Genomic DNA, 57,671 nt, shown 5'->3' on the forward strand with positions numbered 1-57,671 from the left:
CCCGATCGGCGGGCCGGCAAGCGATTCCGCAGGTGATAGTCCGCAACCGGACAGTAACCCACCCCTTGTTCACCACCGGGACTAACACATAGCGTTACCGATGTCGGGGCCTGGGGGAGAGCTGCGGACCGTGGATCCGGCCCGGGATCCACGGTCCGCGCCAGGCCGGGATCCGCAGGCGCTCAGCGGGGGAACACGCCGAACCCGGTGAAGCCCCGATCCGGGAACCCGGCCGCCTCGGCCACCCGCGCCGATGCGACGTTGCCCGGATCGTGCAGGTAGGTGGGGATCGCTCCCTCGTCCAGCACCCGGCGGGCCGCCTGCGCGACCAGCCGGCGGGCCAGGCCGCGCCCGCGCGCCGGCGGCACCGTGCCCACCGCCAGCTCGTGCCCGTACGCGTCGTGCCGCTTGATCCCCACGCCGGCCCGGTACGCGCCGTCGGCGCCCCGGACCACGAGCACCTCCCGGTCGAACAGCCGCAGCCACGGCGGCAGCCCGGGCAGCGTGGACGGCACCCACTCCCCCACCTCGGGCAGCGGCGCCGGGTCGGTGCACCAGCGGAAGACCGAGGTGTGCGCGATGAACTCAGGAGCGCCGACGGTGTCCGGCAGGGCGGGCAGCCACTCGCCGATCGGACGGTCGCGCACCAGAGCCCGTACCGCCTCCACCCGGTCGGCGGCCACCGAGAGGACGGTGCTGCCGCCCGCGGTCACCGCGACGGCCGGACGCAGCCGTCCGTCCCAGGCCGGACGGGCGCGGCGGTACGACCGGACCACGTGCAGCCCGGGGCCCGCCGGCCACTGTCCCAACCAGGTCGCCAGATGGAGGAAGACCCGCCGGTCGAGCACGTGATCATGGTACGCCGGTACGCCGCGCCCGTGCCCGCGGAATTCGCCGATCGCGGCGCGGTTGAGACGCGCGACAGGTGGGTAGTGGGTCGGCACGCCAGCGACGGACGCCGATTCCTGGTCCCGCCACCGGCCGCAGGAAACCCGGCGCTTCGCGGAACCGAAGGCATCGCCCCTGCGTCATATTCATTTCCATACATGGACAAGTTTCTCTGGGACGGTAGTGGTCATGCCTCACGAACCGAATGACCGATTCCAGCAGGACCCGGAGCGCGGCTGGCGGGCCGCCGCAGACGCCGGACGGTTCCCGGCGCAGCCGGCGTACCGCGAGGTCCGCGACCGAGGGCTCTCCTGGGCCGAGCTGAACGCGCAACCGGCCGGCACCGCCGCCTGGCGTGGCCTCTCACCCCTCTAGGAACGCGGGCGGCGACACACCGGCCGGGCGGGCGTACCGGCCTTCGCACACCTGTGCGGTAGCGTCTTGTGGTCCGATTTCCGGCCTACGACAGGAGAAGCTCCGCGCATGGGCAAGAAGACGATCCACGTCTCCGACTTCACCGGTCAGGTGCTCAGCCCCGACGACGAGGTGGTCAAGGTCGTCGTCCTGGAGCACCCGGACCTGGTCGCCGGGCCCGTGCAGCTGGACGCCACCCCGGTCGACGTGGAGAGCATCGACGACGCGGCGCTCGACGTCGCGGTGGTGGAGATCCACGACCGGCACGGTCACGGTGAGCCGCGCCGGGTGGTGCTGACCGCCAGCGAGTTCGACGCGATGGCGACCGACGTGCCGATGGCACAGCTGCTGCGTACCGCCGAGCGGGTCAAGCCGCCCAAGGCCCGCCGCACCTCGGAGAAGATCGACTACGGCACCATCGAGCACGCCGGGCGCCCGCACCGCGGCCGGGTCACCGAGGAGGAGGCCCGGCTGGTCCGGGAGCAACTCGACGAGGTGAACAAGCGCCTCGCCGACGCCGGCATCCGCCAGGTCGACCCGGCCGACCCGGAGCACGCCGCCCGGTACGGCTTCCCCACCGCCGGCTGACGACCCGTACGCCGGGCACGCGCCCCCGTGACGCGTGCCCGGCGCGGCGTCAGGCCCCTTTCCGGGTGATCTCGGCGAGCGCCGCCTCGAACGCCGACTCCAGTTCGGACTTCTCCAGGCCGAGGCCGCGCAGCACGCCGTCGTCGCCCTCCTCCTCCAGCAGGGCGAGCAGGATGTGCTCCGTACCGATGTAGTTGTGTCCCATCCGCAGCGCCTCCCGGAACGTCAACTCCAGGACCTTCTTGGCCCGTGCGTCGTAGGGGATCAGGTCCGGCACCTGGCCGGCCTTCGCCGGCAGCGTCGCGGTGACGACCTCCCGCAGGCGTTCCAGGGGTACGCCCCGAGCCACGATCGCGGCGGCGGCGAGCCCTTCCGGCTCGGCGAGCAGCCCGAGCGCGACGTGCCCCGGGGTGATCTCGGCGTTGCCCGCGGCCCGGGCCTCCTCCTGCGAGGCCAGCACCACGTTGCGGGCGCGCGGGGTGAACCGGCCGAACCCCGAGTTCGGGTCGAGCGCGGCGGCGGTCTCCGCCTTGGCGGCGGATCGCTTCTGGGCGGCCTGCTTGCTCACGCCCATGCTGCGGCCGATCTCCGTCCACGAGGCGCCGGAACGGCGTGCCTGGTCGACGAAGTGCCCGATCAGGTGGTCCGCGACGTCGCCCAGGTGGTCGGCGACGAGGACGGCGTCGGACAACTGGTCGAGCGCGTCGGTGTGTGCCTTCTTGATGCCGTCGATGAGGTCGTCGAGGCGTACCGGATGGGTCATCTTGAGCGGTGGGGTCTCCTCCATACGTCAACCATAGGTTGACGATCCTCGGCCGTCAACCATCGGTTGACGGCAGCGTCGGCGTCGCACGATGATCTCGGCCCCGGTAGGGTCGGTCGGGGTGAGCACCCATTCGACACTGCTGTTCGTGCTCGCCGCCGTCGCGGTGATCATCGCCGTGCGGTGGGTCGCGGCCCGCACCGGTCTGCCGGCGGCGGCGCTCCTGCCGCTCATCGGCATCGCGTACGCGCTGCTCCCCGGCCCCAACATCGGCCTCGATCCCGAGCTGGTGCTCGTGGTCGTGCTGCCGCCGCTGCTCTACAGCGCCGCGCTCGACTCGTCCCTGCTGGACATCCGCCGCAACCTGCGGATCGTGGTCAGCCTCTCCGTGGTGCTGGTGCTCCTCACCGGACTGCTCGTCGGCGTCGGGTTCCACCTGTTCGTCGCCGGCGCGACCCTGGCCGCAGGCATCGCGGTCGGCGCCGCCGTCGCCCCGCCCGACCCGGTCGCCGCCCTGGCCGTGGGCCGCCGGGTCAACCTGCCGCCGAAGATGGTCACGATCATCCAGGGCGAGGGACTGCTGAACGACGCCACCGCGCTGACCATGCTCAGCGTCGCCGTGGCCGCGGCCGTGGGCGGCGAGTTCTCGTTCCACGCCGCGATCGGGCAGTTCGTGCTGGCGGCGGCCGGCGGGATCGCGGTGGGCGTGGTCGTCGCCCGGGCGAAGCGGCTGGTCCGGCCGCTCACCGCGGACCCGCTGCTGTCGAACGCGATCTCGCTCGCGACACCGTTCGTGGCGTACCTGCTGGGCGAGGCGCTGCACGTCTCCGGTGTGCTCGCAGTGGTGGTCGCCGGCCTGATCGTCGGTCACCAGACGCCGCAGTTCGGGTCCGGCGCCGCCCGCCTCCAGACCAACGCCGTGTGGCGGCTCGTCGACTTCCTCCTCGAAGGCTTCGTCTTCCTGCTGATCGGCCAGCAGCTCCCCGCCGTCATGCGGGGCCTGCGCCAGTACGACACGTCGACCATCGTCGTCGCCGTCGCCGTGTCGGTCGGCGTGGTGCTGCTCCTGCGCCCGGCCTGGCTGATCCTGACCCAGTGGCTCCCCCGGTCGCTGCACACCCGGCTGGGTGGCGTCGCCGAGCAGGACGACACCGACGAGCCGGACGCCGCGCGGCGGCTCGGTGGCGTCGACCGCAACGCCCGAGGGCTGACCTCCCGCGAGGTGGTGGCGCTGAGCTGGTCCGGTACGCGTGGCGTGATCAGCCTGGCCGCGATCTTCACGCTGCCGCTGACCACCCGCAGCGGAGACCCCTTCCCCGACCGTGACCTGCTGCTGTTCTGCACCTTCGTGGTCGTCCTGGTGACGCTCGTCGGGCAGGGCCTGACGTTCGCGCCGCTCGTGCGGATGCTCGGCCTGCGCGCCAACGAGGCCGACCAGGCCCGGGTACGCAACGAGGCCCGCTCGGCGGCGGTGGAGGCCGCGCTGGCCCGCCTCGACACAGTCGTCGAGGAGGAGCCGGACAGCAGGGTCGCCGTCGACACCACGCGGGCCCAGTTGCAGACCCGGCTGGCCCGCTACCGGGGACGGCTCGACCTGATCCAGCAGAGCGGTTCGTCGGAGCTGCCCACGTCACCGGAGTACGAGACGGCGCTGCGGGTCCGCCGGACCGTCCTCGAAGCGCAGCGCGAGGAGTTGCTGCGGTGGCGCGACTCCGGCCGGCTGCCGGACGAGGAACTGCGGGTGCTGGAACGCGAACTCGACCACGAGGAACTGTTGCTGCCGAAGCGGGCGCCGGGCTGACCCTGGGCCCGGCGCCCGCCGGCCCCTCACAGCTGGCGCAGGATCACCGGATCCTTGATCTTCTTGTCGGCGGCCAGCAGCAACGCCTTGCTGATGATCTCGCCGAGCCGGCTGTCACCCTCGAAGGGCAGGAACATCTCCGGCTCCTTCGCCTTCGCCGAGTCCGGGATGATGCACAGGTACCGCTCGTCCGGGGCGATCAGGATGTTGCCCGAGCCGCAGTGGATGCGGTACGTGTGCAGGTCGCCGCGTACCTCCAGGAACCTGTCGGTGAGCGTGCAGCGGCCGGCGATGGCCAGCCGGGGGATCAGGTCCGCCAACACGTCCCGGCGCGTCCGGCCGGGCGGGGTCAGCTCGCCGAAGCTGCTCTGCGCCCAGTAGTCGCGATACCGGCCCTCCGGCCCGCCGTCGTACCAGTTCGGGTCGGCGCCCACCCCGGCCGCGGCCACGAACAGGTCGACGTCGCGCATCACCTCGCTCAGCACGACCGGCGGAACCTCCGCCAGCGGAACCGGCAGGCGCTCTCCCCGGACGAAGAACAGCTGGTCGGTCCCCATCGTGTCGAACACGAGGTCGTCGCCCCGGTCCTCGATCCCGGCGACACCCAGTTCGGCGCGCAGCCCCCAGTCCGGGAGGGCCAGCCAGGGCAGGTTGTACGAGGCCCCGTCGTTGCGGTGCTGGACGTACGACCAGCCGCGCCGGGACAGCAGCGCATTGAGCCGGTGCTGGCGCACGATGTGCGCGGCGAACCGGTTGGAGTAGATGCCCGTGGCCCGCTCCGCGTCGGTGAGCAGGTACTGCTCCCGGTGCGCCTGCTTGAACGGCTGGGTGATCGCGTGCCGGGTGAGGAAGTCCCGCCACGGCCCCACCGCGTCGGGGTCGAGCACCGGATGCCACAACCGGACCGTCGCATCGCCGGCCGGCTCGAACACGGTGTCGTCCACCGTCCGCAGCGCCTCACCGGCCCAGCAGCAGGCGACGCCGTCGACCGTCCAGACGAGCCGCTGGGCCAGGGTACGGGCCAGCGGATGGTCCAGGAACCGTTCGCGCCACTGCTCGACGGTCCACGAACGGTCCCGCCGCAGGAGCCCTTCCAGCCGGTCGCGCGTGGCGACGAGCGTCGCGGCGACGTCGGCGACAGTCGCCTTCAGCTCCTTCACCTCGTCGCCGTGCTCCTTGCGCACCTGCGCCGGAGGCGTCCTGACCACCTTGCCGTCCGCGTTGCGCCACACCACCACGGCGTCGACGCCGCGCACCTCCAGCTCGTACGAGCAGTCGCCGAGCTTGTCCGCGAGCGGCAGCCCGAAGCCGGGCAGGGCCATCTCCTCGACGTCCTCCCGGCTGACGCCGCGTGCCTCGGCGTGCCGGGCCAGTCCCTTCTCCACCAGGCGCAGCGTGCTCTTGTAGGTCAGCCGCGAGGACAGCCGGGCCAGCTGGGCGAGCGCGGCCGGGTGATCGGTGTCGACGAGCGCCGCGACCGCGACGTTCGCCAGTTTCGGGCTCGCCGGGCCGTGGCCGGAGATCTTGCGGGCGGCCCGTTCCGCGATCTGGCCGAGGCTGCGCAGTGTCTGCTCGGACGGCGGGCACATCGTCCGCGTCCAGATCAGTCCCCACAGCAGCCCGACGTTGTAGCGGTCGATCATCCGTGGTGGCATGTCCTTGATGTGGCCGGGGCAGCATGTGGTCATGCGCAGCGGCAGGCTGCGGGACTGCCCGACGAGCGGGAGCCAGTCGTCGAGCCGGGCGGTGAAATCGTCGACGCCCACCGCGTCGAGCAGCGACCGGGCCTGCTTGCGCCAACCAGCCGTCGGCTTCGCCTTGTCCACCTCGACCGGGCAGTGTGCCAGCAGCGCCTCCCACGCGGACCGGCGATCCGCCGGCATCGCCTCGATGTCCGCGACGGCGCGGTCGGCCCACTGCTCACCGACGTTGGGGATCGGCCAGATCCGGTCGGCCTCGTCGCTGATGTCGCTCATCGAGCGTTCGAGCCGGGTCCGGCGCCAGGTCGCGAGCGCCGCCGGGTTCACCCGCCCGGCCGCCGCCTCCGCCTGGATGGCCTCCCAGGTGAACCGGTTGAGGCGCCAACTCCAGTAATTGAATCCCAGCCAGGCCTGAGTGCCCAGTCGGCCGAGCCAGGCCGAGCCGTCGAGCCCGCCGCCGGAGCGCGCGGCACTGATCAGACTGCTCGCCCCGTCCATGTTGAGCCCCGGCACCGCCAGCGCGTCGAACACCACCTGCCGTACCGGTGCCGGTTGCGCGGTCAGCAGTTCCTCCGTCCGGCGCCACGCCTCGCCCCGGGCCCGGTCCCACGGCTCCTCGTGCTGGTACGGCAGGTGCGGCAGGCTGTCGATCAGGGTGGAGGCGGCGGCGACACGCCTGTCGTGATCCGCGTCGTCGCCGGTCAGGTCGGCCACGGCGGCGGCGACCGACTCGACCTTCCGGGTGGCCTCCGGCAGCAGCTCGACCAACGGCGCAGCAAGATCGTAGGGCCCGTGCGGATCTTTGAGCGCGGCGAGCAGCGACGGAACCGTCCCCGCCGGTGCCCAGCCGCACACCGTCACCACCCGGTCGACGAATTCCTGCTTGCCGGTCTCGTTGAGGTTCTGGGCACTCGGGCCCCACCACCTCTTGGCGGTGGCGGCCACATCGCGCAGGGCCGACTCGGGGTCGTACATCTTCATTCAGCCACCCACCAGCGGGACGAGCTTGAGGAAGGTGACCCGGGAGCCGGCGTGCAGGCGGACCTTCTCGTCCAGATCCGTCACCTGACGGTCGTCGACGAGCACCACGAAGGCGTTGCGGCCGAACGCCTCCAGCGTCGTCCGGGTGCGCTCCTCCGGATCGGCGTCCACGCCGGACTCGGCGATCTCCAGGGAGACCCGGCGTCGGATCAACTCGGCGAGGCGTACCTCTTCCTCGAAGACCTCGATGGTCCACGCGGGTCCGCTCGGCGCTCCGACGACCTCGTCGGTGACTGTGATCAATGGCATGGCGGAGAAGATAGCGCTCTCCTCCGACACGGCACGCATTTTGTGTGACCTGACCGCGTACCGGACAGTCTCCAACGTGTACGAGATCGTTTGCGCGAAGACGAGGTGGTGAGGGTGTCCTATCCCGCGTACCCGAGCAGGGCCGGCATGCCGGCGGTGGTGGAAGCGGCGCGCCGCGGCGACCGGGCGGCGATGGACGAGCTGGTCTCGCACTGTCTGCCGCTGGTCTACAACATCGTCGGCCGGTCGCTGAACCGGTCGACGGACGTCGACGACGTGGTGCAGAACACGATGCTGAGCGTCGTCCGCGGGCTGCCGGGCGTACGCGAGCCGCAACTTTTCCGCTCGTGGCTGGTCGCCGTCACCATGAACGAGATCCGCACCCACACGCAGCGCCGGCACACCACACCGGCGCCGCCGGAGGACATCGACAACGTGATCGACCCGCGCGCGGACTTCGAGGATCTGACCCTGACCCAGCTCCGGCTCTCCGACCAGCGCCGGGAGGTCGTCCTGGCCACCCGCTGGCTGGACGACGACCACCGTCACCTGCTGTCGCTGTGGTGGCTGGTCGAGGCCGGTCACCTCACCCGCGCCGACCTGGTCGACGCCCTGAACCTGGCCCCGCACCACGTGACCGTCCGGGTGTCCCGGATGAAGGCTCAGCTGGACACCGCCCGGCTGGTGGTGCGGGCGCTCACCGCCCGGCCCGGCTGCGCCGCCCTGGCCGAGACGGCCGCCGGCTGGGACCGTCAGCCCGCGCCGGTGTGGCGCAAGCGGTTCGCCCGGCACATCAGGGACTGTCCGCACTGCCCGGACGCGACGAACGACCTGGTCCCCGCCGAGCGGCTGCTGGCCGGCCTGGCGCTCACGCCGCCCCCGGCCGCGCTCGCCTCGGACGTCGCCCACAGGATGCACACCGTCGCCGGGTCGCCGGCCGCCTCGCCCGGCCTCCACGCCGTGACCGCCGGAGCGCGGTCGGGGCTCTCGCTGTCCAAGGTCCTGGTCGGCGTCGTCGCCGCCGTCGCGGTGGCCGGAGGCGGCGCGCTCGTCCTCGCCAACTACCCGAGCGAGCCGGAACCGCAGCCGGCGAGTGCGGCAGCCGCGCAGCCCTCGGCCGCGACCGAGGCACCGGCGCTCACGCCCTCGCCGTCCGCGGTGGAACCGTCCCCGACCGCTGCCCGCACGAGCCCCACCCCCAGCAGGTCGGCGAAGCCCAGCAAGTCGCCCAAGCCGACCCCGTCGTCGTCGCCCTCCAGGTCCGCCGCCACGTCCACCGGCCTGTCCGCCGCCGAACGGCGGCTGCTGGTGCTGCTCAACGAGCGGCGTCGCGCGCTCGGTCTGAACGAGGTCAAGCTGGGCGCGGCGCAGCACCGGGAGGCAGAGTCCTGTGTGCGGCAGAACCTGAACGCGAGCGGCCTGCAGCACTGCGGGCACGAGGTGCTGTTCGCCTCGTCGGGCAACTCCTCACCGGAGCAGATGATCGAGGCATGGTTCAACAGCCCCGGGCACAAGACGGCGCTGACGTACGCCAGTTCCCGCTTCGCCGGCCCGGCGATCGTCTTCAACGGCAGCCGCCAGGTCGCCGCCATCAACATCGACTACTGAGGTACGACGAAGGCCCTGACCCGGTGTGCACCACCAGGTCAGGGCCTTGATCGTTGGTGCGCCGCCAGGGACTCGAACCCCGAACCCGCGGATTAAGAGTCCGCTGCTCTGCCAGTTGAGCTAGCGGCGCTCGCTGACAACGGGACGAGACGTTAGCACGCCCGCCCACCACCCCGGAAACGCAGGGTCGGCCTCACCGCAACGCCAGCGTGACCTGCCCGGTCGCGGCCCCGGACGGGTCCACCACCAGGGTGTACGCCCCGGAGGCCGGCAGCACCGCCGGCCCGATTCCACCCGCCCCGTTGATCACGCAGCCGGTGGCCACGGTGCTGCCGTCCGGAGCCCGCAGCGCCAGCACGCCGCACTGATCCGGCAGGTTCGAGGCGGTCGCGCTCACCGTCACCGACGTACCGGCGTCGGCGGTGAACCGGTACCTGGTCACCGCGCCGGGCCGGTCCACGACGGCGACGACCGGCGGCCCACCGAGCGCGACCGCCGCCCCCCGGTCCCGGCTGGTGACCACACGCACCGTGGTCGTGCCGGTGCCGCGTTCGGTCGGGTCGACGACCAGGGTGTACGTCCCGTCGGCGGGCAGCAGCGTGCCGTCGATCTCACCGACGCCGTTGATCACGCAGCCGCTGCGCAGCAGCCGCCCGTCGGCGTCCCGCAGCTCCAGCGGCGAGCACTGGTCGGTGAGCGTGCTCGCGGGCACCTCCACGTAGACGCGCTCCCCCGCGCGCCCGGTGAACCGGTGGCGCGCCCGCGCGCCGGGTTGCTCGACGGTAGCGGTGACCGCCGCGCCGTTCGGTTGCACCGTGCCGTCGCTGTCCCGCGCCGTGTACACCCGCACGGCGGCACGGCCGGTGTCGCCGGGTGCGGCGGTGACCCGCAGCGCGTACGTGCCGGTGGCGGTGAGGTCGACGCGGTCGACGTACCCGGCGCCCTTGATGTTGCACCCGCTGGCGATCTCCCGGCCGCCGGGCTCGGTGAGCACGTACGGCGAGCAGCGGTCACCGATCCCCGGCGCGGTGGCGTCGACGAAGACGGCGTCCCCGGCGCGGGCGTCGAACGTCAGCGGTTCCCCGCCGGGGGTGAGCGTGGCGGTGGCGACAGGGACGGCGGTGATCGGGGTGGCCGCCGGTGGGGCGACCCGTTCGGTGCTCGCGCCGGCCACGGCGAACTCGGGTCGGCCGCTCACGGCGACGTCGAAGACGCACTCGGCGAGCTGGGCGGGCGCGGTGACACCGGCCCAGCGGCAGACCTGTTCGGCCGTCGCGCGCCGGGCCGGGTCGAGGTCGCCGACGGTGACCTCCCGTTCCGGGAACGCGCGGTCGGTGAACGTGCCGGTGTCCTGCCCGTCGTCGTAGTGCAGCAGCGAGCGGTCCGGGGCGATCCGCCAGCTGTCCGCGTAGGCGGGATAGAGCTTCCCGAACGGCACGGGCTGGGCCAGCGCCGCCCCGGAGGCGGGCGTGATGTCGTCGGCGGGGTCGCCGTCGAAGTCGCCGAGCAGTCCGCGTACCTTCCCGGCCCGTCCGTCGGCCAGCCGCACCAGGATCCGGTAGCCGTAGCTGCCGATCTGGTCCACCGCCGCCGCGGACCCGTCCGGCCACGTCACGTCGTACCCGTCGGCAGGGCCGGTGTCCGACGGGCGGCGGGCGAGGGTGCCGCCGCCGGACAGGTCGGTGCGGTCCGGCAGCGCGGCCGGCGGCGCGCCGTCGATGTGCACGCGGGTGCCGCCGTCGGTGAGGGTGAGTGCGACGCGGTGCGTGCCGACCCGGAACGCGACCGCCGTGTTGACCGAGGCGGTACGCGTGCCGGCCATCGGGGCCTGCCGGACCTGCACCTCCAGCGGGTCGCCGCCGGTGGAGGCGACCAGGACGAACTCGCCCACGGCCTGGAAGTCGTAGGCGACCCGGTCGAACGTGACCAGGTGCGGGTCGCCGTTGCTGCCGCCGCAGTCCGCGCCGTCCTCGCAGAGCTTCACCGGCCCCTTCCGCGGCGGCGTCTTCCTGGCCGGCTTCTTGCACTCGTCGAGGTTCTTCGGCAGCGTCTTCCCGTCGTACTCGGTGCGCGGCGGCAGCCCTTTCGCCGCCCGGTAGCGGTTCTCCGCGAGCGTCGCCTTCACCTCGGCGGTACGGATGCCGGTGCCGCCGCACTCGCCCTGCGGCACGGCGTTCCGGGAGATGTCGTCGGCGTGGTTCAGCTCGTGGTAGAGCGCGGCGCAGGGATCGCGGGCCACCCCGTCGCCGTACGGGTCGGTGGAGGTCGGGTTCCACGTGACGGTGGAGGAGCCCTTGCCGTCGGCGCTGTCCGGCGTCTCGAACGCGCCGGAGCCGCCGGTGGTCGGGATGATCCGCACCCGGGGACTCTTCTTGTCGCGCAGCCGGGGCAGTAGACCGGACGGGTCGCCGCCGGGTAGCGCGAACCCGGCCAGGCAGCCGTCGACAGCCGCCTGGAAGTCGACGCCGCTGACCGGCACCCCGGCGGTCGGGTCGACGCCGTAGTCGGCCCGCGCCGGCCGGGCACCACCGCCGACGTAGGCGGCGACGGCCACCAGCACCAGCGCCGCTGCGGCGGCGGTGGGCCGGCGTCGTCGGCGCACCAGCAGCAGTACGCCCGACGCGACGACGAGCAGCGCCAGTGCTCCCCCGGCCACCACCCGGAGCCGGCGCCCGCCGGTCCCGCCGTCGTCGGACACGGTGAACGTGGCGGTCCGCAGCGCCGTCGCGCCCGCGCACGGGTTCGTCGCGCCGGTCACCGGCAGCGTCACGTAGCCCGCGGTCACCTCGTACCGGCCGGGTGCGCCGACCGGCCAGAGCGTGTCCGGCCCACCGCCGTCCGGAGTGGCGGCCACCGAGCGGAGCACGACCTCGCCGTCGTGCAGCCGTACCCCGGTCAACGCAACGGCGGCGGTCGCGCCCGGCTCCACAGTGGTGAGCCCGGCGGTGGCAGCGGCGCCGATCCCGTCGTCGTGGAAGCTGCGGGCGAGCGTCGGCGCGACGTCGAGCCCGTCCCGGCGTACCCCTGTGACCTGCACGGTGCCGACGGCGCGGGTGGCGAGTGCGCAGGCCGACCCGGTGGTGTTCGTGACGGTGAGGTCGAGGCGGACCTGGTCCCCGGCGCGGTAGTCGGCCTGACCGGGCCGCAGGGCCAGGCCGAGGCCGCCGTCGGCGGGCGCCGCGGCGCCGCTCGCCGCCCCGGTCGCCAGGGCGGTCACGAGTACGCCGAGCGCCGCCGCCAGCCGCAGGGTCCACCTCATGGTGCCGACTGTAGAAGCGCGTGGGCCGGTTTCCGCGCGGTCTGTCGGGGACCGGTCGGAGCCGTATCCTGCTGGTGATGAATGTCTTCGGCACGGTCGCCGACCTGTACGAGCGCGCGCGGCCGGGCTATCCGCCCGAGATCGCCGAGTCGATACTCGCCTGTCACGGCGGAACGCCGGCGTCGGTGGCCGAGGTCGGCGCCGGCACCGGGAAGGGCACCGAGGTGCTGGCCCGCCTCGGCGCGCCACTGACCTGCGTGGAGCCCGACGCGCGGATGGCGGCCCGGCTGGCCGAGCGGTTCCCGGACGCCCGCGTCGAGGCGACGACGTTCGAGCTGTGGTCGCCCCCCTCAGGCGGGGTGGGCGTGCTCGCCTGCGCGATGGCCTGGCACTGGCTGGACCCGGCCACCCGCAACGCACACGCCCGGCGCGCCCTGGCGCCCGGTGGCACGCTCGCCGTCTTCGGGCACCGCTACGACTACGCCGACGCCGATCAGCAGGCCGCCGTCCGGGCCGCGCTGCGATCCGTCGACCCCACCGTGCGGGAGCGGCCCGTCGACTGGTTCCATCGGGACATCCTCGACAGCGGGCAGTTCGACGACGTACGCCGGGAGGTGTTCCGGCGGGAACTGCCGCTGGACAAGGAGCGGTACCTGGCGCTGATGCGCACATTCGGGCCGTACCTCTCCCGCACCCCGGAGCAGCAGCGACGCGGGATCGCCGCCCTCGACCGGCTGGTCGACGACTTCGGCGGCACCGTCGTGCTCGACCTGCGCACCACGCTGGTGCTGGGCCGGGCCGATGCCCGGTGACCGGCGCGAGCTGACGCTCGCCGACATCGTCCGCCACGACGGCCTGAGCGTCCGCACCCTGAACCACCGGTTCCGCGAGCAGACCGGCACCAGCCCGTAGGCGTACCGCCGGAGCCTCCGCGGAGAGTGACGGGCGGCCCGGTCAGGGGGGCGGGATGTCGTCGTCGCCGCCGGTCTGCGGGAGCCGGGCGGCGACGGCAAGGGTCTCGACCGCCTCGTCCAGTCCGGTGGTCTCGGGGTGGACGGCGACAGGCACGGCGAGTCGTGACGCGGGCACCGGCGCAGCGCCCGGAGGGCCGCTTCCGCCCCTGCCGCCGCGGCTCGCGTCGTGCCGATCGAGACGGGCGAACTGGTCGGCCACGAACTCCAGTGCGGTCCGCTTCTGCCTGATCGACTCGGCCATCACCAGCGAGCCGTGGCCCGTGTCGTACCGGTAGAAGGTCACCTCGCCGCCGCGCTCCTGGATGCGCCGCACGTAGTTCTCCACCTGTCGGATGGGACACCGCGGATCGTTCTCCCCGGCGATGACGAGAAGCGGTGTGGTGACCGCATCGACGTAGGTGATCGGCGAGGCTCTCCGATACCGATCCGGCACCTCGGCAGGAGATCCACCGAAGAGAGAGCGGTCGAACGCCTGGAGCGCGACCATCTCGTCCTCGTATGCGGCCACGTAGTCGGCAACCGGCATCGAGCTGACCGCCACCGCCCAGTCGTCCGGCTGCCGGCCGATGCCGAGCAGGGTCAGATACCCGCCCCACGAACGCCCGGTGAGCACGAGACGACGCGGATCGGCCAGTCCTTCGGCCACCGCCCAATCCCGTACGGCCTGGATGTCCGCCAGCTCCGTCAGACCGGGATCGTCCTCGATGGCGTTGCGCCATTCGAGACCGTACCCGGTGGAACCTCGGTAGTTGACCTGGATCACCGCGTATCCCTGATCCACCCAGGCTGCCACCGACGGGTCGAACGCGTCGTCGTCGTACCCGATGGGCCCGCCGTGCACCTCGAACACGCAAGGTAGCGGCCGCGGGGCGTCGTCCGGTAGCGAGATGAGCGCGTGGATCGGGCCGCCCGGGCCAGGAACCCAGGCATCCTGCAGCGGCACCGATCCCGGAGCGGGCGGACCGGGCGCCGTCAGCACGACCTCGCCCGTCGTGGAGCGGATACTCAGGGGCGCCGCCGCAGAGGTCCAGGCGAACTCCACCGTGCCGTCCGGACGAACCTCGGCACCGCGGATGACACCGCGTGGCGTGTTCAGCCGGGTCGTCGTTCCGGTGTCGAGGTCGTATCGGTAGAGCTCGTCGCGGGCATGATGGGCATGGGCTACGAGCAGCGCGCCGCCGTCCGGATACCACCGCCCGGACACCTCGCCCGGCAGATCCAGCAGGACCTCGCGGACAGTGCCGTCCGAGGGATCCCAGATCAGCAGCTCGCCGCGGTCACGCCGCTCGTGCCGGACCAGCAGCCGGGTGTCGCCGACAAGCGGCCCGAACGACACCCCGGGGAACCCCTTGTCCGGACCGCCCCACATGCCGCCGAGCCCCAGCCCTGGCCCTTCCCACAGATCGCCCAGCGTCGTGCCCTCCGGCCTCACGACTCGTAGCGCACGGTGTCTGCTGTCCCCGTGCTCGCTGTGCGCGATCGCGATGAGGGTTCCGTCCGCCGACACGTCGGCCACGTGCGCGTCATGCTCATGCGAGTAGACGAGCGTCGCCGCACCGTCCGCGCTGATGCGCTGCAAGACTGATCCACCACCGCCGGACCCGCTGGCCGCCGTGGCATGTCCCACCACCGCGACGTCCCGGGCGAACGCGATCCCCGCCGGGTAACCCGCCGCTATACCGGCAGCGGCCAGCATGTCCGGGCCGCCGTGGAACGCCTGCCGGCGCCAAACGCCGAACTCGTTGCCGTCCCGGTCGTCGAACCACCAGATCCATTCGCCGTCGGCGGACAGCTCGGCGTGGACGGTACCGCCCGGTCGGTCGGTGACCTGGCGGGTCTCGCCGGTCGCGCGGTCGTACGCGTATATCTGCCACCGGCCGGTCTCGTTGGAGCGGAAGATCGCCCGATCCGGTTCGTGACGCGCGTAGCGGAGCATGGTCAGGTGCGCGGCGAGGTACCGCTGGACCCAGCGTTCACTGCTCACTGTGAGCCACCTTCATCACGGGCACCGGACCCACCGTCCGGCGCCGGGACGCCACGGCGATGAACAGGGCGAACCCGATGCCGATCACCGCGGCCAGGAAGATCACCGTTTCCGGCGCCAGCAGTTCGGCGGCGGCACCGGCGCACGCGAAGCCCACGCCCTGCCAGAACATCAGACCGGCCGACTGAATGCTGAGGGCCCGGCCCCGCAGGTGCTCGGGAGCGGCCTCCAGGACGCGGCGGTCCTGCCCGAGGTGGAACCAGGCGAAGGTTCCGGACACGAACAGGGCGAGGACAGCCAGCCAGAGCACCGGACGCGCGATGAAGATGAGCAGCGGCACGAAGCCGGCGACGATCGCCGGATAGATCAACCGGACCTGCCAGGCTGCAGGAAGCATGTTGCTGGCAGCGATCTCGCCCAGCAGCATGCCGATCGGGATCGAGGACATCAACAGGCCGGCGGCGAGGGTACTGGCCTGCCAGCTCGCCGCGTAGGGCACGGCCAGCGCCTCGGGTACCACGGCCAACGCCGGCACCGCCCAGCCCAGGACCAGGATGTCCCGCAGCGCCGGCACCCGCATCACCTGACCGAGCCCCGACAGGGAGTCGCGCAGCAGCGAATGCTGGGAACCACGGCCCGGTACTCCCCGCTTGCGGGTGCCGACCCGGAGGATGAGGGCCGACACGACGAAGCAGCCGGAGTTGAGCAGCAGCACCTGCGCCGGACTCAGCGCCGTCATGAGCAGACCGCTGAGTGCGTACCCGACGGTCTGCGCGCCCTGCGAGACCACCCGCATCAGGCTGCGCCCCGGCACGTACGCGTCCCCGGGCAGCACATCGGGCAGCGTCGCCGCCCGGGCACCGATGAAGACGGTCTCCACCATGCCGAGCACGAGCGCCAAGCCCAGCAGTACCACGATGGGCATCCCAGGTGCCGCCATGGTCGCGGCCAGTCCGGCGCAGATCAGGTTGCAGGCGACGAGCAACCGGCGGGCCGGGATTCGGTCGACCAGCGCCGAGAGGAAGGTCCCGCCGATGAGGTGGGGCGCCAGGACGATGGTGAAGACAAGCCCGGACAAAAGCGGTGACTGAGTTCGGGTGTAGACGAGCACCGTGAGGGCGAAGTTCGCCATCACGGTGCCCCCCATCGCGACGACGTGCGCCGCGAAGACCGCCCGGAACTCGGGTACGCGCAGAGCCGCTCGATATCCGCTGTCAGTCATTCCTTCAACTCCGCGCGCAGGGTGTCCAGTGTCCGCACGGTCGCGAGGCGCTTGTAGACGCCCGGCCGATCGAGGCACACCATTAGCTTCCGGTCAGCGAGCACTGAGATTACCTCCCGGAGCAGGAGCGCCGCGAGGATCGACCCGGTGCACGCGTGAGCGCCGTAGCCAAATGCGAGATGCGGGTTAGGCCATCGATCAGGCATGATGTCGTCGGGATTCTGGAAGACGTGCGGATCACGGTTCGCCGCAGCGAAGAGCATCAACACTCCTTGGCCGCGCTTCACCGGCGCACCAAAGAGATCGGTGTCGGTGACCGCGAGCCGTGTCGTACCCTGAATGGCCGCCTCGTAGCGGAAGAATTCGTGCGCGGTCCGTGTGAGCTCGGCCGGCCTGGTGCATTCCGCGAGCCGGATCCGGTGACGCCCCACCGCGTGCAACGCATTGCCCAGCGAGGCGGGGATCGCGGTGAAGCCGTTGACCACCAGCGTGCGCATCGAGTTCATGATGATGTGCCGGGGCACGCCCGCCCCGGTGGCCCGGCTGACGAGCATGGGCAGGTGCTGATCGGCCGGCAGGTCGGCGACCCACTCCTCGATCAGGGCGGCCAGGGCACCCTGTGCGGCGACGCCCGGCTCACGAGCGGCCGGATTGAGGCCCGAATCCATCGCCTCGGTGATCGCGTCGGCGATCGGGGCCACGACCTCGAGGTCGAAGGGCGGCAGTCCGATCGCCCGGGGGATGAACCAGCGGGCGAGCGGCTCGGTGAACTCCCGGATGAGGTCCACCGGGCCCGGCGGCAGGTCATCGATCATGGCGGTGACCTTGCTACGGACGTCGATCGAGAGCTCCGGTGTGACCATCCCGTTGATCACGCTACCCATCACCGAGTAGATGGCGGTGTGCTCGGGTGGGTCGATCGTGTGCACGTCGAGGCCGACCTCGGCCACCGTCTCGCCGGCCCGCCGGAAGTCGGCGGCGAACGTCACCGGGTCGCTCAGCACTTCGCGGCAGTGCGTGTAGGAGGTGAGCACCCAGCTGTCCAGCGCCTGGTTCCACACTGGGCGCCCCTGCTCCCGCATGGCCCGGTAGACCGGGTACGGGTCGTCGAGCGTCTGCGGGTCGAGCGGGTGGTAGGACGGCGCGGTCATGGGTCAGGACCTCTCTCGGGGCGGAACGGCCAGGGGTAGGTGGTCCGGGTATCGAAGCGTGGCGCGGGGAGTGCGGACCACCGCGCCGGCCGGCATCGGGACGGCCGGCAGCTCGATGAGGCTGCGGAGAACCGCCTTCATGACGAGACGGGCGAGGATGGCACCGGTGCAGGCGTGCGCTCCCCAGCCCATTCCCAGGTGCCGGTTGGGGCTGCGGGCCAGCACGAGTTCGTCCGGCCGATCGAACTGGGCGGGGTCGCGGTTGGCCGCGGCAAACAACATCAGGACGGTGTCGCCCCGGCTCAGCCGCACGCCCGCCAGCTCGGAGTTCACCACGACGGCGCGGCTGGTCCCCTGAACCGGACCATCGAAACGCATGAACTCGTCCACCGCCGTGTCCAGAGCAGATGGCTGACGCAGCCGGGTGACCAGCTCCGGCCGCTCGACCAGGGCGAGGACCGCGTTTGCCACGGCACCCACTGTGGTGCTGAAGCCTGCCAGGAACATCACCCGGACCGTGTTCCAGACGGCCTGCTCCGACACGCCCGTCTCGCGTGCGCCGGTGAGGACGTCGGCGAGCAGCCCTTCACCGCCGGCCTCCCGGTGCCAAGAAGCGAGCAGTTCGTTGATCTCCGCGCGCGCCGCGACTGCCGGTTCCCTCAGTTCGGGCAGCAACCCGGCGTCCATGCCGCGGTTGAGCGCATCGACCTGAGCAGCGAACGTCTCCACCTTCGGTTCGGGTACGCCCAGCAGCCGGCAGACCGCGAACAACCCGACCGGTCGGGCCACTTCGGCGGTGAAGTCGAACCGCGGCCACTCGCGCACCGTCCGCATGATGTCCCGGCTGACCTCGTACGTGGCCTCCCCGATCCCGGACAGGTCCTGTCGGCGGAAGACCGTGGTGAAGAGCCGGCGCAGCGGCCCGTGCTCCGGCGGGTCGAGCTCCTGCATGCTGAGGACCGCGTCCGGCGCTTCCTCACCGACCCGGCGCCAGTCGCTCGCGAACCGGGCCGTGTCGCTCAGCACCGTCCGACAGTCGTCGTACCCGGGGATCAGCCACGACCGGAGCCGCTCGCTGTACTGGACACGCCCGCCCTGCCGCAGTTCGGCGTACCAGGGGTACGGGTCGGCGACCATGGCGGGCGAGAGGGGGTCATAGTCGAGCATCCGCGCTTCCTCACATCGTCCAGATGGGGTGCCGGGCCCACGCCGTAGCGTGGGCCCGGCCTGCGATCTCAGTAGGCGTAGCGCATGACGGTCTCCCTTCGGTCGGCGTGGTCGAACGACCCTGTCAGAGGTCGCTCGCAAGGACGCGGAGTTCCCGCACGGCGGGGCCGGTCCTTGTGCGCAGGGCGAGGTACGCCTGACCGTCGATCCGCTCGACGCGGATGGTCCGTTCGTCGGTCCAACCCACGAAGCGGAACTCGTCGTTGCTCAGGGGCACCAGCGCGATGGTGGGAACGTCGTCGACGGACAGCACCAGCCGGCCGCCGTGGATGTCGAGCGTCACGTCCCGACGCGGGTCCTCGGGACGTTGGAAGTCGCCGTCCTCCTCCGTCCAGTCGAGGAACGAGGACGGCATGGCGCAGCGCAGCCGGTACGCCGACAGTTCCGCGGCGGTGCAGTTGACCGGCCACCGATTGACGAGGGCGGCGCCGAGGAACTGCTCCCGCTGCTCCTCGGGAAAGAGATCCAGCAACTGCCGGGAGACGAGCGTGTCGATGACGAGGTGCACCCGCGGCACATCGTCCTCGTTCTGCACCCGGTGGGTCCGACTGAAATCGCCGAACCACAGCGTGCCCGGCTGCCACTGGTATGGCGTGCCCTCCAGATGGAGTTTGGCCCCGGGAGTCGTCGTGATGGGGACGTGCAACCGTGCGGTGCCCCAGGGCGGGCCGTACTTGTAGTCGCTGTGCTCCCCGCTGTCCACCCCGGGCCCCAGCGCCATCAGACGGGCACTGCGCAGTTGTGCGGGAATGCTGGCCAGCACGTGTGCGAGGTACGGCGCACTCTCCAGCCAGGACGTGCCGGCGAACTCATGGAGCCCGGGACCACCCGGGTCGGTACGCTCGTGATCACCGCCGACGCTGCGCAGCGACAGCACGCGCCAGTCGACCGTGGCCGCCTCGCCGGTACCTCCGTAGCGGCGCTGGTGCTTCCACTGATGGTCGGTGAGACGGGCCAGGTCGGCGCGTAGGCGGTCGACATCGAAGGTGAGGCTGAGCTGCGAGGCGGCCGGCGTCTGCGTGACGAGTGTTGGGGTAGTCATACTCGGAAGAACCTCCTGGTCGTCGCGTCACGGGTGCTCACAGCCGGACTTCCGCCACGCACTCGACCGGCCTCCGCCTGGGCCGGCAGACGAGTTGCGGGTAATTAATTGCCGGGTCGGACAGGCCCTATTGGCGGGCGAAGAGTGGGGTTAATTAGAGTGTCGGCACCGGCGTAGGCACCCCTTTTAAGCGGCGCAAATGGTAGTTCACTGCGGGATTCAAAGCGACGTGTCGAATCATGAATGCCCCCGAACGCTGATTCACGATGAACATCTCACCAGCTCAGCGCCGCGTACCACGTCACCGTTCTGGTCACCTGGCGAACAACCGACCGGCGCCGTCCGAACTAACCTCATCGCCAATGGCATGACTACGCCTTCATTACGATCATCAGCCGCTCTCGTAGGGCAAGCTTGCCTTGCGGCCCTGAAGCAGATGCATATAGATTCTTAATCGTCGATCAGGAGTGATTCGACTACGGGCTTATGGAACGTGGGCCCCATGCTGTTGCGACTACTCGGTGTCGTTCATGTCGACATCGCTGACCAGGTACTTGATGTGGGACCGGCGCAACAGCGGCTGGTCCTGGCGACCCTGGCCCTGAGCGCCGGCTCCCCGGTCACCTCGGAGTCGTTGATCGACTGTGTGTGGGACCGTGCGCCGCACGGCGCACGGCGCACCCTGCACGTGCTGATCAGCCGCATCCGGCGGCTGATGGACTCCGTCCCGGCATGCGATGACATCCGGCTGCTGCGCCGCTCGGGCGGCTACGTGCTGCAGATCCCCCCGGACCGGGTGGACGCCCACCGCTTCAGCCGACTGACCACCGAGGCCGCCGCGCCGGGTCTCGACCCCGGCGAACGGGCCGTGCTGCTGAGCGAGGCGCTCCAGCTCTGGCGTGGCGAGCCGCTGGCCGGACTGCCGGGCGACTGGGCCGCACGCACCCGCCAGGAGTGGCGGCAGCGGCACATCAGTGCGGCCGTGGACTGGGCTGGGTACGAACTGGCGACGGGCCGCACGAACGAGGTCGTCGGCCCGCTGGCCGCTCTCACCGGGGAGTACCCGCTGGAGGAGCCGCTGACGGAGGCCCTGATGAGGGCGCTGTGCGCCGCCGGACGCAGCGCTGAGGCAGTGCAGTCGTACACCCGCTTCCAGGCGAGGCTGGCCAGCGAACTGGGCATCGATCCCGACCCGCGACTTCAGTCGCTGTATCTCGCTGCGCTGCGCGGCGAGGTCGACGGCGCATACGCGCTGACATCGCGCGACCGGTAGCGAGAGAACGCCCCTCCGGCCACTGTCCGGAGGGGCGTTACCCCCACTGCACCCCTGAGCGCGTATCCGGCCTGGGCCGCAGTTCGGGGGCGCCCGCAATGAGGCACGCGTGCCACCCGGGCCGGACACGAAAAGGCCCCGACCGGCGTGGAACGCCTGGTCAGGGCCTTGATCGTTGGTGCGCCGCCAGGGACTCGAACCCCGAACCCGCGGATTAAGAGCTTGCTCTTGGTCGAGTCGACCGGTCCAACCGGGTCGCGTGAATCCATTTGCTCGCGGTCATGGCCCGATCCGGCAGAGTCGGCGTCCCAGTTAGTCCACCCGACCGCGGGTCCGTCCACGGCGCCCGAGCACCCATCGAGCACCAATGGGCGCCCGTGGGCGGACCTGCCATGACGCCCGCACTCGCGGCTCCCAGCAGGGAGGACAAACGTCTACATCACCGAATCCCGACGACCAGTGGCTTTCGGCCCTGTCAACGCTGTCGCTGTACGTGCACTTGTGGTCGGACTTTGCCGACGACCTGGAGGGGCACCGGTACACCCCTGGTCGGCACGAGCGGGACGACCTTCTTCATAAGGGCGTCGCTGGCCGCCTATGTGCTTCCCTGCCACTGGGAGCTGCGGCGCACACCGATCTACCCGTCGTTCTGCTCCGGCCCAGACCGGGACAGACTGTCGATCAACTCTGCCGCCACCTGCTCCGGCTCGGCCAGACAACGCCATGCGGGCACTCGACGGACAGGTACGGCACCACTGATGACATCAAGCTGGGCGAGTACCCGGCGTAGTCCCCGGCCGGTGGGATCGCCCGCGGGATCGTCCACGACGACAACGAGCTCGACATCCCCGCGCCCCACCACAAGGTCGACAGCCCGTCCGGCCACGGGGACGTCCCGTCGCACGGTGAGACCGGCGCCCCGAAGTGCCAGGTGCAATCGATCCGCCGGCACGGTCGCAGAGCCCGGTTGAGCATCGGCGACCTGACCGACCAGCGCCAGGGCGGTCAGCAGGCCGCGTTGACCCGACCACCACGACCGGTCACCGACCACGACGAGCTGGGACCGGGCGCGGGTGACGGCGACGTTCCACAGGTTGGTCTGGTGTACCAGCCAGCCCCGGGTGCGGTCCGGAATGCCGTGCGCGCCGACCGGCGAGACGACCATGATGTCTCGTTCGCTGCCCTGGAACTTGTGGATCGTCGCGCAGAGCAGGTTGTCGGTGAGGCCTGCGTCGTGCAGGGCCGCCATCAGGCAACGTTGGTGCGCGGCGAGTGGCGTGACCACTCCGATCGAGGCGTCGGGATGCGCCGCCCGCAGGGCCACCACCTCGGCGACGACCGCGTCTGCCTCAACCGGGTTGAGCCCCGACCCGGTCGTCCCGCGGCTGAACACTCCTGGCACGTCGTGCCAGCGCACCGCGGGATCGGCCGGAGCGGCCAGCCGTGCGGGATCGGTCAGCACGGTCAGCTGGCCCTGGTAGACCTCCCGGTTCGGCACCTCCACGATGTCCGGGTGACACCGGTAGTGCTCATCGAGGAGATGCGTCGCGCCCGCAGCCGCGGCGAACGCGTCGTACGCGGAATGGGCCGTGTAGGTCAGCCGGCGGGCAGTCAGCCAGCCGGTGCTCAGACCGGCCCGGGCCCGCTCGGCGACGTCGTCGGACTCGGGCAGGTCCACGACGGGCGCGAGCTGACGCGGATCACCGATGAGCAGTGCACGCCTGGCCCGGTAGAGCATGGGCAGGATCGCGGGAATCGTGCACTGCGCCGCCTCGTCGATCACGACGAGGTCGTACAAGGCGGGGCTTCGCTTCAACCGCCGGGCGGAAAGCGCGGTCACCGCCCAGCCCGGTAGCACCCGCAGCAGCTCCGGGAAGCAGGCCCAGCTGTCCGACTGCGGCTTGGCCATCTCGTCGGCGCGATCCTGCAGCAGGCGCGCTCCGGCAGCCACCCTCCGGGCGATCTGCGCTTGCAGCAGATCGATGCTGAGAGCAGGCCGTTCGGTGCTGATCAGGCCGACGAGCCGCCGCCAGGAGGCTTCGACGTCGGGCAGGTCGGCGAGGCGTCGCAGGCGTTCCCGCCAACGCAGCTCGATCACCGCCCGCTCGGCGAGCACCGTGACGGCGTCCCGGTCGACGACCTGGTACGACCGCAGCCGCCATCGATACCACCAGCCGAACCACCGGCTGTCGAGCGCCCGATCGGTCAGCTGGACGAGCCGCGCCAGCTCCGTGTCGTCTTCCGGCAGCGTGACCGCGCCCGGGTCCGGGTCGCCGACCCGTTCGGCGGCCAGGTCGGCGAGGTCGCGTTCGAGCAGCCGCCGCTCGTCCAGCGCCCTGCGGATGGCGGCGGCCTCCTCCGCCAGCAGCCGCAGCTCGTGCAGCGGGGTCCGGTGGTCCGCTGGGGTGGGCCGCTCCGCCGGCGGGTAGGCGGCCAGAATGTCCGCGAGGTGCTTCGGTTCCTGCAGCCGATGCTCCTTGTTGCCCGTACGCAGCAGCAGGCCCGGGCCGACCAGATCGGTCACCCGGTCGAGCACCGAGTCGACGGCCTGGTTGCTCGTGGAGCCGATCAGCACGCTCTGGCCGGCGGCGGTTGCGGTGGCCAGCAGGGCGGTGACGAGTTGACTCTTGCCGGTGCCCGGAGGCCCCTGGGCCACCGTCAACGGTTGTGACATGGCCGCCTGGATGATCTCTTCCTGCGCTTCATTCGCCGCGCTCATCGCCACCGTCACCACGGGCGTCGAGTTGCCTTTGTCTCGGCTCGCCGCTGCCGCCTCCGGCCGCAGCGCCAGCGCGCCCAGCGCCGTACGCTCGATGAGCTTCGGGTTCTTGATCATCCCGCGCAGGTCGTCGACGAGTTGCCGCTGCGGCGATTCGGCGGCATCGACGGTGTACAGGATCGCGGCGTTCTGCACTCCGTTCACCGGCCCCGGCCGGATGGTGCCACCGAGCCTCACTGGGTCCAGCTCCGTCACCGGGCTGAGCCCGAAAGTCTTCACCAACACGTCGACGGTGGCGGCGAGGGAGGCGGGGTCACCTGGCGCGAACGCCTGCTCGACGCGTTGCAGCAGCTCGTCGCTCTCCACCTCGGCGAGCTGGAACAGGTCGACGAGAGCTGCGCTGGGGCGGGGCGGGAAGGAGGCGTGCAGGACGTCGTCTGCGCCGACGGTCACATCACAGACCAGGAGCGGCCCCAGCCGCACCGGCTTCTGCGGGGCCGGCCGGACGGCGACGACCGGGTAGCCGTACTGCAGCTCCCTGCCGTCCGCACGGGCCCGCGCGGCGAGGCTGGCTGCCGTGCCGGCCAGCCGGACAGGTGCCTCCGAGGTGAAGACGGCCTCCGCGCCCGGCGGAGCCGGGACGTACGTGTTGGTCGCCTGAGGGTCGATGAACGACTGCAGGACCGTTGACCGCTGCATGCAGTTGACGTAATAGGTCACCAGGCGACGCCACTGGTCCGCGTCGAACGCCGCCTCGTCGGCCGGGCTCGCCGTCACGGCGGTGACCTGCCTCGCCTCGGCAGCGGAACCCGGCACGGTCGCCAGCCGGATCGGCTCGGTGACGCCCTCACTCGACTCGACCGTCTGGTGCTGGCGGCGACGGGCCATCTCGGTCGGTACGTACCGGGAAAGATCGTTGGTGGTGATCCACCCGTCGTCGGACGGCCCCTCGGCTGCACCTCGCAGACCATCGAGAAGCACCTCGGTGAAGACCGATGGACGGTCCGACCCCTGCGTCTTCGACGCCTTCTGGTGGGTGCTGGAGGTCAGAATGAAGGTGCCACGCTCACGCTTGAGGCGGCGTGGCTCCTCGCGCACCCCACCCCGGAACCGGTTCCGGGCCGTAAACGCGCCGGAAAAGCAACAGTCCAGCAGGACCACCTTCTGACCGGCCTGGGTGGTGTTGAGCAGGTGACGCAGGGTGCCGTCGGTGTCGAACGCCGTCGCGTGCAACTGCCCGCCGACAGTGTCGGTAGCGGCCAGGAACAGCGACTGCCCGTCGCCGTGAAGGATCCCGTGCCCGGAGTAGTAGAACAACGCCAGGTCGCCCGGGCGCCGGGCACCGTAGAACTCCTCGACGACCTGACGCAGGTGTGTCGCCGGCAGATCCACTTCCGCGCGTACGGTGTCGAACTCGCCGGCACCGTCGAATAGCGCCTTGAGCTGCGCCACGTCCTGCCTAACGGAGGGAAGGGGCGCGAGTTCGGGGTCGGCGTGGCAGGTGGCCGTGCCGAGCAGCAGGGCATGCCGACCCATCAGCGGCGGGCCCTTTCGATCGCCGCCCGCACCGTCGCGACCAGTTCGTCGGTCTGACGGTGGGTGGGCCGGTCGATGGTCAGCTCGACGTCGCCGACCCGCAGGTGCACCCGACGACCGGTGTGGCGTTGGAGGAACGCCAGGACGACATCGACCAGTGCCTGCACGTAACCGGTATCCGCGCCCGCCAGCACTGTGACGACGCCGAGCGCCAACTCCGCAACGCCCTTGGCGCGCGGGTCGGTCACGGGTCGCTCGGCGCGTTCCACCTCCCCGACCTCACGGAGGTCGTCGGCCAGCTCGTCGGTCAGCTCGCCGAGGATGAACTCGTCGTCGTCGGTGAGGGGCGTGAAGTCGATCCGGATGCGGACGTGAGACATCCATCCTCCTGACAGAGCGGTGCCGACCAACCTACGGAATAAGGGCCGCGTCCGGGTCACGTCTGTCGGTTTACCGATCGAACGTCAGCCGATGGCCTCCTTTGTGGAACTCAGGTCAATCCTGTGTGGATTAAGGTATTAGCCTTCACGTCTGCCGCCCAATGCTCTCCCCTCCGCGCGGGGGACTCGATGAATTGGCGACGACCACACACGGGCTGAAGGAGCACAACGATGGTTCGAGCCGGATGACCATGGCGACCGACACCCCTCCGGCACCGGGCCAGCTCGTCACCGTACGCAACCGACGCTGGGTCGTCGCCGACGTGGTCCGCAGCGACGTGGCCAGCGGTGATCCGCACGTGTTCACCGGTCAGACCCCGCATCTGGCCATCCTGGTCAGCGTCGAGGACGACGCCCGCGACGAGGAGTTGCGGGTGGTCTGGGAGCTGGAACCCGGCCGACGGGTGCACGACAGCGCGACGCTGCCGGACCCTCGGCACGGGTTCGACGACCCCGGGCAGTTGGACGCGTTCCTGGACGCCGTGCGCTGGGGTGCCATCGCCTCGGCCGACCGGACTGCCCTTCAAGCGCCCTTCCGCTCCGGCATCGAGATCGAGGACTACCAGCTCGATCCGGTGGTCCGGGCGTTGTCGATGCCGCGGACGAATCTGCTGATCGCCGATGACGTGGGCCTCGGCAAGACCATCGAGGCCGGGTTGGTGATGCAGGAGCTGATGCTGCGGCACCGGGCCCGCACGATGATGATCGTGTGCCCGGCCGGGCTGACCCGACAGTGGCGCGACGAGATGCGCGACAAGTTCGGCCTCGACTTCCGCATCGTGGACGCGGCCCTGCTGCGGGAGTTGCGCCGCACCCGGGGCCTCTACACCAACCCGTGGACGCACTACCCGCGGTTGGTCGTCAGCGTGGACTGGCTGAAGCGGGACCGGCCGCTGCGGCTGCTCCGCGAGGTGCTGCCGACGACGCCGCGCTATCCGCGCGCCGTCGACCTGCTGGTGGTGGACGAGGTGCACACCTGTGCGCCGTCCGGCCGGGGGCGGTACGCGGTGGATTCGCACCGCACGAAGGCGATCCGCGCCCTCGCCCCGCACTGCGAGCACCGGCTCTTCCTCTCCGCCACCCCGCACAACGGCTTCACCGAGTCGTTCACCGCACTGCTGGAACTCCTCGACGACCAGCGGTTCGCTAGGGGCGTCAAGCCGACCGACGAGCAGTTGGCCCGCGTGATGGTGCGACGGCTCAAGAGCGAGCTGCCGCCCAGGTGGGACGGCTCTCCCCGTTTCCCGGCACGTCATCTCGGCTATCTGGAGGTCGACTACCCGGAGGCCGAGCGGCACGCCCACGAGCTGCTCAGCCGGTACGCGGCGAGCCGCCGGACAAACGCCGATGGTCGAGCCGGCGAGATTGCCGCCGACTTCGTCACCACCCTGCTCAAGCGGCGGCTCTTCTCCTCGCCGAAGGCGTTCGCCGAGACCGTCGAGACCCACCTGACGACGATGACCGCCCGGGACCACGCCGCCTCCGGCGAGCCGGCACGCGAGGCGGAACGGCCGGTCGGCGAGAAGGTGCTGCAGCCGGTGATCGACCGGCTGGCCGAGACGGCCGAGGACGATGCCGCCTACGGCAGCGCCGAGGCGGACGCCCTGACCGCCGTCCGGCGCTACGCGGCCCCACTGTCGGCAGAGGAACGGGCTCTCCTCGGTGAGCTGCGCACCTGGGCCCGCTCCGCGCAGGACCGGCCGGATGCCAAGCTCGCCGCGCTGCGCCGCTGGCTGGATCCGATCGTGCGGCCCGGCGGCGAGTGGCAGCCCGAGCGGGTGATCATCTTCACCGAGTACCGCGACACCCAGCGCTGGCTGCACGAGCGGCTGCTCAGCGCCGGCTACCCGCCGGAACGGATCGCGCTGCTCTACGGCGGCCAGGATCCGGACGAGCGCGAGCACGTCAAGAACGTCTTCACGGAGCACCCCGACCTCGACGACGTCCGGATCCTGCTCGCCACCGACGCCGCCAGCGAGGGCATCAACCTGCAACGGCACTGCCACCGGCTGCTGCACTGGGAGATCCCGTGGAACCCCAACCGCCTGGAGCAGCGCAACGGCCGGATCGACCGGCACGGCCAGCGCGCCGCGCGGGTGGACGTGCTGCACTTCGTGCCGGCCGGTTGGCAGCACGTCGACTACACCACCGGTTCGTTGGAGGACGAGCTGGCGTTCCTGCGGCTGGCGGTGGAGAAGGTCGAGGCGATCCGCACCGACCTGGGCAGCGCCGGCGAGGTGATCGCCGTCCAGGTCGAGCAGAAGATGACCGGCAAGCGGACCGACTGGCAGGTCACCGACGTCGAGATCGACCGGCGGGCGAGCCGAGCCCGGCTGCGGGTGGAACGTGACCTGGCCCGGGACCTGCACCGGCTCACCGAGACGTTGAAGGGCAGCCGGGCGGAGCTGAACCTGACCCCGGCCACCGTGGAACGGGTGGTCCGCACGGGGTTGCGGCTGGCCCACCGCCGGGACCTGGTCGACGCGGCGACCCCGGCGGGCGCGTCGGGCCCCTGGTTTCGGCTGCCCGAGCTGCCCGGCGCGTGGGCCGCGGCCCGCAACGACGGGTTGCTGCATCCGGTCACCGGCCGGGAACGGCCGATCACCTTCGATCCGGACGCGGCGGTGGGGCGCACGGACGTGGTGCTGCTGCACCTCGGGCACCAGTTGGTGCAGATGTGCCTGCGCCTGCTGCGGGCCGAGCTGTGGGCCCAGGCGCGGGGCGACGCCGGGTCCGGCGGCGCGAAGCTCAGCCGGGTCACCGCCCGGGTGGTGCCCGGTGACCTGCTGAGCACTCCGGCGCTCGTCGCGCACGGCCGGGTGGTGGTCACCGGCGCGGAGGGCACCCGGCTGCACGAGGAGATCGTCACCGCTGGTGGCCCGATCGAGGGCGGGAAACTCGCCCGGGCCCGCCAGGAGGAGCTGGAGGCCCTGCTGGCCGCCGCGACCGACCAGGTCCCCGCCGAGCAGGTCCGGCAGAGCCTGACCGAGCTGTGGCCGACGCTGGCCGGGCCGCTGGGTCGCGCCCTCGGCACCCGCGCCGACCAGCGCGCCCGCAGCCTGCACGGGCTGCTCGCCCGGCGCTGCGAGGAGGAGGTCACCGCGGTCGTCGCGGTCCTCACCGAGTTGGAGACCTCGATCCGCAGCAAGCTCGCCGACGAGCCGTACTGGGAGCAGCCGACCCTGTTCACCGTCGAGCGTGAGCAGTTGCACGCCGACCGGGACGCGCTGCACGCCCGGCTGCGCGACATCCCGGCGCAGCGCGAACGGGAAAGCGACGCGCTGCGCCGCCGCTACGCCGACCCGACGGCCCGCTGGTTCCCGGCCGCCGTCACCTTCCTGGTCCCCGCGTCCCTGGCCCGAGGTGCCCGCTGATGCCCGCCATCCCCCGCCAGTCCCGAGGCGCGTCCGGCCGTGCCGGCGCGGGTCGCCGCGCTCCCCGGCCCCCCGTGCAGAAGGTCGATGAGCAGCACGCCGAGTGGCTCGGCCTGCTGCGCCCGGAGGGCCCATTCCTGACGGTGCCGGTGCTCGTCGAGGCGCTGCCGCACGGGCTGGACACCGTGCCGGACGACGCGCGGGACCGGATCCGCCGGGGCTGGGCGGAGGTGCAGGACGCCCCGGACCTGCTCGGCCCGGCCTGGGTCGAGCTGATCCTCGGGGAGCTGCTCGGCTATCCGGCGAGCGCACGTACCGATGACGCGGTCGGGGTCGCCGGCAGCGGCGACTTCCGGCCGGACGCGGTGCTGTCCGGCCCGCAACCCGGCGACGGCCGGGCCGCCCGGCTGCACGTGCACCGCCTGCCCTTCGACGCGTCGCTCACCGCCGCCCGGGGTGGCCGGCCGTCCCCGGTGGAGCAGGCCGCCCAGGTGTGCCGGGACACCGGGGTGCCGCTGGCGCTGGTGACCAACAGGCAGCACTGGGCGCTGGTACACGCCCGCCGGGGCGAGCCGACCGGGGTGGGTGTCTTCGACGCCGACCTCTGGCTGGAGGAGCCGACGCTGCTGCGCGCCTTCGCGACGTTGCTCACCGCGTCCCGGGTGCTGATCCCGCCGACCGGCGCCGACGGGCGCCCGTCTGCCAGCCTCGCCGGGCTGTTCGCGCGCAGCGCGGAGGCGCTCACACAGATCACCACCACCCTGGGCGACCAGGTCCGTCGGGCGGTGGAGCTCTTCGTCGGCGAGCTGGCCCGGCTGGACCGGGAATCCGAGGGGCAACTGCTCGGCAAGGTCAGCGACCGGGAGATCTACCGGGGCGCGCTGACCGTGCTGATGCGCCTGGTCTTCCTGCTCTACGCCGAGGAGCAGCGGCTGCTGCCGGTGACCGACCCGCTCTACGCGCAGGCGTACGCGGCGTCCACGCTGCACGGCCAGCTCGGCGCGGTCCGCGACCTGCACGGCGACGAGGTCGGCGACCGGCGCACCGCCGCCTGGCCCCGGCTACTCGCCCTCTTCGCCGCCGTGCACGGCGGCTGCGAGCACCCCGACCTGCGCATCCCCGCCCACGGCGGGTCCCTGTTCGCCCCCGAGCGGTTCCCCTGGCTCGTCGACGCGGCGGTCACCGACCGGGTGGTGCACGAGATGCTGGACGCCCTGCTGGTGCTGCGGCACCGGGGCAGGGCCGCCGAGCAGCTCAGCTACTCCAGCCTCGGGGTCGAGCAGCTCGGCCACGTCTACGAGGGCCTGCTGGAGTTCTCCTGTGCCCGGGTGCTTGAGCCTTACGTCGGGCTGCTCGGCAAGGCCGAGCCGGAGCTGCCGCTGACCGAACTGGAGGTGGCGGCCGCCCGGGGCGAGGCGGAGCTGCGAGTCTGGCTGGTCGCCCGCTGCGACCTCACGGTCCGGCAGGTGGCGAAGGCCAGGGCTGCGACGCCCGCACTGCACCAGCTCGCCGCGCTGCACGCGGCCTGCGACAACGACGCCGACCTGACCGATCGGGTACGCCCGTTCTGGGGCCTGCTCCGCGCCGACCTGCGCGACCTGCCCACGGTTTTCCCCGCCGGCTCGGTGCTGTTCACCCAGCTCGGCGACCGGCGCAACACCGGCACCCACTACACCCCCCGGGAGCTGGCCGAGGAGGTCGTCCGGCACACCCTCGCGCCGCTCTGCTTCTCCCCCGGCCCGGCCCAAGGCGTCACCGACGAGGGCGCGTGGCGGGCCAGGACCGCCGACGAGCTGCTGCGGCTGAAGGTGCTCGACCCGGCGATGGGCTCCGGCGCGTTCCTGGTGGCGGCCTGCCGCTATCTCGCCGAGGTGGTGGTGCGGGCCTGGCACCGCGACGGGCTCCCCACCGAGCTGTCCGACCTGGCCAACGGCAACCCGGCCCAGGAGGACCTGCTGCTCGCCGCCCGCCGCCTGGTCGCCGCGCGCTGTCTCTACGGGGTGGACCGCGACGACATGGCCGTGGAGCTGGCGAAGCTCTCGCTGTGGCTGGTGACCCTGGCCAAGGGCAAGCCGTTCGGCTTCCTCGACCACGCGCTGCGTTGCGGCGACTCGCTGGTCGGGATCACCTCTGTCGACCAGCTCACCGCCTTTCACCTCGACCCGGAGGCGGGGCGCTTCCAGCACAGCCGTTTCTTCGGCGACCTGGTCGACCGGCTGCACCGGACCGTCGACGAGATGACCGCCCTGCGCGAGTCGATCGGCTCGACGGTGGTCGAGGACAGCCGGGACGCCGCCGACAAGGCCGCCAAGCTCACCGAGGTCAGGCACCTGGGCCTGGGCCTGCGACGGGCTGCGGACGCAGTGGTCGGCGCGGCGCTCTCCACCGCCGTCCGCGCCCAGCGCCGCCCGTGGGATCCGGAGGACGACACCGACGACCCCGAGCGGAAGTACGACGACCGCCTGCTCGACATCAGCGACGACGTGCACCGCCTGCTGAACGGGCCGTACGACGCGGAGCTGGAGCAGCAACTCGCGATCACCGTCGCCGGCTGGCTGCGTGGCACCCGACCGGAACCGATCCGGCCATTGCACTGGCCGCTGGAGTTCCCCGAGGTGGTCAACCGGGCCGGCTTCGACGCCGTCATCGGCAACCCGCCGTTCGTCGGCGGCCAGCGCCTGACCGGGGCGATCGGACCGGACGTACGCGAATACCTAGTCGAGCGAATCGGCCGGGGGAAACGGGGCAGCGCCGACCTCTGCTCCTACTTCCTGCTGCGCAACCTGAGCATCACGGGCAAGGGGCGGGTCGGCATCATCGCCACCAACACGATCGCCCAGGGCGACACCCGCGAGGTCGGCCTCGACCAGGCCGTGGACATGGGCTGGACCGTCTACCGGGCGAACAAGTCCCAGCCCTGGCCCGGCACGGCGTCGCTGGAGGTCTCCCTGCTCTGGGTCGGCCACGCCGCCGACGACGAGCAGCCGATCCTCGACGGCAACCGGGTGCTCGGCATCACCCCATCGCTGGACGTTCGTTCCCGGGTCACCGGCAACCCGTACCGCCTGGCAGCCAACGCCGACAAGTCCTTTCAGGGGTCCAATGTCCTGGGGAAAGGCTTCCTCCTCGAACCGGAACAGGCGCAGGCGTTGATCGCGAAGGACCCGCGCAACAGGGATGTGCTCTTTCCCTACCTCAACGGGGAGGACCTGAACGGGCGCCCCGACTGCTCGGCCCGCCGCTGGGTCATCAACTTCCGCAACTGGCCCCTCGAACGCGCCCAGGAATACCCCGACTGCTTCGCCATCGTCGAGCGGGATGTCAAGCCGTTCCGGGCCACCAATAGTGACCGCAGGCGTCGTGAGATCTGGTGGCGATTCACGAGACCGACCCCGGAACTCTACTCGGCAATCGAAGGACTCGACCGCGTGCTCGTCATCGCTCTTGTGAGCAAGACCGGCTTGCCCGTCTTCGTCCCGACCGGACAGGTCTTCTCTCACATGCTTGGGGTGTTCGCCACCGACCGTGCGGAAGACCTCACCTCCCTCTCTAGCAGCTTTCACTTCTCGTGGTGGACGACCAAGGGCGAATCGAGCCTCCGGTCTGACCCTCGATACACGCCGTCCGACGGGTTCGAGACCTTTCCGATGCCAGAGCCGACCGAGCGGATGGCGCGGGTCGGCGCGGAGTTGGACTCGTACCGGCGGTCGGTGATGTTGGGGCGGGAATCGGGGCTGACAAAGCTCTACAACCTGGTTCACGACGAGCAGGTGACCAACGCCGACATCCGTCGGCTGCGGGACATCCACATCGAGGTCGACGAGGCGGTCAACGAGGCGTACGGGTTCGGCCTCGGGCTGGGGCACGGTTTCCACCGGACCCGGCAGGGCGTCCGGTTCACCATCGACCCAACCGCCCAGGTCGACGTGCTGGACCTGCTGCTCGAACTTAACCACCAGCGCCACGAACACGAGAAGCCCCAACAAACCACCGCCCGCCGCAAGCCGCGGAAGCAGCCGCCGCCCGTGCCGCACCCCAGGTCCCCAGAGGCGCCGGACTCGATGCCGCCCGCGCTGGACGGTGGCCTGTTTCCCCTTCCGGACGCCCTGTTCTGAGCGGTGTCGGATGCCGGACAACCACCCCAACCGATCAGGTGAACCCTGTTCGGGATACCCAGGCGATACCTTGCCTCGGTGACCCGACCGTTTGATCTGTGGGGCCAGCGCGGCTGGTGTTCGCAGGAAGTTGCTGGCGAATCGCATTACGCCAAGAACATCCGCGTCCTGTTCGGGCGGGCGTTCGATCCGGACGGCGACAACGAACTGACCGTTCCGGCTCAGCTCATTCCGGAGCCGAGCAACCGATACGATCCGCACGCCGTGAGGGTGCTCTGCTCCGGTAAGCAGGTCGGCCATCTGCCGAAGGAGCAGGCCCGGGAGTTCTCGCCGGTGCTCACCGCGCTGATCGACCAGGGCTGGACGCCTCAGGTGCAGGCGCGGGTCTGGGCGCAGGAGCGCGAGGACTGGGACGATCCACGTAAGCGGACGTTCTTTGCCTCCGTGCGGATCGACCTCGCCGAGCCGCACATGATCGTGCCGACGAACATGCCACCGTCGGACTTGCACACCGTGCTGCCCACCGGCCGCTTCATCCAGGTGACCGGCGAGGAGAAGCACATGTCGCACCTCGCGTCCCTGATCAGCCCGAACGGGGAATCCTGGGTCTACGTGACCCTGCACGAGGTCGAGGTGCAGCGGGCCCGGTCCACCCGCACCCTCGTCGAGGTCCGGATCAACGGTCTGGCCGCCGGCACCCTGAGTCCGGGCATGTCCACGGAGAACCTGCCGGTGATCAGCCACCTGAGAGAAAAGGGTCTGACCACCGCTGCCCGCGCTGTCCTGAAGGGGAACCGGGTCAAGGCCGATGTCGCGGTCAACCTGGCCAAGGCGAGCGAACTGTCGGATGCCTGGCTGGATTCGCCACCCACCGCTCAGGGCCACCATCCGGCCGAGCGGGCGGAGTCGTCAACGAGCCGGGAGGTGACGACGGCAGCACGGTGGAGGTTCGTCGTGCCCCCAGAGTGGCCGCGACCTCCGGCGGGCTGGGTCCCGCCGCAGGGGTGGCGGCCCGATCCGTCGTGGCCCCCCGCGCCACAGGGGTGGCAGTTCTGGGTTCAGGAGTGAGGCGGGCCGGCCTTGAGCCCTCAATACGTCGCCTCAGGCCGAGGGGCGACCGCCGTCCGACTTGATGCTGCTGACAAACACGTCCCAGGCGGCAGCGTCGAAGCTCAGCATGCCGGCTGCGGGGGAGCCGACTGCCAGCGGCGCCCGCCGAGCGACTGGCGTCAGGAGAGCTTGGTGCCGATGTAAGCGACGACGAGCTGCTGCCGGACCCCGTCCATGCGGAAATGCAGTCGCCCCGCACCCGGAGTGAACCGAGCGTGCCAGTCGAAGAGATACAACTGCCCGTCGGTGTCGGCGAAACGGCAGAGCGCCTTGCGGGTGTCGCTCTCCGGCGTCACCTTGCTCCGCCACTTGGGGGCAGCCTCCACGGCTGGCGCCCAGACGGCCGCCGCCAGCTCAAGCTCGGCAAGCCTCTCCTTCACCGGGTGGAGCCGGGCCGGCGCGAGCCGGAGCAGGTCGTCGGCGACGCGGGGCAGGAAGCGGAGATGCGGGAAGACATCCTCCCGCGCCTCCCACAGGGCCGCTCCAGTGTGGATCCGGGTCAGCTCGGAATCGCAGAGCCACTGCCGATGCTCGTCGACGTGCTCCCTCCGGGAGGCGTGCCGCACGTCCACCTCCGTCTCGGTGAGCGCGACGGCTCCGGCGTCGTCCTCGGCGAGGCCCCGCTGACTCAGCCGCAGCAGCGGCTTCTCCCACAGCTGCGCCAGCGGCAGGCTCACGGCCAGCCCGCCAACCTGGTGCGCGGTGCCCAGGCCCTCCGCCGGCCGCTCACCGTGGAAGTATTCCGTCCCGTCGCGCAGGTCAGCCGGGGCCACGTCCCGAAACGGCGCGCGTTGGCGCATGCCACGTAGGTAGCGCAGCGCGTCGCGATTGCGCCCGTCGCCGGCCCACTCACGGACGGAATAGTCGTCGCCCAGGTCCAGGTCGAAAAACCGACGCTCGGTGACCAGGGCAACGTCAGTGCGGTGCTGACGAACCTTCCGCAGCAATCCCACGAGGCCGTGTAGAGAATCTGACACTTCCTCGCGTCGCGCTTTGGTCTCCCGGTAGGAAAGCTCGTTCAGCACCAACAGCAAGGACAAGAGTCACTCCTCGTCAGTCGAGCAGACGATCAAGCGCCCTGTCCCACTCGTCGAAGAAACCCCTGGGCCATTGCGACAACATGCCGTCGGGATCAATCTCGGGAGAGCTGACCTCGATCTCACCGTCGTCGTTCCGGTCGAAATAATGCAACGCCACGTGATTCGGCGTCAATACCCCGTCCTTGACGGCGAGGCGCACTCCATTGAGCACATGATCGCTGTGGCTCTCGATTATCAACTGCCCGCCCGCAGCCACCGCGCGACAGGACAACCGGGCCACCATTGTCTGACCCCGGGGGTGCAGATGCGCCTCCGGATTCTCCAGCATCACCAACCGGCCCGGACCTGCGGAAAGACAGGCCACAATGATCGGCAAGGCGTACGTCAGACCGAAGCCGACGTTGGTGGGACGGTAGCGAATGTTGGACGACGTGATGCCTGCCGTGCCACCGAATCCGTAGCTCAAGCGCACCATGTCGGTGCCCCGCAGGTCCTCTGCCATCAGGTCGACACCGGGGCAGATCTCCCGCAACCACGCCTCGGTCTGGTCGAGCAGGCCGGTCGACTTCGCGGCTGGATGGCGCAACTCGGGGGAGGAGACCCGGTCCTCGTGGCGGGCCCGCAGGTAGTTGACCGTGTGCTCGCCCCGGACCCCGAGGAACCCCCTGCGCACCGCCATCTCGAACGACTTCGGGTAGGTCACCGCCGGGACGATCCGATCGGCCCGTAGGTATTGGAAGCCGGCCCCGAAGAGCCCAGACGGCCTTGGCGGCGGCTGCCGATCGGAAGGGCGCACCACCGGCGGCATTTCAAGCAGGTCGGCCTCTCGGTCCTGGGCAGGCCGGTATTCGACCCGCCAGGTCCGTTCGGAGCCGTCGATCGTGGCGGCGATCGCGATGAAGATCCGGCCCTCGTGGCCCCCATCGGCGTAGTTCTCATGCAGGACGTCCTGCCCGACCCCCAACTCGACGAGCTCTCCGTTGAGCAGCAGCCCATCTCTGTGGTCGAACACGCCCGCGTCATATGACTGGCGCAGCAACGCCAACGCCTGCATCGTGGTGCTCTTGCCGGCCGCGTTCACGCCGCTGAGCAGGGTCAGTGGCGCAAGAGGGAGGCCCATCTGCCGGAACGCCTTGAAGTTCTCCAGGCGCAGCCGCTCGATCATCGGCCCATCACCGTCTCGAAGATCTCCTGGATGAGCTCGAAGCGTAGGCGCACCTTACCCGGGTCACCCGTCCCCTGGGAGATCGCCCCTTGGAAGTCGACGTCGTTCATCAGGCCGATGAACTCCTTCTCCACCTTGCGTCGCCGCTTGACAAGCAGTGCCATCCCCGGCCCGCCGAGCTCCGCGAGGTTGACCGATATCGCCTCGAACAACGCCTTGTTGATCGGCATACGTCGGCTGCCCCCCGCGCGATCACGCTTGCGGAAAGCGTGCTGCTCGAAGATTTGCTCGGCCGCAGTCATCGCCATGACGAACTCGTTCCACAGCCGCTCGACCTCGCGGGCGGGAAGAGAGTTCAGGTTACGCATCGCCTCCCGCAGGAAGCGGTCGAAGTCGTCGTGGTCGAAGTCGTATGGGCTGGTCAGCCGGAAAGCAATGAACCGGAGGATCATCTCCCGGTCGACCATCCGCTCGCTGCGTACGCTGTCGCTGGTCGCTGAGCGGAACACATCGGACTCGGCCCACTCCCTCAAGACCTCCCGGCCCTTGCCCGGAATCAGGGCGTGCCGCAGCTCCTGCCGGGAGAGTGGCAGGCCACCGGTGTTGATCCGGGCGAAGATGTTGAACTTGACCTCCTCCGGCGTGCCACGCCGGATGAGATGCACGATGAGTTCGGTCTCCCGCAGTCTGGTCTGCAATCGCCCGGGCAGATCGTCGAAGGTCTTGCCGTCATATTCCTTGCCGAGATATTCGAGGTTGACCAGTCGCAGCGGCTCGCGCCGGATCGCCTGCGGCTCGATGAACTGCGCGATCGTGGTCAGCCGCTGGATACCGTCAACCATGGCCCACGCCTCATCGTCGCCCTCGGCCGCGTAGAAGGTGGGCAGCGGGATGCGCAGCAGCAGCGACTCGATCAGCCGGCTCTTGGCCATCGCCCGCCAGATCCCGGCCTGACGCTGGAAGTCGGGTTGCAGGTCGACGCGCCCCGTACGGATGCGGGACAACAGCAGATCGACAGTGGTGTTGCGGGTGACCACGTCGATCTTTTCCGGGTCGAACGGGGTGTGGATCGCGTCGATCGTCTGATCGGCTCGGGCGTCCTGGGCGTCGTCGACCTCGATGCCCGTCGCTCGACCGAGCGAGTCCAATTCTTCGAGGACGTCTGGCTCCAGCTCGGAAATCTCGCCACCTCGATTCGCCCCGGCCCTTGCCCGTGGCAAACACCGCATGACCGACTCGCAGCAGCTTAACGGATCCACGCCACCGAAGGTGCCGCACCGACCGCCCCGCGCGATGTCGTAGGAAACGCTACGGTCGCTCTCATGACTGGGGAGAACGTCCTCGCCGTACCCGATGAGCGGGCGATCCGCGACCAGCTCCAGCAGTTGGTCGTTGACGACCTGCTGGGGCCGCTCGGTGGACTGGCAGAGGAGTTCTCCGCCAGGGAGAATCCGCTGGACCGTTACGTTCTCGGGCGGCTGGCCCCCAACGGCGTCTCCGTCGATCCGGCCACTGAGGACACCTTCGCCGAGGCCACCGAATCGGACGCGGCGGAGGGAGGCCCCGAGCCGACCGCCCCGAACGTGCCCAGCCTGGCACCGTCCGCGCTCGGCTTCACCACCAGCGTGCCGCCATCGGTCCCCGAGCTGCGGGTCACCGCCGCCTGGGGCAGCTACGAAACCGGGATCAACGAGCGGGCGGAGCACGCCGGCGGCAGGGTCTGGCGGCGGCACCAGCGCGGCGGCACGGTCACCGTGCCCCTGCACGAGGGGCCGATCGCCCCGCTGTCGGTGGACGCGGCCCAGCCGAAAGTCGTGGTGCGGGGCCGCGTGCGTCGCCTGGGCGACATCTGGCTGGTCTCGCTCTTCCTGGAGAACCGCGAGCACAGCGACTCGCCGCGCCAGGCTACGCGGTGGATCTTCCAGGTCGCATTGACCGCGACCGGCCCGACGGACGGCGAGCCGGTCTTCGTGCAACGGCCGGAGCAGGTCACCGGCGGCGACGACGCCGACCAAGCGGAGCGACTCCGGCTGGCGATGGCCTACCGGTTCCACCCCGAGTTCGCGGTGGGGCACGGCACGGCCGTCCGCGCCGAGCCGGCCTCCACCGACCCGCTGCGGGCCCATCGGATATGCACCACCACCGTCCCGACGCACGAGCTGCCGTTCACCGACGTGCCCAGCAGCGAGCAGGACCATGACCTGCCCGAGCTGGCCGACGTGGAACTGGACATGCGGCGGCTCGCCGAGCTGGCAGCCAGCCCGGTCGAATCCCTCACGGCAGCGTTACAGCCCCTCGTCACCGGCTACCGGGCGTGGATCGACCGCAACGAGGCGAGCACCGCCGACCCGCAGCGGCAACTCGACGAGTACGGCCCGCAGGTACGCGACGCGCTGCGCGACGCCCGGGAAGCGGCCGACCGGATCGCCGCCGGCATCAGGTTGCTCGCCGCCCCGGACCCGACGGCCCGAGAGGCATTCGGCTTCGCCAACCGGACGATGTACCTGCAACGCGTGCACAGTGTGGTCGCCGCCCAGCGGCGGGAGCACCCCAACCTTCCGTTGGCGCAGGCGGTCGCCGACGCCGATCGGCCGGAGAACCACCGGTGGCGTCCGTTCCAGTTGGCCTTCGTCCTGATCAGCCTGCCGGCCCTGGCCGACCCCCGGCACCCGGAACGGGGTGACGACGTCGAGCGCGCCATCACCGACCTGCTCTGGTTTCCCACCGGTGGCGGCAAGACCGAGGCGTACCTCGGTCTCACCGCCTTCACCATCGCGGTACGTCGCCGCCAGCCGGACTTCGGTGGGTTGAACGGCCGGGCCGGGCTCGCGGTGCTGATGCGGTACACCCTGCGCCTGCTCACCATCCAGCAGTTCGAGCGTGCTGCGACCCTGATCTGCGCGGCGGAGTCCCTGCGCCGCGCAGACCCGCAGACCTGGGGCGAGACGCCAATCCGGATCGGGCTGTGGGTCGGCGGCCGGGTCACCCCGAACCGCACCCAGGACGCGAAGGACTGGCTGGACGAGCGGCGGCGAGGGCGGTCGCACCGGGGCATCGGCTCACCGCATCAGCTCACCAGTTGCCCCTGGTGCGGCACGAAGGTCGAGCCGGGCCGGGACATCAAGGTGGAGCGGGACCACTGGCGGACCCTGGTGCTCTGCTGCAATGTGGAGTGTCCCTTCAGTGAGGCGGGCAGCTATCCGTTGGGCGGCGACCAGGTCGGGCTGCCGGTGATCCTGGTCGACGAGGAGCTCTACCGCCATCCCCCGGCCCTGTTGATCGCCACCGTCGACAAGTTCGCCCAGCTGCCGTGGAAGGGTGAGACCGCTGCCCTCTTCGGTCGGGTCGCCAAGCACTGCCAGCAGCACGGCTATCTCACCGAGGACCTCGAATCCACCGACTGGGAGCGCAGGCGCCACCGGCCGGGCAACCGGGTCGTCCCCTGCGGGCGGCTGCGTCCGCCGGACCTCATCATCCAGGACGAGCTGCACCTGATCTCCGGGCCGCTCGGGTCTCTGGTCGGGCTCTACGAGACCGCGGTGGACCGGCTGGCCAGTTGGGAGCCGGCCCCCGGGCACTGGTCCCGGCCGAAGGTGATCGCCTCCACCGCCACCGTGCGCCGCGCCCAGCAGCAGATCGGGGCGCTTTTCAACCGGCGTACCCGGATCTTCCCACCGTCGGGGCTCGACGCCTCCGACAGCTTCTTCGCCCGGCAGCGCGAGACCGAGGACCATCCGGGCCGCCGCTACATCGGCATCTGCGCGCACGGCAACCGGCTCCGGTCGACCCTGATCCGGGTCTACGTCTCCGTGCTCGGCGCGGCACAGAAGCTCCACGAGACCTACGGTCGCAATCCGGTCACCGACCCTTACATGACGTTGGTCGGCTACTTCAACAGCCTGCGGGACCTGGGCGGCATGCGCCGGCTGGTGGAGGACGACGTCTCCAGCCGGCTGGTCCGCGCCGACGAGCGCGGGCTCGCCCGGCGGTACGACCCCTACCTGGAGGAGCTGACCTCACGGATGCCCTCGGACGCCATCCGGCCGCTGCTGGACCGGCTCGCGCTGCGCTTCGACGGCATTCGGCCCAAGGGCGCTCCCCGGCCGGTCGATGTGCTCCTCGCCACCAGCATGATCGCCGTCGGGGTCGACATCGCCCGGCTCGGCGTGATGGTGGTGGCCAACCAGCCGAAGTCCGCCGCCGAATACATCCAGGCGACGAGCCGGGTCGGGCGGCGGGCGCCGGGCCTCGTGTTCACCGTCTACAACTGGGCCCGCCCCCGCGATCTGTCGCACTACGAACGGTTCGACCACTTCCATGCCACGGTCTACCGCCAGGTCGAAGCCCTGTCGGTGACCCCGTTCGCGGAGCGGGCCATCGACCGGGGACTGACCGGGGTGCTGGTGGCCCTGGTCCGCGATCTGGAGAGCACCTACAACGGCAACCTGCGGGCGCGCGATTTCGACCGGCACGGCAAGCTCGCCGACCACGTCGTACGGTTCCTCAAGCGTCGCAGCGAGGTGGCCGCCGACAACACGGTTCGCCAACGGGTGGAGGACGAGCTGGAGGCCCGCCTCGACCTGTGGGCGCGGGAGCGGGCCCGGCCCGCTCGGCGGCTGGCCTACGACAAGCCGTACCACAGCGACGATGTCGCCGGGCTGTTGCACCGCCCGGAGGAGGGCCGGTGGGCGCAGACCACCTGCCCCACCTCGCTGCGGGACGTGGAGCCCGGTATCCAGCTTCAGCTACAGCTCGGCGCTGTCGGGGACGATCCACCGCCATTCGTTCCACCCACCGTGGGCGCTGCGGGGTTGTCCTCGTGAGCAGTTCACAGCCGCGCAGCCTGCGGGTCGGCGCGCTGCGCCCCAACCAGCTACTGCACACCTACGGCGTCGGCTCGGTCGCCGATCTGCCCAGCCTGTCGGTGCTGACCCTGGGGCTGGCGCACTGGGATCTCACGCATTCCGCCACGGTCATCGAGGACAGGCTGCTCGCGACGATCCGGCGCAGCCTCGGCGACCAGGTGGAGAGTCTCCGGCTTCCGCCGCACCTGCCCGAGACCTCCGACGCATTCGCCGACTGGACTCGGGTGGGTGTGCCGGTGGCGCTCTTCCCCACCTGGCTGCGCTGCTCGGACACCCGGTGCAACCGACTCGCGCCGGCGGATTCCGGGCTGTTCGAGCTGCTGTCGTCCCCCTACCAGCCGGACCGGGCCCGCTACGTGCACAGCTGCCGGGGCAACGGCAACTCCCGCCCCACCGCAGTGCCGGCCCGGTTCGTGCTGGCCTGCGACAACGGCCACCTGGACGACTTCCCCTGGTCGTACGTCGTGCACGGCGGGACGGACCCGGGCCCCGGTCACTCGCTCACGCTCGCCGAACGCGGCAGCACCGGCGAGGCGGCCAACATCTTCATCTCCTGCGAGTGCAAGGCGGCCCGACCGATGTCGACGGCGATCGGTCTGCACGCCGAGCGGACCCTGCCTGCCTGCCGCGGACGCCACCCCCACCTCGGCACCTACGAGCCCTGCGACGCCCCCACCCGCACGCTCGCCCTGGGCGCCACCAACAGTTGGTTCGCCATGCAGCTGCGGGTGTTCAGTCTTCCCCGGGCCGAACATCCGGTCGACCAGGTCGTCGCCGACCACTGGCCGGACCTGTCTCTCCTCGCCGGGCTCGACGCCGTCATCGCCAAGCAAATCATGCCGACCCAGGGCTGCTGGGCTGAGCTGAAGCCGTACGGCGTCGACCGGGTCTGGACGGCGATCCAGCGACGCAGCAAGGCCGGGGCGGCCGACGAGCCCGACGAAGGCGACGACCTGCGCACGCCCGAATGGCTGGCTTTCACCGCCGGCACCAGCACCGAGCTACCCGACTTCACCACTCGTCCCGAGCCGGTGCCGCCCCAGCAGCGAGACTGGCTCCAGCACGTGGTCCTCGTCCCCCGGCTGCGGGAGGTCTCCGCACTGTACGGCTTCACGCGGATCGACTCCCCCGAATGGGACGTGCTCGACACACCGGACCGCCGGCGGGCGCCGCTGACCATCGGCAAGCCGACCTGGCTGCCCTGCGCCGAGATGCGGGGCGAAGGAATCTTCCTCCGTTTCGACGAGGATCGCATCGTCGAGTGGGAACACCGGCCGCAGGTCAAGCAACGGGAACAGTTGCTGACCCGCGCCCAGGACCTCTGGCGGGCGCAGCGCAGGCTGGCCTCCGAGCCGCACCCCGGTCCCCGGTACGTCCTGCTGCACACCTTCGCCCATGTGCTCATGCGCGAGCTTGCATTGGAGTGCGGATACAGCGCCGCCGGCATCGGGGAACGCATCTACGCCCGTGCCGACGACACTCCCATGGCCGGGGTGCTGCTCTACACCTCGGCACCGGACAGCGAGGGCACCCTCGGCGGCCTCGTTTCCCTGGGACGCACGGACAGGCTCGGCCCACTCATCGAACGTGCCCTGGACGCCGCCCGGCTGTGCAGCTCCGACCCGCTCTGCGCCGAGCACGACCCGACCGTGCACGCCCGCCTGTCGGCCGCCGCCTGCCATGCCTGCCTCTTCGCCGCGGAGACCTCCTGCGAGCGTGGCAACCACTATCTGGACCGGGCCCTGCTGGTCGACACCCTCACCGACCCCGGCTCCGGGTTCTTCGCCCAATGAGCCACGAGCGGTTCGCGGAGGTGATCGCCGACCTCGCCAGCAGACTTCCCGCCGATCATGTCACCGCCTGGGCTGGTGTGCTGATGCGCGTGGACACTCCCGACGACAATGTGGTAACCGCCGACCTGATCGGTGCCCGTCCCGGGTTCTCGGTCGGAACCTACGCAGCACGTCTGGTGAAGAGCTGGCGAGTCGAGGCACCCGACCTACCCGGTTCAGCGGTCGCTCTCGCCCTGCGCAGCGCCGCCCACCTGCATCGGTGCGCGGACGCGAGGCGCACCAAGCTGGCGGTCAGCGGGCCGACGAGTGCGGCCGTGCCGGTACGGCTCACCAGCTCCGTGGTCATCGAGGTCATCCGGGCGGCGCGAAGCAGCCTGCTCGTTGCGAGCTTTGCCGCGTACGGGGTCGCCGAGGTGGTCGCCGAACTGCGGTCTGCAGCCCTCCGAGGCGTACGCATCGATCTGATCCTAGAAAGCTCAGCCGAGGACGGCGGTGCCCTACGAGGGCCCGCGGGGGTCGCACTCACCTTCGCCGCTCTCCGTCACCAGGCGACGTTCTGGCACTGGCCGGCCGCACGACGAGCCGCCAGTGGGAACTCGCACGCTGCCCTGCACGCGAAGCTCATCGCCGCGGACAGCAGGGTCGCGCTGATCAGCAGCGCCAACCTCACCGACCGAGCGCTGTCTCACAACATTGAGGTCGGCGTAGTGCTCCACGATCCGGAGGTGGCGCGAAAACTCGTCGCACACTTCCAGGCCCTTACCGATTCCCGGAACGGCGTGTTGCAGCAGCTCATCTAAGCGGGCAGATTCCAACGAAGTAGATCAATCTAGACTAGGGGTGACGAAGGCGAGGGCCGGCGACCGATCCGGCGGCGTCGCGTACGCGCTACAAACCTAAGCGCGCTACCGGATGAACGGTTAGGGCAGGCTGCGGATCACGCCGGATTTTGTCGCGCCACGTCGGCGCGGGACAACCGACGCGGTGGCTTCGGCCGCAGCGTGGGATAGCTCGGGTAGGACGTCTCCGTAGAACTTGGCGGTGAAGTGTGGGCTGGAGTGGCGGAGCCGGTTGGAGATGATCTTCATCTGGACGCCGGCGGCGAGGCCCATGGTGGCGGCGCCGTGGCGGAGGTCGTGGAGTCGGATGGGTGGTAGCCCGGCTTGGGTGGCGAGGTGGTGGAAGTGGTCGGTGACGTCGGCAGGGTGGAGCCGGCCGCCCGTTGGCGTGGTGAACACGAGCCCGGTGGTGGTCCAGGAGATACCGGCGGCGAGGCGTTCGCGGTGTTGCCGGGTGCGGTGGGCGCGCAGCACTGCGACGGTTTTCGGTGTCGAGGGCGACCGCGGCTTCGCTGTCGGTGGTTTTGGGTGTGTCGATGGCGGTGGCCCAGCCGTGATGGACGAGTTGCCAGCGGACGGTGAGGGTGTGGGCGTCGAGGTCGAGGTCGTCCCAGTGCAGGCCGCAGGCTTCCCCGCGGCGGAGGCCGGTGAAGGTGATGAGGTGGTAGAGGGCGTAGAGGCGGTCGTTGGCGTCGTGGGTGTGGTCGAGGAATCTGCCGGTGTGTTCGGGGGTCCAGATCATGACGGGGCTGGGGGTCTTGCCGGTGTCGCGCCAGGTGCGGATGCGTTGGTCGGTCCAGATGGTGGGCTTGGGTGGTCGGGCTGTGGGTAGTTCGACCATGAGCGCGGGGTTGGTGTCGATGTAGCGGTGGCGGCGCATCGCGTCGTTGAGGGCCTTGCGCAGGATCACGTGCAGGGTTCTCGGGCCGACGATCCGCTGGTTCTTGACCTGGTCGCGTTTGGCGGGGTCGCGGCTGGTACGCAGGGTGGCGATGGTGGTGTTGCGTTCGGCGATGACGTCGTACATGGCGTCGATGTGGCCGGGCGGAGTCGGTCGATGCGTAGGTGGCCGAGGTGCGGGATGAGGTACAGCCGGATGTGCCCTTCGTAGGAGCGCAGGGTGCCGGTCTTGATGTTCTTGCGTCCGGCGAGCCAGTCGGTCAGGTACGCCTCCATCGTGGGCAGCTCGGTCGGGGTGATGTCCAGGTGCAGCGCGCGCCGGACCTGGTCCGGGCTGGGAACGGGTGCGCCGGTCTTGACGGCTGCCTCGATCAGGTCGCCGGTCTTGACGGTGGTGTGCGGGTCGGTGGGGTCGGGGACTGCGAGCGCGGCCCGGAGGCGGTCCAGGACGGCGTCGGCGTCGGCCTGGGTGGCGTACGGGCCGTGTCGGAGTGGGCGGCGGGTGCCGTCGGCGCGGGCGGGGATCTCGATCTGCCAGTGCCAGTGGCCGTGGGTGCGGGACCAGCCGCCGCCGGGCCGGCGAAGCTGGGGACAGGAGCGTCCCAGTCGCCGGCCCGTGACGCTGTCGCGGCAGCCGCAGCGTTTGAAGGTGTATCCCTTCACTCATCGTCTCCTGGATGCTTCGTATGGTGCCGCCAGCGGTGTCGGGTGGAATCCGCTGGTGGCGGGGTCATCGCATCTACGCTCACCTTCGCGTCGGCATCAAGTCGCCCGCCGCCGGTGGCGTCGGCGTCGGGTTGGAGGAGTTGAAGCAGAGCGGCGACCGGGACGATGATGCGGCTGCCTGCCCGGATCAGCGGTATGGGGAACTGGTTGGTGGCGGCGAGCCGGTACGCCTGGGATCGGCTGATCCCGAGCACCGAGGCGGTGGTGGCGAGGGTGGTGGTGACGCCGAGGGCACGGATGCGCTCGATCGTCCATACCTCCCCGACACTGGGTGCGGTGGGGTTGTCGGTCGTGGTGCGGGTGGTCTGGTCAGCGTGATTCGTTGGGCTGTTCATGATCAGGCTTCTCCTAGCGGTGAGTTGGATGGCTGTGCGGTAGGAGCGGGTTAGCCCCGTCGGGGTCGACCGGCGCAGGGGTGGCTGCTCCGCCACCGTTGCGCCGCTCCGGTGACAGAGGCGATGGCGTCGGGTTGGTCGGCACGGCCGGGCTAGCGATCAGCTCAGGTGGTGCGGACGATTCGACCTTGAGGGTCTTGAGGAGTTCGGATACTCGGGTGTTGGACACGGTGTGACCGGCTGCGCGGAGGGCTTCGGCGAGTGCTGCCCGGGTCAGTGCCTGACCGTCCGCGGCGAGCCGGTCCCGGACCTTGCGCGCCGCCGGCAGCAGCTCGGCCACGTCGCCGGACGGCTGCGCGGACCGTCCCCGGTCCGCTCGCTGCCGGTTCCGTCCGCCGTGTCGGCGAGGAGGCTCCGGTGAGTGGACGGTCCGGGTCCGGGACAGCCGCTTCCCCGGCGTGACAGCGGACCGGGTCGCCTCGACTGGTCCGCTGTCCGGAACGGTCCGCCCGGCCTCGTCCAGTCGACCGTCCCCAACCGTCCAGGCGGGGTTGGCGGGCGTGGCGGTGCTGGTCCGGCCGAGGGCGATCTTGACCATGACGAGGAATCCGAGCGCGGGTACGGCGGCGGCGACCCACCCAATGACCGAGGGTTCGGCCTCGACGACCTGCGCCGCCAGGGACAGGGTGACCGCGCACGCCAGCACGGTGGCCGGGAAGACGGTGGAGGTGTGGGCGCGTTTGCGGCGGCGCAGTTCCAGTCCGGAGGCGATGGACATCAGCTCTAGGACGATCGCGTCGGCCCAGGCCAGCCAGCCGGGTTGGCCGTGCGCGGCGGCTACGTTGTGGACGTGGGTGAAGCTGGCCGCCCCGGCCGCGCCGCCGATGGCCAGCATGATGACGACCTGGACGACGCCCTCGACGCGACTGCCGCGCGGACTGGTGTCTGGGTCAGGGATCGGTGCTGTCGTGGCCCATCACCTCCCCGACCCCGGACAGGGGTTCCGGTCCGTCCGTCAGTCGCAGGAGGCGGGACCGGATGGCGGACCAATCCGGCGTCGGACAACAGTCGGGACGGGGACCGGACACCGGTCGCGGACCGCCCGACGCGGACGCCGGACCGAGAAGTGGTCCGCCGCTGTGGGAGCGGACGGCTGGTGCTCTCACGGATCTGTCAGCGCCGACCGCGCTGCTCACGACAGATCCGTGACAGACGCCGGCCGTTGATGTCCGCTCCGCCGCGGAGGTACCGTCCACGGCCCTCGGACCATCGCCGATCACGCGGCCTCGCCCGCCCGGCTGGAGACGTCAACGGCATACCCGGCCAGATCCGCCAGCCGCAGCCGCTGCCCTTCCCTGCCGGCCACGGCCCACACAGCCCCTGCCAAGCTCAGGCCCGTCGTCGCGGCGTGGTCGCGGGCGCCGGTGGCGACCGGCACCGACAGCGGCCCGTCGGCCAGCACGCGGCGTAGGTTGCGCTCGCGGGCGGCCGAGTGCAGCCAGAACAGCACAGGCCACGCCCGCCCGATCTTCACGAACAGCTCCCGGTAGCCGTCCACCTTGCCGGCCAGGATCGACAACTGCTCGGCGCCGGTGTCGTACTCGACGAAGAACGGCACCTCGACACCGTTCTCAATCCACCGGCCGTAGCCGTCCGGACGGACCCGCGGCTGGTACGCCCGCACCAGTCCCGGATCCTGCCGGCTGGTGAACGTCCCGGCGCGCTGGCACACCGCCTCCGGCAACCACTCCACCAAGCCGGCACTGGGATGGGTACGGGCGTGCCCGGCCAGGTCGGTGAAGAAGCCGTTCACCCCGAGGCGGTGCGCGAGGCTGCGGGTCGACGTCCAGCGCCGCCGCTCCACCCGGGCGTGGTCCCGCCGGGGTGGGCGTTCGTCGCGGCTGGCGGCGACGACCTCGGCGCCAAGTTGGTCGATGACGTAGTGGTACGGGTACGAGCCGCCGTCGGCCCGTTGCGGTCGGAACCGGGCGACGAGGCGCAGCCGGTACAGGGTCCGCAGCCGCCGCTGGCAGAAATCCAACGACGGGAACAGGGCGGTCGCGAGCTGGAACGACGTCAACACGCCGTGGTCGTACAACCAGCCCAGCAACACGCGGTCACAGCCGGTCAACTGGGACTGGACACGAAGAACCGGATCATCCACCAGCTACCACCTCCTTCCTGTACGGATGCCGGCCCCAGGGGGAGAGACCCGAGACCAGACAGGGTCTGTCGCAGGACAAGCCGATCGCGTAGTCAGCCGGACCGACCTGCGGTGTGAGAGGGAACAGGGGGGTCCGTCCAGGGGTCCGGCTGAAGACTGACGTCAACGCTGACGCCAAGCCCGACCCCCGAACGGGGATCAAGCCGGAACTCATCACTGTCAATGCCTACGGCAGTAGGTGAAGGTTTCGACGAAAGCACGAGAACTCCTTGGTTGAGGTGTGGATGTGGTGCTGATGGCTTGGAGCGTGCCGAAGCGGAAGGGCCGGTGAGAGGCCGGCGCCGCCCCTGCCGCGGCGGGGTCCGCGGCACATGACTGCCCGCTGCCGGGAACAGCAGCGAAACGAATGGCCTTGGGCAAGCGCGCGGAAATAGCCGTTGGCCGGGCGAGGGTTAGCCTCTCGGTCATGTCCGCCCCTGCACCGCGTCCGTTGCTGTTCCTCGACGTGGACGGCACCGTCATCCCGCTCGGAACACCCACGGCGGCTCAGCCGGGCGTGCCGCATGGCAACACCCAAGTACCGGCCCTACCAGCTGACGCCCATCCCCTGCTGCACAAGGTCGATCCGGAGCACGGCCGCCGACTGGCCGCCCTGCCATGTGATCTCGTTTGGGCGACAACCTGGATGAACGACGCGAACGACGTGCTCGCACCCCGGCTCGGGCTGCCGGCCCTGCCGGTCGTCGACTGGCCCGACTCCGACGAGGTCGGCGTCCTGCACTGGAAGACCCGTGGGCTGGTCGAATGGGCGCAGGGACGCCCCTTCGTCTGGGTCGACGACGAGATCTCCCACGCCGATCAACAGTGGGTGTCGACTCATCACCACGCCCCGGCCCTGCTGCATCAGGTCGATCCCCGTCGCGGGTTGACCCACTACGACTTCACGGTCATCGAGAGCTGGCTCCGGCGGGCGCGGTAGCGCGAGCTCCACGCCGTCGCAGTCGCCGTGCTTGACGAGTTGTCTGACCACCCGGGACCGACGTTGGCGAACGGTGCGCCGAAACGGCGACACGGTAGCCGGCTTGGCTGCTCTACGGGGACGAAACGTTCGGAAGCAGGTCGTCGTCGCGTCCGGCCTGGGGTAGCCCAGCGGCAGCGGCGATGACTGTGACGGCCTCGTTCAGTCCGGTGGTCTCGGGTAGGACGATTTCGTCGGGCCAGCCCAGGACGTCATGAGCGGCGTACCAGCCGCTCATGTCCTCGGCGGTGAACTCGCTGGCCTGCGGGCGGGTGAGGTGCCGGCGCAGGGTCTCGGCCAGGGACACGTCGAGATAGCAGAACAGCGACCGGCCGCGGTGGCCGTCCCGCAGAGAGGTGAGCATGCTGCGGTAGCGGCTGCTGTGCAGGATGCCTTCCAGCACGACGTGATAGCCGTGGTCCAGCGCGAACCGGACGGTCTGCGCGATCAACGCCGGTGCGGCACCGCCGGGCAGATCCCGTTCGCGCAGCACGATTCGGCGCAGGTAGTCCTGCTCGACTAGGGCGCAGCCCCGGCCGTGCCGGCGTCGTAGCTCGCGGGCGATGCTGCTCTTGCCTGAGCCGGAGTTGCCTCGGATGCAGACGAGGATCGTGTCCGGGCTGCCAGTGGGTTCAGCGAGCACGACCCCTCCTCGGCTTCACTCGTTGCGCACGGTGAGGTTGAGGGCGGCGACGGTCAGCTGGGTGAGGTCAGTAAGTTGGTCCTCGCCGAGGGTGACGCCGCGCAGGTTGTCCAGCGGCGTCTTGAGACCGTGGACCCGGCTGCCCCGCAGGTCGGCGCCGTCGAGGTGGCAGGAGTCAAATTCCAGGCCGGCGAGCTCACACGACCGCAGCGCGACGCGAGGTAGTCGGCAGGACGACCACGCGCCGTTGGTGAGAGTGCACTCGGTGAACGCGACTGAGCCCGCAGCGGTGACGCGTTGGAAGGTGGCGTAGTCGAAGCGGCAGCCGTCGAATAGGACGTCCTTGAGGCGTACGTCGGTGAGTCTGGTGCCGGTGAACCGGGAGCCGGTGATCGCGCACCGTTCGATGGTGATGCCGGTCAGGGTGGCACCGGAGAAGTCGGTGCGGGTGATCTCGCAGCCGTAGAGGCTGCCGGCTTCCCAGGTGCTCTCGCTCAGGTCCACGCCGGTGATCAGGCTGCTGCGGATGCTGGCGTCCTCAAGGTGGGAGCCGTGCCACCCTGCACCCTCGACGAGGGCCTCGGTGAGGTCGCCGGCCAGGTCCGTCGTGGTGTCGAGGTCGTCTGGTTCGAGGTCCGGCAGCAGGACCTTCACATCGCCGATCGTGGTGGTGCGCATGTTTCCTCAACCTGTGCGGGCGCGGGGTGGGCACGCCACCCCGCGCGTCCCGTGGTGCGGGCTACTTCTTCTTGTTCCAGTTGTCCCAGCCGGGTCGGCTGTCGAACTTACCCTTGTTGGCCCAGGTGGGGCGGTTGTCGAACTTCGCCGCGTCGATCGGCTCTACCGACCGCTGAGGGTCGACGCCGAGGCGGGCGAGTTGCTCAGGTGCGGCGTTGACGAGGACCGCGAGAGCGTTGGTCATGGGGCTTCTCCTTGCGGGGTGAGGTGATCCGCGGCGGCGCGGACGAGGGCCTGTCGGGTGGTTCGGCAGTAGGTGGTCTCGCGGGCGGTGAACGTCGCGTGCTCGAAGTAGCGGTTGCCGGCCTGGGCGCCCCGGCAGAAGTCGTAGAAGGCGCAGTGGTCGGCGCAGTCGTTGAGGGCCACGACGAACTCGGCGACATAGTCCAGGTCGCCGGCGCGGGCGAGCATGGCGGTGATCGGCTGGTGGAGGACGTTGCCGGCGATGAAGTCGCCGTATCGCGGCTCGGTGATGCCGAGGAGCTCCGGTGACAGCAGCACGACCTGCCCATCCCAGGAGACGGTCGGGATCGGCTCATACGGCGCGTGGTCGACGCGGCCAGCGCGGGTGGCGGCGAGGTAGTCGGCCAGCCGGTCCACGTCGCGGATCCGCAGCGGGCTGCCGCCGACGCGACGTGCGATGAGGTGCTGCCAGAACCGGTACGCGGCATCCTCCGCCACCGGCGCCCGGTCGGCGCCCTCCTGCTCCTCGATGTTGAAGCCCACCGACTCGCAGCCGGGCAGGCCGGTGAAGAAGTCGACGAGGGCGTCCGCGTGGTCGATGGTTTCCGGGGTGACCACACAGATAACCGAGTACCTCAGCCCCGCTTCGGCCAGGGTCTGCATGCCGCGCAGGGTTCGGGCGTCCGTTCGGTTGCCGGCCCGGTCGAGGCGGTTCCGGTTCAACGCGCCCGGTCCGTCGATGCTGACCCCGACCTCGAACCCATAATCGGTGAACAGCTCGCACCACTGTCGATTGATCAGCGTCGCGTTCGTCTGGATCTCGTGACGCACCATCCCCGCGCGCCGCAGCTCCTCAAACGGGGCCAGCAGGCCCCGGAACAGCCCGATGGGTGTGGCTGTGGGTTCACCCCCGTGCCACACGACGCTCACGGGATGACCGCTGTTCTGCTGGGCGATCGACTCGGCACAGGCCCGCGCGACCGCGGCGCTCATCAGGCGGAGGGATCTCCGGTCGGGCAGGTAGCAGTAGGTGCAGTCGAGGTTGCAGAAGGTCGTTGGCTGCACGACCAGGGTGTGGAAGCTGCCGGCGATCGCCGGCTGGTCGGTGGCGTTGATGAGGCCGATGCCGTTCACGAGGAGCCCTGTTCGGTGCTGCCGGCCGTGGTGGTGCTGACGCGGTAGGCGTGGGTGTGGCGGGCGGGCCAGCCGAGGAACCGGTCGAACATGTCGGCGGCGCTGCCAGTGACGCTCGGGTTGAGCCGGTACAGGTCGTCGATTGCGTCGTGCAGGCAGCTGGCCAGGTAGAGGAATAGGCTCACCGGCACTTCTCGGTACTCGGCCAGGAGCGCGAGCTTCGCCGCGCCGCAGGGCCACGGCTGCCCGCATCGGCGGCACAGCCACAGCGGGCGCATCGGCAAGTGTTCCACCTCGGCTGGCGCGAGCCGGTTCGCTGCGAGACGGCGTTGCGGCCCGGTCACCGGCGACCGCCCTCGCGGGCCTGCTGCTCGAACAGCCGACGCCACACGAAGGTGAGCAGCGGCGGGTCAGCGGGCCACACCTGCCCCGGTGAGGCCGTCCACCTGGGCTCGGGGCGCCGGGACTGGCCGGCCATGGCGTTACGCGAGACGTACACCGTCATGCCGCCACCCCCACCAGGGACGATGAGCGGCGGGCTCGCCGGGGGAAGGGCGGGCCCGCCGCCGCACCACGGCGGCTGGGAGCAGACCGCCGATCACCCACCCGCGCAGCCCTCATGGCGGTACGCAGGCGGGGAAAGCGCCGAGACAGTTCGCTCCTGGACAGGCCGAGCCAGCGGCCCAAGCCGTGGTGTGGTGCGCCGCTCATCGATCCCTCCATCTGCAGCTCCCTGTCAGTCATCCCTAACACCGGCATCGACACGCGCCGGTGATCCGGGGTGAACTGAACGTAGGGGCGGCCGGTACGGAGGACCGGGAAAATCCGTACCGGGTCCGGCGGGCTTCAGCGGGCAGGGTGATGGTGTGCGAGGGATGACGGACGACATGACGATCGGCCAGCGCGTCGCCTTCTACCGGCGTCGGCGAGGGCTCTCCCAGGAGGTGCTGGCCGGTCTGGTCGGCAAGACGCAGGAGTGGTTACGCAAGGTCGAGACGAACCGGGCCGACCTGGACCGGCTGTCGGTCATACGCGCGATCGCCAAGGCCCTCGACGTGTCCCTCGGCGACCTGATCGGCGCCCCGAGCCTGTTCGAGTGGTCGGACGACTCCGGACGCGAGACCATCCCCGCCTTGCGGGCCGCGCTTCACGACTATCGTCACCTCGCGCCGGCGCTTGCCAGCACGGGAGACGTCGAGGCACCTGCCCTGCGCGAGATCGAGAACGACGTAGCCGAGATCTGGACCGCCTACCAGCACTCCCGTTATGGCACCCTTGCCCGCCGGCTGCCCTACCTCATCCACGACTGTCTCACCGCCACTGAGGCGTACGACGGAGACGACGGCCAGCGCGCGCACGCGATGACCGCCTACGCGCACCAGCTCGCCGCGTTGTTCCTCACCAAACTCGGCGAAGGTGACCTCGCGTGGACCGCCGCCAGCCGAGGGCTGGCGGCCGCTAACGCCAGCCACGATCACGTCGTCATCGGCTCACTTAGCCGCTCCGCCGCGCACTCGCTGGCGTCCATCGGTGAGTACGCCCAAGCCCGCGGCCTCGCCGCCACGGCGGCGCGGTTCCTGGAACCCCGGCTCGTCAGGCCGACTCCGCAGCTGCTGTCGGTCTACGGCAGCCTGCACCTCGTCTGCGCGCTGGCCGCCGCTCGAGACGACGACCGCGCCTCGGCCGACACCCACATCACCGAGGCCGATGCCGCCGCACAGCGACTCGGTGCCGATGGCAACCACGTGTGGACCGCGTTCGGGCCGACCAACGTGTCGATCCACAAGACCACCGTGGCGATGGAACTCGGCGACGTACAACGCGCCATCGCCATCGGCGCCCCACTCGACACCAGCACCGTGCCCGTCGAGCGGCGGGTCCGGCACGCCATCGAAACCGCCCGAGCCCTCGCCCGATGGAACCGCATCGACGACGCGCTCGCCGCGCTCCTAGACGCCGAGACCCTCGGGCCCGACCAGGTGCGCTACCACCAGCTCTCCCGCGACCTCGTCCGAGACATCCTCACCCGCCCCCGGCCACCACGACTGGCCGTCGAACTCAGCGACCGAATGGGCGTCCGGACGGGAGGCCCCCGCTGGTAAATGGACTCAGATCAACCGGCTCGTGTAGCCGACTGCCACCAGGCGCTCGAAGGCCGCCCGCACCTCGTCCGGCATCTCCTGCGGGATCGCGAACCCGCGCTCGGCGTACACCTCGATCCGCTGCGTGTCGCCGACCAGCATGTCCACCACCCGCCGCGGGTCGCCAATGCTGCGCACGTAGTCGTCCAGTTTTAGTGGATTCGAGGCGCACACCACATCGACCTCCGGCCAGATCAGCCTGCAGGTGGCGTAGGCCCGACGCTGTTGGTAGGGCCGCGACATGATCAGCACCGACTTCACCGGAATCTGGTGTTCGGTCAGGAGCTGACGCGAGTACTCCAGGTTCTGAGCGGTGTTCGTGGCACGCGGCTCCACGAGAATCGCTTCCCCGGGTACGCCCTGCTCGATGGCGTACTCGCGGTAGTGCACTGCTTCTCCACGCGGAAAACGCTCGACGGTCGTCGGGGCGTTCGCGCCGGTGAACACGATCCTGGGGAACAGGCCCTCGTGAAACAAGCGCGTCGCGATGACAGCCACCCCGAGGTCATGACTGCCCAATCCGATCCCCACGTCGCACGGGCGCAACTCGTGACGCATGTCGTGGTAGCGCCACAGCGTCTCCACATCAGCCCGGATCGCGTCAGGGATCGCCTCGGCAGGTGCCTCTGCATGCCGGTTCATCAGCACCTACCAGGTCCGGTCCGCGCTGGTTCCCTCATGCCGCCAGCGTAGGGCTAGCAGGGCAGCAGGACGCCGCTGACTCCAGCACCACGCCGCTGACCTCGTCAGGACCAGAGGGCTGGCGGCGGCCAAGGCATCGTGAAGGGCTGCGGTCAGTATCCGACCTCGACGAGGCAACGCCTGCCGCCTTCGCCCGGCACCTGCCACACCTGCTCGTCCGGCCAGTGGCGATACAACAGCTGCCGTGTGGTCGTGGCGACAGCGTTCGGCAGCGGCCCACGAAACAGGTCGGCCTGCAGTCGTTCCTCCCGCTCGGCGTCCTGCGCGATCAGCAGAACCGCCCCGACCGGCACCAGCCGGTCCGCACGCCGGTAGCCGGCCAACAGTCCACCCAGCCCTGACGCCGGCCGCTCATGCTCGGCGACAACGTCGCCGACCGGGCCACGGTCGACGTGTACCAGGAACCGCAGGCACCGCCCGTCCTGCAGCCATATGCCGTAGCCGTCGGCCCGCAACTGCGCGAGGTCGTGCTGGCGCAACCATGACGAGGTCTCCATCGTCGCCAGCCACTGGAACAGCTCGCACCGCCCCGGGTTGCGCCGCGACACCTCGATCAACGGCAGGAACAGCAGGGCATCCGCCCTGCCGGAGGGCCGCTGACCCAACCGCAGCGGAACCGGCCGCCCCGACGCCGTCAGGGCGCGGCGGAGCACCTCCGTCCCCTCGGCCGTGACCTCGTACCACCAGGTGTGGGTCCGGTCCTCCGGCGAGCGTTCACGGCGCACCAGCCCCGCCTCGTGCAGCCACACCAGGTCGCGGTGGGCCGTCAGCCGCGACACCGCACAGACGAGCGCCACGTCCAGCGTCGACGCGGAACCGTGCTGCGCCAGGTACGACAGGATCCGCCACCGCCGCGGGGACAACCGCCGCGCGGCACCCTGGTCGCCCATCCCCTGATGATCCCTCCGAGCCCCGGCGGTCCGACATCCTGTTTCCCACAGCCTCAACAGAGAGTGATCGATGCTCTGACCGGGTGATCGGAAGTTGGGACCGCCGTGGCCGGAGACAGCGCCCGCCGTGGGCCGTTGGGCCAGGCGTCGGCGAGCCGTGCGAGCACCCACATACCCAAACCGTGGTTTTGGGGCCGATTTTGGAGATCACTGTTCAATGAATCAGCCGAAGAGCCGAGGACGAAGGAAGCGAAGCGGTCAAACCGGGCCACCAAAAGTTGATCTCCAAGGAGAGCACTGCACCGCCAGCACCGATCGCCAGAAACGCCTGACACGCGACTTCCCGGCTCGAGATGAAGCGCCACACGCCGAGAATTGGTTACCGAAAGTGACGGATTCACGCGAGCCTCTGCACCAGCGTTCGGCCGAGCAGCCACCCCTCGCCCCGGCCGGCTGGCGCCAACTTCCCCTAGATGTGAGACTGTCGATGTAACTAAATGTGCCTGGACAGATGCATTTAGCGATGTGGGTGGTTCCGTTGGAACAGCTTCCATTGTGGGGACCGAGCACCGACGAAGAGCCGAGACCGAAGCCGGTCCTGACGCGACCAGCGAAACTCCGCCTGCTGATCACCGTGAAGGCGGCACCCATCCCCTCCGCGCGGTACGGGGAGACGGTCTGCGTCGGGGCACTAGGCATGGACCCACCCTGGACGGGCTGGATTCGCCTTTACCCGGTCCACCATCGTCACCTCGGCGACGACGGCACGTTCCGCAAGTACGACATCATCCAGGTCGACGCGCGGCCGGCCAGGGACGACCCACGGCGCGAGAGCTGGAAGCCGATCGTGGACACCATCACCATCGAACGGCACCTCGCCAGCCGGCAGTCGCGTCGACACCTCCTCGATCCACTCGTCGAAGACTCCATGTGCCGGCTCAACGCACAGGCCCCCGACGACCGGAGCGCACGATCGATCGCGCTGATTCGCGCGGCCGACATCTCGGATCTCCAGGTCAGACGACATCGCGGCTGGTCGGCGGAGGATCGGAAGAAGATCGCTCGCTACTTGGATCAGCTCGACCTACTGGAACCGGCCAAGCGCAGCCCGCTTCATGCACCGCGCTTCACCGGCACCTACCGCTACCGATGCGCCGACCGCCGTTGCCGCGGTCACGAGCAGACACTCCGAGACTGTGAGTTCGTCGCCCTGCAGCGCCGCCTCGGCCAGCTCACCGACGCGGAGGCCGAGGAGCAGCTGAGAGATAAGTTCTTCACCCAGCTCTGTGCCGCCGACCGCGACGTCGCCTTCTACGTGGGCAACCAAGCGGCCAGACCGCAGTCCTTCAGCATCGGCGGCGTCTACGCACCGAGACGGCCCACCACCCGGTACCGACTGCACGTCAACCAATGACGTCGGCCAGCACGTCGGCATGGCACGCATCCTCGACGCGGCACCAGCACGCCAACTGCTTCCCCGTAAGCTCCCGCCGCGCCCGCTCAACAAGGGCCGGCTGCCCCACAAGCCACTGCCGATAGAGGCGTAACGCCTCCGCCCGATCATGCTTTCGCAGACTGAACGGGTTCGCCCAGGGAGAACGCCGCAACCCGAACCCCTGCCGCCCGACATACACGGCACCGGGCGGCACCACCGGGTGATAGAGGTCCCCCTGCACACGAACCCGCAGCTCTACCCCCACGCCGCTAGCGTAATCGCCAATGATCGGCCCCGCGTGGATGCTCGAAGGAAGCGCGTCGACGCCCGGGCGGGCAGATGCGCCAACGACCCCGCGGGCCCGACGCGGGCTGGCCACCTCAGAAAATGACGATGAGCCCAGGCGTCCACGGAAAACAACGACATGTCCCAGCAACGCCGGCCCGGTCCAACGGCTCCCGAGCACCCACCGAGCCACCACC

Annotated in this window: 42 protein-coding genes, 1 tRNA gene and 1 pseudogene; 15 read left to right on the top strand and 29 right to left on the bottom strand. The window is 70.5% G+C overall.

All coding sequences use genetic code 11. The annotated features are described in order from the left end of the window. Positions 1–182: 182 nt before the first annotated feature. Complete coding sequence (locus V6U82_RS05190; RefSeq protein WP_334459508.1) at positions 183–848, bottom strand: GNAT family N-acetyltransferase; 666 nt, start codon at positions 846–848, stop codon at positions 183–185. A 229-nt stretch (positions 849–1,077) separates the two neighbouring features. On the opposite strand from V6U82_RS05190, the gene V6U82_RS05195 reads away from it, so the two are divergent. After that, positions 1,078–1,263, top strand: coding sequence for a DNA repair protein (locus tag V6U82_RS05195; protein WP_334459509.1), 186 nt, complete (start codon positions 1,078–1,080; stop codon positions 1,261–1,263). A 108-nt stretch (positions 1,264–1,371) separates the two neighbouring features. Continuing rightward, positions 1,372–1,890 (top strand): hypothetical protein, encoded by a 519-nt coding sequence (locus V6U82_RS05200; protein ID WP_128136156.1) that lies wholly within the window; start codon positions 1,372–1,374, stop codon positions 1,888–1,890. 49 nt (positions 1,891–1,939) lie between these two features. On the opposite strand, the gene V6U82_RS05205 is transcribed toward V6U82_RS05200, so the two are convergent. Beyond that, positions 1,940–2,677 carry a Clp protease N-terminal domain-containing protein gene (locus tag V6U82_RS05205; RefSeq protein ID WP_334459511.1) on the bottom strand — a complete coding sequence of 246 codons (738 nt, stop codon included), beginning with the start codon at positions 2,675–2,677 and terminating at the stop codon, positions 1,940–1,942. Positions 2,678–2,744: 67 nt separating this feature from the next. Here V6U82_RS05205 and V6U82_RS05210 point away from each other — a divergent pair, with 67 nt between their 5' ends. Further along, the gene (locus V6U82_RS05210) at positions 2,745–4,454 is read left to right on the top strand and encodes a Na+/H+ antiporter (protein WP_334459512.1); all 1,710 of its coding nucleotides are present in this window, start codon (positions 2,745–2,747) and stop codon (positions 4,452–4,454) included. Between the two features lie 26 nt (positions 4,455–4,480). Here V6U82_RS05210 and V6U82_RS05215 read toward each other — a convergent pair whose 3' ends face one another. After that, on the bottom strand, positions 4,481–7,135 hold the full coding sequence (locus V6U82_RS05215; protein ID WP_334459515.1) for a DUF4132 domain-containing protein: 2,655 nt from the start codon (positions 7,133–7,135) through the stop codon (positions 4,481–4,483). Beyond that, positions 7,136–7,444 (bottom strand): hypothetical protein, encoded by a 309-nt coding sequence (locus tag V6U82_RS05220; RefSeq protein ID WP_181726477.1) that lies wholly within the window; start codon positions 7,442–7,444, stop codon positions 7,136–7,138. A gap of 114 nt (positions 7,445–7,558) precedes the next feature. On the opposite strand from V6U82_RS05220, the gene V6U82_RS05225 reads away from it, so the two are divergent. Further along, entirely contained in the window at positions 7,559–9,052 is a 1,494-nt protein-coding gene (locus V6U82_RS05225) for a sigma-70 family RNA polymerase sigma factor (RefSeq protein WP_334459519.1), read from the top strand. A gap of 54 nt (positions 9,053–9,106) precedes the next feature. On the opposite strand, the gene V6U82_RS05230 is transcribed toward V6U82_RS05225, so the two are convergent. Both V6U82_RS05230 and V6U82_RS05235 read right to left on the bottom strand, forming a co-directional pair. Beyond that, positions 9,107–9,182, bottom strand: a tRNA-Lys gene (locus V6U82_RS05230). 63 nt (positions 9,183–9,245) lie between these two features. Beyond that, complete coding sequence (locus tag V6U82_RS05235) at positions 9,246–12,311, bottom strand: VWD domain-containing protein (RefSeq protein WP_334459520.1); 3,066 nt, start codon at positions 12,309–12,311, stop codon at positions 9,246–9,248. Positions 12,312–12,388: 77 nt separating this feature from the next. Between V6U82_RS05235 and V6U82_RS05240 the strand changes: the two genes are divergently transcribed. After that, positions 12,389–13,123, top strand: coding sequence for a class I SAM-dependent methyltransferase (locus tag V6U82_RS05240; RefSeq protein ID WP_334459521.1), 735 nt, complete (start codon positions 12,389–12,391; stop codon positions 13,121–13,123). A 142-nt stretch (positions 13,124–13,265) separates the two neighbouring features. On the opposite strand, the gene V6U82_RS05245 is transcribed toward V6U82_RS05240, so the two are convergent. The 5 genes from V6U82_RS05245 to V6U82_RS05265 form a co-directional block, all read right to left on the bottom strand. Beyond that, positions 13,266–15,221, bottom strand: a complete 1,956-nt coding sequence (locus V6U82_RS05245; RefSeq protein WP_334459522.1) for a S9 family peptidase — start codon at positions 15,219–15,221, stop codon at positions 13,266–13,268. 37 nt (positions 15,222–15,258) lie between these two features. Further along, positions 15,259–16,491 carry an MFS transporter gene (locus tag V6U82_RS05250; protein WP_334459523.1) on the bottom strand — a complete coding sequence of 411 codons (1,233 nt, stop codon included), beginning with the start codon at positions 16,489–16,491 and terminating at the stop codon, positions 15,259–15,261. Then, positions 16,488–17,642, bottom strand: a complete 1,155-nt coding sequence (locus tag V6U82_RS05255) for a cytochrome P450 (protein ID WP_128137097.1) — start codon at positions 17,640–17,642, stop codon at positions 16,488–16,490. Before V6U82_RS05255 ends, V6U82_RS05250 begins: the two co-directional genes overlap by 4 nt. A 3-nt stretch (positions 17,643–17,645) precedes the next feature. Continuing rightward, positions 17,646–18,809 carry a cytochrome P450 gene (locus V6U82_RS05260; protein WP_334459524.1) on the bottom strand — a complete coding sequence of 388 codons (1,164 nt, stop codon included), beginning with the start codon at positions 18,807–18,809 and terminating at the stop codon, positions 17,646–17,648. Positions 18,810–18,933: 124 nt separating this feature from the next. Then, complete coding sequence (locus V6U82_RS05265; RefSeq protein ID WP_334459525.1) at positions 18,934–19,911, bottom strand: aspartyl/asparaginyl beta-hydroxylase domain-containing protein; 978 nt, start codon at positions 19,909–19,911, stop codon at positions 18,934–18,936. Between the two features lie 502 nt (positions 19,912–20,413). Here V6U82_RS05265 and V6U82_RS05270 point away from each other — a divergent pair. Next, complete coding sequence (locus V6U82_RS05270) at positions 20,414–21,184, top strand: AfsR/SARP family transcriptional regulator (protein ID WP_128137094.1); 771 nt, start codon at positions 20,414–20,416, stop codon at positions 21,182–21,184. Between the two features lie 637 nt (positions 21,185–21,821). Here V6U82_RS05270 and V6U82_RS05275 read toward each other — a convergent pair. Both V6U82_RS05275 and V6U82_RS05280 read right to left on the bottom strand, forming a co-directional pair. Continuing rightward, positions 21,822–25,439, bottom strand: a complete 3,618-nt coding sequence (locus V6U82_RS05275; protein WP_334459526.1) for an AAA domain-containing protein — start codon at positions 25,437–25,439, stop codon at positions 21,822–21,824. Further along, on the bottom strand, positions 25,439–25,819 hold the full coding sequence (locus V6U82_RS05280; RefSeq protein ID WP_334459527.1) for a hypothetical protein: 381 nt from the start codon (positions 25,817–25,819) through the stop codon (positions 25,439–25,441). The genes V6U82_RS05275 and V6U82_RS05280 overlap by 1 nt, the downstream gene beginning before the upstream one ends. Before the next feature lie 245 nt (positions 25,820–26,064). Here V6U82_RS05280 and drmD point away from each other — a divergent pair, with 245 nt between their 5' ends. From drmD to V6U82_RS05295, 3 genes are all read left to right on the top strand, one after another. After that, the gene (gene drmD / locus V6U82_RS05285) at positions 26,065–29,253 is read left to right on the top strand and encodes a DISARM system SNF2-like helicase DrmD (RefSeq protein ID WP_334459529.1); all 3,189 of its coding nucleotides are present in this window, start codon (positions 26,065–26,067) and stop codon (positions 29,251–29,253) included. Positions 29,254–29,327: 74 nt separating this feature from the next. Continuing rightward, positions 29,328–33,368, top strand: a complete 4,041-nt coding sequence (locus V6U82_RS05290; protein ID WP_334459531.1) for an Eco57I restriction-modification methylase domain-containing protein — start codon at positions 29,328–29,330, stop codon at positions 33,366–33,368. Between the two features lie 78 nt (positions 33,369–33,446). Continuing rightward, on the top strand, positions 33,447–34,436 hold the full coding sequence (locus V6U82_RS05295; protein WP_334459532.1) for an HIRAN domain-containing protein: 990 nt from the start codon (positions 33,447–33,449) through the stop codon (positions 34,434–34,436). A gap of 161 nt (positions 34,437–34,597) precedes the next feature. Here the strand turns inward: V6U82_RS05295 and V6U82_RS05300 are convergent, their stop codons facing one another. Genes V6U82_RS05300 through V6U82_RS05310 form a run of 3 tightly spaced genes read right to left on the bottom strand, consistent with a single transcriptional unit; the run spans position 34,598 to position 37,942 of the window. Further along, positions 34,598–35,518 carry a hypothetical protein gene (locus tag V6U82_RS05300; RefSeq protein ID WP_334459534.1) on the bottom strand — a complete coding sequence of 307 codons (921 nt, stop codon included), beginning with the start codon at positions 35,516–35,518 and terminating at the stop codon, positions 34,598–34,600. 13 nt (positions 35,519–35,531) lie between these two features. Continuing rightward, the gene (locus V6U82_RS05305; protein WP_334459535.1) at positions 35,532–36,683 is read right to left on the bottom strand and encodes an AAA family ATPase; all 1,152 of its coding nucleotides are present in this window, start codon (positions 36,681–36,683) and stop codon (positions 35,532–35,534) included. Continuing rightward, on the bottom strand, positions 36,680–37,942 hold the full coding sequence (locus tag V6U82_RS05310) for a DUF262 domain-containing protein (RefSeq protein WP_334459536.1): 1,263 nt from the start codon (positions 37,940–37,942) through the stop codon (positions 36,680–36,682). Before V6U82_RS05310 ends, V6U82_RS05305 begins: the two co-directional genes overlap by 4 nt. 63 nt (positions 37,943–38,005) lie before the next feature. On the opposite strand from V6U82_RS05310, the gene drmA reads away from it, so the two are divergent. Genes drmA through drmC form a run of 3 tightly spaced genes read left to right on the top strand, consistent with a single transcriptional unit; the run spans position 38,006 to position 44,141 of the window. Beyond that, positions 38,006–41,506, top strand: coding sequence for a DISARM system helicase DrmA (gene drmA / locus V6U82_RS05315; protein WP_334459538.1), 3,501 nt, complete (start codon positions 38,006–38,008; stop codon positions 41,504–41,506). Continuing rightward, positions 41,503–43,341 carry a DUF1998 domain-containing protein gene (locus V6U82_RS05320; protein WP_334459541.1) on the top strand — a complete coding sequence of 613 codons (1,839 nt, stop codon included), beginning with the start codon at positions 41,503–41,505 and terminating at the stop codon, positions 43,339–43,341. Before drmA ends, V6U82_RS05320 begins: the two co-directional genes overlap by 4 nt. Beyond that, positions 43,338–44,141 carry a DISARM system phospholipase D-like protein DrmC gene (drmC, locus tag V6U82_RS05325; protein WP_334459543.1) on the top strand — a complete coding sequence of 268 codons (804 nt, stop codon included), beginning with the start codon at positions 43,338–43,340 and terminating at the stop codon, positions 44,139–44,141. Before V6U82_RS05320 ends, drmC begins: the two co-directional genes overlap by 4 nt. A 120-nt stretch (positions 44,142–44,261) precedes the next feature. On the opposite strand, the pseudogene V6U82_RS05330 reads toward drmC, so the two are convergent. From V6U82_RS05330 to V6U82_RS05345, 4 genes and pseudogenes are all read right to left on the bottom strand, one after another. Beyond that, positions 44,262–45,743: pseudogene (locus V6U82_RS05330) on the bottom strand (tyrosine-type recombinase/integrase). Next, the gene (locus V6U82_RS05335; protein WP_334459545.1) at positions 45,740–46,141 is read right to left on the bottom strand and encodes a helix-turn-helix transcriptional regulator; all 402 of its coding nucleotides are present in this window, start codon (positions 46,139–46,141) and stop codon (positions 45,740–45,742) included. Before V6U82_RS05335 ends, V6U82_RS05330 begins: the two are co-directional and overlap by 4 nt. A 13-nt stretch (positions 46,142–46,154) precedes the next feature. Further along, positions 46,155–47,039 carry a DUF2637 domain-containing protein gene (locus V6U82_RS05340; RefSeq protein WP_334459679.1) on the bottom strand — a complete coding sequence of 295 codons (885 nt, stop codon included), beginning with the start codon at positions 47,037–47,039 and terminating at the stop codon, positions 46,155–46,157. 378 nt (positions 47,040–47,417) lie between these two features. Continuing rightward, a complete protein-coding gene (locus tag V6U82_RS05345) occupies positions 47,418–48,305 on the bottom strand; it encodes a replication-relaxation family protein (protein ID WP_334459547.1) in 888 nt (295 codons plus the stop codon). A 466-nt stretch (positions 48,306–48,771) separates the two neighbouring features. Between V6U82_RS05345 and V6U82_RS05350 the strand changes: the two genes are divergently transcribed. After that, the gene (locus V6U82_RS05350; RefSeq protein ID WP_334459549.1) at positions 48,772–49,284 is read left to right on the top strand and encodes an HAD domain-containing protein; all 513 of its coding nucleotides are present in this window, start codon (positions 48,772–48,774) and stop codon (positions 49,282–49,284) included. Positions 49,285–49,396: 112 nt separating this feature from the next. On the opposite strand, the gene V6U82_RS05355 is transcribed toward V6U82_RS05350, so the two are convergent. The 6 genes from V6U82_RS05355 to amcA (V6U82_RS05380) form a co-directional block, all read right to left on the bottom strand. Further along, the gene (locus V6U82_RS05355) at positions 49,397–49,966 is read right to left on the bottom strand and encodes a kinase (protein ID WP_334459550.1); all 570 of its coding nucleotides are present in this window, start codon (positions 49,964–49,966) and stop codon (positions 49,397–49,399) included. A 15-nt stretch (positions 49,967–49,981) separates the two neighbouring features. After that, entirely contained in the window at positions 49,982–50,644 is a 663-nt protein-coding gene (locus V6U82_RS05360) for a pentapeptide repeat-containing protein (protein ID WP_334459552.1), read from the bottom strand. A 61-nt stretch (positions 50,645–50,705) separates the two neighbouring features. Then, positions 50,706–50,888: a multiple cyclophane-containing RiPP AmcA gene (gene amcA / locus V6U82_RS05365; protein ID WP_334459554.1), complete on the bottom strand. Its 183-nt coding sequence runs from the start codon at positions 50,886–50,888 to the stop codon at positions 50,706–50,708. Continuing rightward, positions 50,885–52,021 (bottom strand): cyclophane-forming radical SAM peptide maturase AmcB, encoded by a 1,137-nt coding sequence (gene amcB / locus V6U82_RS05370; protein WP_281600517.1) that lies wholly within the window; start codon positions 52,019–52,021, stop codon positions 50,885–50,887. The genes amcA (V6U82_RS05365) and amcB overlap by 4 nt, the downstream gene beginning before the upstream one ends. Further along, positions 52,018–52,365, bottom strand: a complete 348-nt coding sequence (locus V6U82_RS05375) for a hypothetical protein (RefSeq protein WP_334459558.1) — start codon at positions 52,363–52,365, stop codon at positions 52,018–52,020. Before V6U82_RS05375 ends, amcB begins: the two co-directional genes overlap by 4 nt. Next, positions 52,362–52,526, bottom strand: coding sequence for a multiple cyclophane-containing RiPP AmcA (amcA, locus tag V6U82_RS05380; protein WP_334459560.1), 165 nt, complete (start codon positions 52,524–52,526; stop codon positions 52,362–52,364). The genes V6U82_RS05375 and amcA (V6U82_RS05380) overlap by 4 nt, the downstream gene beginning before the upstream one ends. 370 nt (positions 52,527–52,896) lie before the next feature. On the opposite strand from amcA (V6U82_RS05380), the gene V6U82_RS05385 reads away from it, so the two are divergent. Then, positions 52,897–54,123 (top strand): helix-turn-helix domain-containing protein, encoded by a 1,227-nt coding sequence (locus V6U82_RS05385; RefSeq protein WP_334459561.1) that lies wholly within the window; start codon positions 52,897–52,899, stop codon positions 54,121–54,123. A 6-nt stretch (positions 54,124–54,129) separates the two neighbouring features. On the opposite strand, the gene V6U82_RS05390 is transcribed toward V6U82_RS05385, so the two are convergent. Then, positions 54,130–54,810 carry a YdcF family protein gene (locus V6U82_RS05390; RefSeq protein ID WP_309223766.1) on the bottom strand — a complete coding sequence of 227 codons (681 nt, stop codon included), beginning with the start codon at positions 54,808–54,810 and terminating at the stop codon, positions 54,130–54,132. Positions 54,811–54,956: 146 nt separating this feature from the next. After that, positions 54,957–55,754, bottom strand: a complete 798-nt coding sequence (locus tag V6U82_RS05395) for a DeoR family transcriptional regulator (protein WP_334459562.1) — start codon at positions 55,752–55,754, stop codon at positions 54,957–54,959. Positions 55,755–56,277: 523 nt separating this feature from the next. Between V6U82_RS05395 and V6U82_RS05400 the strand changes: the two genes are divergently transcribed. Next, entirely contained in the window at positions 56,278–57,168 is an 891-nt protein-coding gene (locus V6U82_RS05400; protein WP_334459563.1) for a hypothetical protein, read from the top strand. On the opposite strand, the gene V6U82_RS05405 is transcribed toward V6U82_RS05400, so the two are convergent. Beyond that, positions 57,158–57,454 (bottom strand): DUF4326 domain-containing protein, encoded by a 297-nt coding sequence (locus tag V6U82_RS05405; RefSeq protein ID WP_334459565.1) that lies wholly within the window; start codon positions 57,452–57,454, stop codon positions 57,158–57,160. The genes V6U82_RS05400 and V6U82_RS05405 overlap by 11 nt on opposite strands. Positions 57,455–57,671 lie beyond the last annotated feature (217 nt).

This window comes from Micromonospora sp. CPCC 205554, assembly GCF_036902745.1.
Taxonomy (GTDB): Bacteria; Actinomycetota; Actinomycetes; order Mycobacteriales; family Micromonosporaceae; genus Micromonospora; species Micromonospora tulbaghiae.

Excerpts from the sequence above, each read along its gene's own strand:
- V6U82_RS05195 (WP_334459509.1), top strand. The coding sequence starts at position 1,078 with ATGCCTCACGAACCGAATGACCGATTCCAGCAGGACCCGGAGCGCGGC.
- V6U82_RS05200 (WP_128136156.1), top strand. The coding sequence starts at position 1,372 with ATGGGCAAGAAGACGATCCACGTCTCCGACTTCACCGGTCAGGTGCTC.
- V6U82_RS05205 (WP_334459511.1), bottom strand. The coding sequence starts at position 2,677 with ATGGAGGAGACCCCACCGCTCAAGATGACCCATCCGGTACGCCTCGAC.
- V6U82_RS05210 (WP_334459512.1), top strand. The coding sequence starts at position 2,745 with ATGATCTCGGCCCCGGTAGGGTCGGTCGGGGTGAGCACCCATTCGACA.
- V6U82_RS05215 (WP_334459515.1), bottom strand. The coding sequence starts at position 7,135 with ATGAAGATGTACGACCCCGAGTCGGCCCTGCGCGATGTGGCCGCCACC.
- V6U82_RS05220 (WP_181726477.1), bottom strand. The coding sequence starts at position 7,444 with ATGCCATTGATCACAGTCACCGACGAGGTCGTCGGAGCGCCGAGCGGA.
- V6U82_RS05235 (WP_334459520.1), bottom strand. The coding sequence starts at position 12,311 with ATGAGGTGGACCCTGCGGCTGGCGGCGGCGCTCGGCGTACTCGTGACC.
- V6U82_RS05240 (WP_334459521.1), top strand. The coding sequence starts at position 12,389 with ATGAATGTCTTCGGCACGGTCGCCGACCTGTACGAGCGCGCGCGGCCG.
- V6U82_RS05245 (WP_334459522.1), bottom strand. The coding sequence starts at position 15,221 with ATGCTCCGCTACGCGCGTCACGAACCGGATCGGGCGATCTTCCGCTCC.
- V6U82_RS05250 (WP_334459523.1), bottom strand. The coding sequence starts at position 16,491 with ATGACTGACAGCGGATATCGAGCGGCTCTGCGCGTACCCGAGTTCCGG.
- V6U82_RS05255 (WP_128137097.1), bottom strand. The coding sequence starts at position 17,642 with ATGACCGCGCCGTCCTACCACCCGCTCGACCCGCAGACGCTCGACGAC.
- V6U82_RS05260 (WP_334459524.1), bottom strand. The coding sequence starts at position 18,809 with ATGCTCGACTATGACCCCCTCTCGCCCGCCATGGTCGCCGACCCGTAC.
- V6U82_RS05265 (WP_334459525.1), bottom strand. The coding sequence starts at position 19,911 with ATGACTACCCCAACACTCGTCACGCAGACGCCGGCCGCCTCGCAGCTC.
- V6U82_RS05270 (WP_128137094.1), top strand. The coding sequence starts at position 20,414 with ATGCTGTTGCGACTACTCGGTGTCGTTCATGTCGACATCGCTGACCAG.
- V6U82_RS05275 (WP_334459526.1), bottom strand. The coding sequence starts at position 25,439 with ATGGGTCGGCATGCCCTGCTGCTCGGCACGGCCACCTGCCACGCCGAC.
- V6U82_RS05280 (WP_334459527.1), bottom strand. The coding sequence starts at position 25,819 with ATGTCTCACGTCCGCATCCGGATCGACTTCACGCCCCTCACCGACGAC.
- drmD (WP_334459529.1), top strand. The coding sequence starts at position 26,065 with ATGACCATGGCGACCGACACCCCTCCGGCACCGGGCCAGCTCGTCACC.
- V6U82_RS05305 (WP_334459535.1), bottom strand. The coding sequence starts at position 36,683 with ATGATCGAGCGGCTGCGCCTGGAGAACTTCAAGGCGTTCCGGCAGATG.
- drmA (WP_334459538.1), top strand. The coding sequence starts at position 38,006 with ATGACTGGGGAGAACGTCCTCGCCGTACCCGATGAGCGGGCGATCCGC.
- drmC (WP_334459543.1), top strand. The coding sequence starts at position 43,338 with ATGAGCCACGAGCGGTTCGCGGAGGTGATCGCCGACCTCGCCAGCAGA.
- V6U82_RS05335 (WP_334459545.1), bottom strand. The coding sequence starts at position 46,141 with ATGAACAGCCCAACGAATCACGCTGACCAGACCACCCGCACCACGACC.
- V6U82_RS05350 (WP_334459549.1), top strand. The coding sequence starts at position 48,772 with ATGTCCGCCCCTGCACCGCGTCCGTTGCTGTTCCTCGACGTGGACGGC.
- V6U82_RS05360 (WP_334459552.1), bottom strand. The coding sequence starts at position 50,644 with ATGCGCACCACCACGATCGGCGATGTGAAGGTCCTGCTGCCGGACCTC.
- amcA (WP_334459554.1), bottom strand. The coding sequence starts at position 50,888 with ATGACCAACGCTCTCGCGGTCCTCGTCAACGCCGCACCTGAGCAACTC.
- amcA (WP_334459560.1), bottom strand. The coding sequence starts at position 52,526 with ATGACGGTGTACGTCTCGCGTAACGCCATGGCCGGCCAGTCCCGGCGC.
- V6U82_RS05385 (WP_334459561.1), top strand. The coding sequence starts at position 52,897 with ATGACGGACGACATGACGATCGGCCAGCGCGTCGCCTTCTACCGGCGT.
- V6U82_RS05395 (WP_334459562.1), bottom strand. The coding sequence starts at position 55,754 with ATGGGCGACCAGGGTGCCGCGCGGCGGTTGTCCCCGCGGCGGTGGCGG.
- V6U82_RS05400 (WP_334459563.1), top strand. The coding sequence starts at position 56,278 with ATGTGGGTGGTTCCGTTGGAACAGCTTCCATTGTGGGGACCGAGCACC.